Genomic DNA, 57,671 nt, shown 5'->3' with positions numbered 1-57,671 from the left:
CTCGGGCTATTTTGAGCTGAAGAGCGGTGACGAAGATAGCTCGACACTCGAAATGACCCGCTTTGTCGACATGGCGGCTGATGGTTGGTGGTCTGGCGATCTGTATCTGCAGCGCGACCAGTATGATCTAGAAACATTGATGCTGGCCGAGGATCTGCATATCGCGGTCAATCACGCTTGGGATAATCAGCAAAACGCCTACGAGGGGAAACCGATTGAGGATCCCTTGGCCATCTTTGGCCGCGATCGCGCTTGGTGGCGGATCGGCGGTCGCGACGAAAGAGCAGGGGGGCGAATGATCTTCGCCAATGTCGACGCGCCGCTAGCGGTGCAATCGGCAAAGCCAGAATATCCCTCGATCCTGAACTACGCAGATCCCTTGCAGAGCAACCCGCGTGTGCATCAAGCGGCCGACGCCACGGCGTGGGATTTGCCGCTGTGGATCGCACACGGTGCGGTCGATTCGGTGGTGATCGCCGGGCCCGAGTTAGAGCGTAAGGGAAGCTCGGCCAAGCCGGCGCCTGGTTCTCGGCCGGCCGATCGGCTGTTGTTTCCGGGGCCGCAGGGGAAGGCGCGTTGGGCGCAGCAGATTTACTTTCATCTGCTGAACTGTGGGATCCGAATTCCTCCGTCGGCGGCCAGCGGGTCAGGCACAACCAACAATCCGCCAGGCTACAACCGCGTTTACGTCCATTTGGATGGCGAGTTTTCGTATGACGCGTGGTGGCGCGAGTTGGCTGCTGGACGCGTCATGGTGACCAACGGTCCGATGATTCGGCCGGTTGTCGAGAACCGCATGCCGGGCGATGTATTCACGGCGCCTGCCGGCCAAACGTTGGAGATTGAAGTCGCGCTGAATCTCGGCACGCGTGACACGATCGCCTATCTCGAAGTAATCAAAAATGGCCAGGTTGAGCATGAAGTGCAATTGGCCGACTACGCCAAAAATCAGGGGCGCCTGCCCAAGCTGCACTTTGATGAGAGCGGCTGGTTTTTGGTCCGTGCGGTGGCCGAAGTCCCCGAGACCTACCGGTTTGCGATGACGGGGCCCTATTACGTTCAGATCGGCGATCAACCCCGGATCAGCAAAGCCTCGGCCAAGTTCTTTTATGATTGGGTGTTTGAGCGAGCGGGGGCAATCGGTCTGGAAAATGGCGATTCGCGGGACGAAATCCTCGAAATGCACCGTCAAACACGCAATTTTTGGCGTGATCTGTTTGAGCGGGCCAACGCGCCGTAGCGGCGACATCCCAGGGCGATTCTCTTGTATAATCGAGGTTTTCACCCTGATTTGCTGATTGCCTGTATGTCTGCGCCGGCCGCTTGGCGGAAGCTCTACCCTTTCGCTTCTCATACGCTCGATCTTGATGGTCAACGGTATCACTACGTGGACGAAGGCACGGGTAAGCCCATGCTGTTTGTACATGGGAACCCGACCTGGTCCTTCTATTGGCGAAACCTGATCACTGCGTTTCAGCCGACCCGCCGCACGTTGGCGGTTGATCACATCGGTTGCGGGCTAAGCGACAAGCCGCAGAACTACGAGTACACGCTCGAGCAGCATATCGACAATCTGCTCCGCTTTATCGAGCGGTTGGATCTGCGCGACATCACGTTGGTCGTCCATGACTGGGGAGGCGCGATCGGGCTGGGCGCCGCGGTTCGCCAGCCAGAGCGATTTGAGCGCTTCATCTTGTTCAACACGGCCGCGTTTCCTCCGCCGTACGTCCCGTGGCGAATCTTCGCCTGTCGCACGCCGGTGATCGGCAACGCCGCGATGCGTGGTTTGAATGTGTTCGCTCGCGCGGCGATCACCATGGCGACCGAAAAGCCAGAGCGGATGACCCCAGAGGTCGCCGCAGGACTGCTTGCGCCGTATGACAACTGGGCCAACCGCGTGGCGATCTCACGGTTTGTGGGGGATATCCCCTTATCGCCGCGTCATCCCACCTATGCGACCCTCAAGCATCTAGAGCAGCATCTGGTTGACCTCCAGCACAAGCCGATTCAAATGATCTGGGGAGCCCGGGATTGGTGCTTTACGCTGGAATGCCTGCGACGTTTTCAGTCGTACTGGCCCCAGGCCGAATCGCATGAGTTTGCCGACGCCGGGCACTATGTGGTTGAAGACGCTCACGAACAAATCATCCCGCTGATCGAATCCTTTTTGCAGCGAACCGCCCTATGACCGCCAGCAATCGCATGGATCAACGCTGGTCTGAGTTGACGATTGGTCAGATCGCGACATTGGCTTGTCTCTTGGAAGTCAACGCTCCCAAGCCGGGCAACGTCCATCGCGGCGCTGACTTCACCAATCTGGTATTGAATGACTTTGCCGCGAGCGCCGTCGCCATTGGGCCGGCGTTTGAAGTAGCCGGGCAAAGTCGGATTGGCCGCACTATCTTGGCGGCCGTGCGCGCGACGCGCCGCCTGGTCGAAACCAATACCAACTTGGGGCTGGTGTTGCTGTTGGCGCCGCTGGCCACCGTGCCGGTCAAAGATTTGAATCCCCACGGCATGACCTTGCGCCTGGCCGATCTGAATGCAGAGGACGCCGCCGACGTCTACCGCGCGATCGCCGTGGCGCAGCCCGGCGGCATGGGGCACGTCGACCAGATGGACGCGTTTGGGCCGCCGCCGACGGATCTGTTGGCGGCCATGCAAGCCGCCGCCGATCGCGATCTGATCGCGCGGCAGTATGTTAACGGTTGCGCGCAGGTCTTTGCCGCGGTCGAATACTTGCTTGACCCGGCGCTTGCGCAGCTGTCGCTGTCGGAGCGAATTGTCCATGCTTACGTGCGACAAATGGCCGCATATCCTGACAGTTTGATTCAACGCAAATGTGGGGCCGAGATCGCCGCCAAAAGCTCGCTGCTGGCCCAACGCGTGCTAGACGCAGACCAGCCCAACGGCGAAGAATACTTGCATGAGCTGCGTAATCTTGACTTCTGGTTAAGGGCCGACAATCATCGCCGCAATCCCGGCACGTCGGCTGACATCATCGGCGCCGCCATCTTTGTGGCGCTGCGTCAGCGAAAATTGACGCTGCCGCTACGATCCACTTCTCACTCTTCTGCGGAACAATCGTCATGACCGAAACCTACTCGGTTCGCATCGCTAAAGACAATCTGGTCTTTAGCGCTGGCCACTTTATTACCTTTGCCGGCGGTACCTGCGAGCGGGTGCATGGTCATAACTATCGCGTCGAAGTAGAGATCTTTGGTCCGCTTGACGAGAACCACTATGTGGTCGACTTTATCGCTGCGCGTGACGCATTGGCCCAGATCGTGGGCGAGCTCGATCATCGGATGCTGCTGCCGACTCAGCACCCGCAGATCCAAGTGGTCGCGGATGGCGCCGAGGTCACGGCCAAATTCCAGGATCGGCGCTGGGTTTTTCCGCAGGCCGAGTGCGTGTTGTTGCCGGTCCCCAATACCACGACCGAACTGCTGGCGCGTTACGTAGGCCGAAAATTGTTAGATCTGCTGCAAGCCGCAACCGGTGCGCGTCCTCAACATCTGCGCATTGCAATTGATGAGAACTACGGTCAGTGGGGAGTTTGCGAGCTGCGTGGAGAATAACGAATCCTCCAAACGTCGCGGCTGGATCGATGCTGGCGCCCCTTCTGGGCCGCCCAATGTGGGTAATACGCTGGTGCGCTAAATCCCGACGAATCTTGCTTGACGATGCATAAGCGAGACCTAGGTTTGCTTGACGCTTGGTAGTGTCAGACGCACAACTAACCCTCTCGTACCACCGAGACATCCACGCAGTTCGGCAGGATACCCGAGACATGCAGGTCGAATACATCAATCCGTTCATTCGTTCGATGACCAAAACCTTCGATACGATGCTCGGCTGCCAGATTAAGCGCGGATCGCTCATGCTGGCCCAAGACTTTAAAGGCGCCTACGACGTTTGCGGCGTGATCGGACTTTCTGGTCGTGCCCAAGGTGTTGTTGTCGTCAATCTATCGCAAAGTGTCGCCATGCAGGCCGCGGCGACCATGCTGATGATGGATATCTCCGAGTTCGACGGGCTGAATGACGACGTCATTGACGCAGTTGGCGAAATCGCCAACATGGTCGCCGGCGCCGCCAAAGCAGAGCTCGAAGAATTCGAGTTATCAATCAGCTTGCCCAACGTTGTTGTCGGCTCGCCGCCTGATATTCGCTTCCCTTCCGAAGTCCACGCGATCGCGATTCCGTTTGAGTGCGATTGGGGGCCGATGTCGATCAAGGTCGGCTTTACTCCGGTCGGCGTCATGGTGTAGCTAGCACTTGGCGCAAGCCAAGCGGCATAGTTTTCCTCATCGATACCAACTTCCACCGACGATACTACAGAGACGGCGTTTTTCAACGTCGCTCACCGCTGGTTGTTCCACTCAACCGCTAGCAAGTCGCACAGGGAAGGGCATGGTAAAAGCTCGCGATAACGGGTCTCACACGACCAATCCAAACCTCCGCAAAGCGGCCATCGTCTTGATGAGCCTGCCCGAGGATGATGCGGCTCAATTGATGAGCCGGATGAGTCCCAAAGAGGTCGAAGTCGTCTGCATCGAGATCGCGCATCTCGATCGACTCACCGGGCAAGATCAAGAAGCGGCGATCCTCTCTTTCGCTGAGCAAAACCCCAATCAACTGGCCGGCGCCGGCGGCGGCATCAGTCTGGCCAAAAACCTGGTCACGCGGGCACTTGGCAAAGGCGCCAACGAAACGCTCGACAACGTTCGCCAATCGGTCGAATCGATCCCGTTTGGCTTCTTGCGCAAAGTGGACAGCCAAAACTTACTCACCTTTATCGCCGACGAGCATCCGCAAACCATCGCGTTGATCTTGTCGCATTTGCCGGCGTCGTACGGCGCCGAGATCATCTCGGGTCTGCCGGCCGAGCGACAGCTTTCGGTCATCCGCCGCATCGCCAACATGGGGCAGACCAATCCCGAAGTGATCGAAGAAGTCGAAAAAGGGCTCGAAACGCGGATGGCCAGCGTCATGAGCCAATCGTTTGAAAACGCCGGCGGCGTCCCCACCGTCGCCGAGATCTTAAACGTCACCGATCGCGCCACCGAGCGAGCGCTGCTCGAACATCTCGCCCAGGAAGATCCCGACCTGGTCGAAGAAATCCGCCGCTTGATGTTCGTCTTTGACGACATCCAAAAACTGGCCGACAAAGACATGCAATCGGTCCTCAAAAACGTCGAAAGCGCCCAATGGGCCATGGCCCTCAAAGGCGCCAGCCAAGAGCTGCGCGACAAAGTGGTCGGCAACATGTCCAAACGGGCCGCCGATATGCTGCTGGAAGAAATGGACTTTCTGGGCGCCGTCAAAGTCTCCGAAGTCGAAGGGGTCCAACAACAAATCGTCGACATCGTCCGCCGCCTGGAAGACGCCGGCGAAATCGCCCTCTCGGCCGGAGACGAGGAAGAACAGTTGGTGCAGTAAGGAAAAGCGGACTGGACAGCGTCATTTTTTTTGCGTTGTGAGTTTTCTTCGTAGCCCGAATGCGCGAGCGAGGGAAATGTGGTTGCGAGTCAATGACTAATGTCGAAATCCTAATGTCTAATAAAGAGTGAATGACGAAGCAGGAATAACGCCATCTCGCGGGTAAATCTCTTCGTAGGAGACATTCGTCATTGGCTTCTCCGAGTGGAGCGGACTGGACAGGGTCAATTTTTTTCTGGATCCCCCAATCTTGGTGGTTTGATCGCGCCGGCAAGGGAAATACGTTCGCTAGCAAAAGCTGAATGTCGAAACCCTCCTGTCGAATGAAGTCTATCTAACGCCATGACCTACCGCCCGACGTGGTAATGTGTGAATATATAGTAACAAAAGTCTTAGGGTTTGTCTAGGGGCAATCTTTCGCCGCGTCGCGTTGCTGCGGGACCAACCGTGTCCAACCGGGCCGATAAAACGGTTTGTAGCGACGTGATCTTTCGTTCCGCGATGCTTTACGATCGGCGGGGATGCGTTGGCCGGGCTGCCCCGGTACAGTAGGGCGGTTTCCCCTGCTTTTGCGGCAAATGAATGCCGCTGTTATTTGCCTGAATGCAAAGCCTGCGATGAATCAAAATCTCTCTTCCTTTATCTGGTCGGTCGCCGATCTGCTGCGCGGCGATTACAAACAGTCTGAGTATGGCCGGGTAATCTTGCCGTTTACCGTCCTCCGCCGGCTCGACTGCGTGCTCGAGCCCACCAAAGCGGCCGTGCTGACAGAGCTAGAAAAGCGGACCGCCGCCAAGGTCAATCCAGAGCCGTTCTTGCTCAAAAAGGCGAAGCTCCTCTTTTACAACACGTCGCCGCTTGATCTGAAAAAGCTGATGGGCGACGCCGGCGAGATCCGCGAGAACCTCACTTCCTACGTTCAGGCGTTTTCGCCCGACGTGCGCGACATCTTTGAGTGCTTTGACTTTCATGGCCAAATTGACCGACTGGCCAAAAACAACTTGCTATATCTGGTGACCGAAAAGTTCGCCAACATTGATCTGCATCCCCAGGTCGTCAGCAACGAGCAGATGGGGCACGTCTTTGAAGAACTGATCCGCAAGTTTGCCGAAATCTCCAACGAGACCGCCGGAGAGCACTTTACCCCGCGTGAAGTGATCCGGCTGATGGTCAATCTGCTGTTTATCGAAGATGACGACGCGCTCACCAAGCCTGGCATTGTGCGCTCGATGTACGATCCGACCGCCGGCACCGGCGGCATGCTCTCGGTCGCCGAAGATCATCTCGCCAGCCAAAACCCTGACGCCCGCCTGGTGATGCACGGCCAAGAGCTTAACGGCGAGTCGTACGCGATCTGCAAGGCCGACATGCTGATCAAAGGGCAAGACATCAGCCATATCATCCACGGCAACACCCTGTCTGACGACGGATTGCCCGGGCAGCAGTTTGACTACATGCTGTCGAATCCGCCGTTTGGCGTTGAGTGGAAGAAGATCCAAAAGGAAATCAAAAAAGAGCATGAGCAGCTCGGCTTCAACGGCCGCTTCGGTCCCGGATTGCCGCGAGTCAGCGATGGTTCGCTGCTGTTTCTAATGCACTTGATCTCCAAGATGCGCCCCGCCAAAGATGGCGGCAGCCGGTTCGGCATCGTCCTCAACGGTTCGCCGCTCTTCACCGGAGGCGCCGGCAGCGGCGAAAGTGAGATCCGCCGCTACGTGCTCGAAAATGACCTGCTCGAAGCGATCATCGGCCTGCCGACCGACATGTTCTACAACACCGGCATCAGCACCTACATCTGGATCGTCACCAACCGCAAGCCCAAACATCGCCAAGGCAAAGTCCAACTGATCGACGCCAGCAGCCTGTGGCAAAAGATGCGCAAAAGCCTCGGCAGCAAACGGAAAGAACTGTCGGACGAACATATCGAAAAAATCACGCGGCTGTTTGGCGACGCCAAAAACGCGAGCACCAAAGATGCCGACGGCCAAAAAGTCCCGATTAGCCGGATCTTTAAAAACGAAGATTTCGGCTACCAAACGATCACGGTCGAACGTCCGGAGCGCGACGCCGCCGGCAAGATTGTGAAAGAGACCAAAGGCAAACGCAAAGGCCAACCGAAGCCTGACAGCAGCCTCCGCGATACCGAAGAAGTCCCGCTCAGTGAAGCGATCGAAACCTACTTCGCGCGAGAAGTGCTGCCGCATGTCCCTGACGCATGGATCGATCACGAGAAAACCAAAACCGGCTACGAAATCCCCTTCAACCGCCACTTCTACGTCTTCAAACCACCGCGCGAACTGGCCGAGATCGACGCCGAGTTGAAAGGGGTCACCGACCGAATTGTGGAGATGATCGGAGGGCTATCGCAGTGAGTTTTCCGAAGTATGACGCGTATCAGGATAGTGGCGTTGAGTGGTTGGGGGAGATTCCCGGTCATTGGAAGTGCACTTCGATCAAGCATATTGTTTCAACTCCCGTAACGGACGGCCCGCATGAGACCCCGGAGTTTCTAGATGAAGGGATCCCATTTGTATCGGCGGAAGCGGTTTCGACCGGCGAGATAGATTTCGCCAAAATTCGCGGCTACATTTCTCAAGCCGAACATGAACGCTACAGCCAAAAATATAAGCCAGCCGTCGGCGACATCTACATGGTCAAATCTGGAGCCAGTACCGGGACAACGGCGATCGTCGAAGATGATCGCGAGTTCAATATCTGGTCCCCATTGGCTGTTGTTCGATGTGACGCATCAATGCTGCCAAGATTTGCTCTTAACTTTCTTCGCTCTCGGAATTTTCAAGAAGGTGTCACACTAAACTGGAGTTTTGGCACGCAACAGAACATCGGAATGAATGTCATCGAGAATTTGGCAATTACGTGCCCACCCCTCGAAGACCAACAAGCGATCGCCAGTTTCCTCGACGCCGAGACCGCCAAGATTGACGCGTTGGTGGCCGAGCAGCGGCGGTTGATTGAGCTGCTGCAGGAAAAACGCCAGGCGGTCATCAGCCACGCGGTCACCAAAGGTCTTGACCCCAGTGTGCGGATGAAACCGTCAGGGATTGATTGGCTGGGGGATGTGCCTGAGCATTGGGAGGTTTGCAAGCTTAAACGAGTCGCAACTGTCCGAACCGGCGTTGCCAAAGGAAAAGATCATTCCGGCAAAGACACAATATCCGTCCCCTATCTTCGTGTAGCCAATGTGCAGGACGGCTATTTTGATCTGAGTGATGTCTCGATGATCGAAATATTGGCACATGAACTCGATCGATATCGACTTGTCGCCGGTGATGTATTGATGAACGAGGGGGGCGACTTCGACAAGTTGGGCAGGGGGCACGTTTGGGAAGGTCAAATTGATCCTTGCATTACACAAAACCATGTATTCGCCGTTCGCCCGACGGGGGTTTCGGCTCCGTGGTTAAATCGGATTACAAGTTCGGACTACGCACAGTTCTACTTCATGGCGCAATCGAAGCAGAGCACGAATCTTGCCTCAATTTCATCGACCAATTTAATGAAATTGCCTGTTATTATTCCTCCTGAAAACGAGCAATGCGAGATCCTTCAATACATTGATGAGACCTCTAGTCGTTTTGATTGTTTACTCTCAGAAGCAGCCAACGCTATCACACTCTTCAATGAACGCCGCACCGCTCTCATTTCCGCCGCCGTGACCGGCAAGATTGACGTTCGCCAGTTTGCCTCTCAGGAGACCGTATGAGCGATATCAAACTCTTCCGCACCAACGGCGAGAACGTCACCCAGCTCGAAGGACAATCGGTGGCCCTCGAGAAGTCGCTGCAAAAGTTGATCGAGCGGCATCTCGACATCTTTTTGGGGATTCGGTTTCTCGCCACCGAGTATTCGACCGGCAAAACGCACGGCGGGCGAATCGATACGCTGGGAATCGACGAGAATGGTTGCCCCTGCATCATCGAATACAAACGCTCGAGCAACGAAAACGTGATCAACCAGGGGCTCTATTACCTGGATTGGCTGTTGGATCACCGCGGCGAGTTTGAACTGCTGGTGATGAAAACGCTGGGCGCCGCCGCGGCCGAGAACATCGAATGGTCGAGCCCGCGACTGCTGTGCATCGCCGGCGGTTTTACGAAGTACGATGGACACGCCGTGCAGCAGATCAATCGGAATATCGAGCTGCTGCGGTATCTGCGGTTTGGAGATGAGTTGCTGTTGTTGGAGTTGATCAATGCGGTGCAAGCGACGACTGCTCCGGCTGTCGCGACGACCACCGCCACAACGGCGACGACAGCCGCACCACCGCTGGCGTTTGGTGAAGACGAGACGGAATCCACCATCAGCGCCAAAACCAAAGCAAGACAGAAGGATAAAACCGTTCTCGAACAATTGGACGCCGCGTCGCCAGCACTGTTAGACCTGTATGAAGAGTTGAAAGCGACCTGCTTAAGCTTTGGCGATGACGTGCAAGTCAAGCTGCTGAAGCTGTACATTGCGTTCAAGCGGATCAAAAACTTTGTCACGGTCGAAGTTCGAGCCGGGACGAATTGCCTGGCTGTCTATGTGAAAATCGATCCTGCTTCCATCCCACTGGAAGAAGGTTTTACACGCGATGTAACCAACATCGGCCACTGGGGAACTGGGGACCTGGAAATCATGATCCGCAGCCATGAAGACCTGCAGAAAGCTTTGCCGATCTTTCAAGCGAGCTATGAGGGATCGTAACGATCGGCCTGCCCATTGATGGCAAGACTTCGGCAAGCTGTTGCGGAAGCATCGTAGATTCCAATCGTTTCATCAAAAAGTAATATTACGCGAGAACCTTTGCGATGCCGACTCCGATTCCGCTAGGCAGATTAACGCCTGTAGACCTGCGTGACGCTTGGCAATCGGAGGCGAGTGACTTTACGCCGTGGCTGGCGAAAGATGAGAACATCGCGCTATTGAGTGAGACAATCGGGATTGATCTCGAGGTTGAAGCGCAGGAGAAAAGCGTCGGACCATTTCGCGCCGATATTCTCTGCAAAGATCCTGAGGACAATCTGGTGCTCATCGAGAACCAACTTGAGCAAACCGATCATCGTCATCTGGGGCAACTGATTACCTACGCCGCCGGCCTAAACACGGTGACCATTGTTTGGATTGCGCAGAAGTTTCGCGAAGAGCATCGCGCCGCCCTCGACTGGTTGAACAACGTAACCAGTGAAGACATCCGCTTCTTTGGATTGCAGGTAGAGCTTTGGCGGATCGGCAATTCGGCGATCGCACCCAAGTTTGACATCATCAGCTCGCCGAACAATTGGAAGAAACGGGTTAACGGCGGTGCTCAGGGGATTGAGGATGGTCCTTTGACGCCTGCTAAGGATCGGCGTTTTCGCTTTTGGACCCGCTTTGTGGACTACCTCCATACACATCCTTGCCGTTTTCCGGTGACTCATAAGCCAAGTCCCAAAACCTCGATGTGGTTCAGCCTGGGACGCTCCGGCGTCCGCCTAGTGGCCATTGCCTCGCATGGAATCGCGAGTAACGAGGATGAGTTGCGCGTCGAAGTGAACATGGGAAAATCGACTTCGCAAACCTTTTACGACCAGTTTTGCGCTCAGCGCCCAGAATTGGAAGCCGAGTTAGGGGAGTCGCTGAACTGGGCTCCCGGCGAGGAGATCAAGCGAAAGCGAATCTACCTGGTGAAATACGTCGACTTAAAAGATGAGACGCAATGGCCCAGTTATTTTCAATGGTTGTATGAAAACTTGAACGCCGTTCACAAGGTTTTCTCGCCTCGCGTGCCGAAGTTGATTGCCGGCGTGGAAGAATATGCGGAAGACGATCAGGAGGAGAACGGGGATGCTTAATCAATGGACCGGCCAGGCTTTGAGTTTGCCGTGACACACACAAACGCTTTTGTGTCTATTGCAAGCCCGCTTGGATAGACACAAACCGAGTTCTGTCGATTCAGATAGACGCAAAGCGGTAGTGGGGAAAAACAGAGAAAACACACAACCTATTTCTAAGAAATAACTTACGGCGATAGCTGTCCCGATACCCCAAGAAACTGAGTGCGAATGAGCCTGCATACCGAAATCAAGTTAGAAGACGAGATTTGCGAGCGATTAGCGCAACATGGTTGGCTGTACGCCGAAAAAGATGCGGCTCTGTACGATCGGGCGCTGGCGTTGTTTCCGCCGGATGTGATCGCCTGGGTGCAAGAGACGCAGCCCGATGCTTGGGAGCGGCTGCAAAAGAACCACGGCGCGGCGGCCGAAGCGACGCTGCTAAAACGGCTGCGCGATTCGTTGAATCAAATGGGGACGCTCGATCTGTTACGGGTGGGATTCGACGTGCTGGGCTTGCCACAACCGCTGAAGATGGCCCAGTTCAAACCGGCGCTAGCGATGAATCCCGACATCCTGACCCGCTATGCGGCCAATCGCCTGCGAGTGGTGCGTCAGGTGCGGTACTCGGCCCATAACGAGAACAGTATCGACCTGGTGTTGTTTTTGAACGGTGTGCCGATCGCGACGGCCGAGCTGAAGACCGACAACACGCAGAGCCTGGAAGATGCGGTCTACCAGTACAAAAAGGACCGTGACCCAGCGCCGAAGGGAAAATCGGCCGAGCCGCTGTTGTCGTTTCCGTCGGGGGCGCTGGTTCACTTTGCCGTCAGCAGTAGCCGCGTGAAGATGACCACGCAGCTAGCCGGCATGCGGACAACCTTCTTGCCGTTTGATCAGGGAGACGACGGCGCCGCCGGGAACCCGGTCAACAAGCAAGGGCATCGAACGGCCTATCTGTGGGAGCAAGTTTGGCGGCGGGATAGTTTGTTAGAGATCTTGGCTCGTTACATGGTGGCCGAGAAGGATAAGAAGAAGCAAATCACGCGGCTGATCTTCCCCCGGTATCATCAGCTGGTGGTGACGCGGAAGCTGCAAGCGGCCGTTCTGAGTGAAGGCCCGGGGCAAAAATATCTGATCCAGCACTCGGCCGGGTCGGGCAAGACTAACTCGATCGCATGGACGGCTCACTTTTTGGCCGATCTGCATAACGCCGACAACCAGAAGGTTTTTGATACGGTGCTGGTCGTCTCAGACCGCAAAGTGATTGACGGGCAATTGCAGGAGGTGATCTATGGCTTTGAGCGAACCGCCGGCGTGGTCGCGACGATCCAAGGGAATAAAGGAAGCAAAGCGAACGAGCTGACCGAGGCGCTCTCAGGCACAAAAAAAATTGTGGTCTGCACGATCCAGACTTTTCCGTTTGCACTGGAGAAAGTGCGCGAGTTGGCGGCGACCGAGGGGAAGCGGTTTGCGGTGATCGCCGATGAGGCGCACAGCAGCCAGTCTGGCGAGACGGCGGCGAAGCTGAAAGCGGTGCTATCGGCCGAAGAGCTGCAAGAGTTGGCCGATGGCGGATCGGTCAGCAGCGAAGATTTGATGGCGGCCGAGATGGCGTCGCGGGCCAGCGATCAGGGGATCACCTATGTCGCGTTTACAGCGACGCCCAAGTCGAAAACGCTGGAGCTGTTTGGGCGGGTCCCTGATCCGCTGCAACCGGCGTCGAAGCACAACCTGCCGGAGCCGTTTGACGTGTACTCGATGCGTCAGGCGATCGAAGAAGGTTTTATCTTGGACGTGTTGAAGAACTACACGTCCTATAAGGTGGCCTTCAAGCTGGCCAACGCCGGCAAGGAGTTTATCGACTCTGAAGTGGAACGCAGCACGGCGCTGAAGGGGCTGATGAACTGGGTGCGGCTGCATCCTTATAACATCGCCCAGAAAGTGCAAATTGTGGTGGAGCACTTTCGCGAAGTGGTTGCGCCGCTGCTGGAAGGAAAAGCGAAAGCGATGGTCGTGGTCAGCAGTCGGGTCGAAGCGGTCCGCTGGCAATTGGCGATCAACGAATACATCCAAGCCAAGGGCTACCCGCTGCGGACGTTGGTTGCGTTCTCGGGCGAAGTCGACGACAAGTCGTCGGGGCCTGATCCGTTTAAGGAGACGAGCCGCGAACTGAATCCGGACCTGAAGGGACGCGACATTCGCGAAGCGTTCAAGAATGATCAATTTCAGATCTTATTGGTGGCCAACAAGTTTCAGACCGGCTTTGATCAGCCGCTGCTGTGCGGCATGTATGTTGACAAACGGTTAGACGGCATCCAGGCGGTGCAAACTTTGTCGCGATTAAATCGCTGCTACCCGGGCAAAGACGATACGTTTGTGCTGGACTTTATCAATGACCCAGACGACGTGTTGAAAGCGTTCAAGACATACTACGCAACAGCGTCGCTGTCGGACGTGACCGACCCCAATATCATTTTGAACCTGCGGGCCAAGCTGGATGCGCTGGGGTACTACGACGAGAACGAGATCGAGCGGGTTATTAACGTAGTGATGAACCCCAAAGCGAAGCAAACGCAACTGGAAGCGGCGATCACGCCGGTGGCGGATCGACTGGTGAAGCGATTTGCCGCGGCCAAAGAGGCGCATCAGCATGCGATTGAAGCGAAAGACGAGCCGGCGGCGGCTGTCGCCAAAGATGAGATGGAATCGCTGGTGATCTTCCGCGGCGACATCACGACCTATGTGCGGGCCTATACGTTCCTGTCGCAGATCCTGGACTATGGCAATACGGACTTTGAGAAGCGAGCGATCTTCTTTAAGACGCTGGTGCGCTTGTTAAAGTTCGGACGCGAGCGAGAAGGGGTGGATCTGTCGGAAATCACGCTGACGCATCACACGCTGCGGCACAAGGGGCAGCAGAACTTGGCGCTGTCAGCCGACGATGCGCCGCAGCTGCAACCGATGACAGAAGCGGGAAGCGGGTCGGTGCAAGAGAAGCAAAAGGCGCTGATGAGCGAGATCATTGATCAGCTCAATACGCTGTTTGGCGGCGACATGACCGAAGGAGATCAGCTGTCCTACCTGAACACGCTGGTAGCGAAAACGCTGGAATCGGACGTCTTGCAGAAGCAGGCGACAAATAACTCGAAAGAGCAATTTTCGAACTCGCCGGACCTTAAAAGCGAGTTCCTGGATGCAATCATCGAGAGTATGGACATTCAGCAGGAGCTTGGCGCTCGGGCGATCAATTCGTCTGAAATTCAAACGGGGCTGTTGCTGTTGGCGCTAAATAAGCTGGGTTTGTACGAAAAACTGAAAAGCCGGGCTGCGGGGTAGGGCAAGCCATTTGCGACGAATGCCGGCTTCCCCCTTTGACTTAGGCGGCGTCAGGCTTTAAGCTGATTCGTTCCGCTCAACTGTCGAAGAGTGACCCTCGCAGAGGGGAACCGGGAACCTGGTCAGGCCTTAACTGGAGCAGCCATAACCGGGGTACTCTGGTGCGGGGGTCTCTTCTCGACAGTTGTTGCTGGAAAACGGTAGATTTGGCGGCAGCCGAAATTCCCCTCTCTTAAGCCGGCCGCAACAAGATGACGGACGAAGGAAGCGAACACGTCGAACCGTCTCACGCCAACGATCAGTATGTGGTTGTGGCGCGACGCTATCGCCCGCAGTCTTTTCAAGAGCTGGTTGGACAAAGCCAGGTTGCGACCGCCCTGAAAAACGCGATTGAGCGGGGACGCGTAGGGCATGCCTATCTGTTTACTGGCGCTCGCGGCGTCGGCAAAACCTCGTCAGCCCGCATTTTGGCCAAAGCGCTGAATTGTCAGCGGGGGCCATCTGCGACCCCATGTAACGAGTGCGACATTTGTCGCAGCGTAACGGTGGGGGAAGATGTTGACGTGCTGGAGATCGACGGCGCGAGTAATCGCGGGATCGAAGAGATTCGGCAGTTACGGTCGAACGTCAATATCCGGCCGAGTCGCGCCCGGTTCAAGATCTATATCATCGACGAAGTTCACATGTTCACCAAAGAGGCCTTCAACGCGCTGTTGAAGACCTTGGAAGAACCGCCGGAGCATGTGAAGTTTATCTTTTGCACGACCGATCCTGAAAAGATCCCGATCACTGTCTTGTCACGCTGTCAGCGGTTTGACTTTGGCGGGATCCGGATGGACGAGATCGTCACGCGATTGGCCTATATCGTCGAGCAAGAGGGAGTCACCGCCGAGCCTGAAGCGCTGCGATTGCTGGCGCGCAAAGCGAACGGCTCGATGCGGGATAGCCAGTCTTTGTTAGAGCAGCTGCTGGCTTTTGGCGGTCGCAACATCACCGTCGCCGACGTCAACCAAATGTTGGGCGCCGCCGGCAGCGAGCAAGTGACGGTGATTGTCAACGCACTGGCCGCGCGCGATGCGGCCGGGGTGCTGGGTTATTTTGACCAAGCGCTGACCCGCGGGATTGATCCAGGGCAGCTGATCGAGCAGCTGCTGGGGTACTTTCGCGACATGATGACGCTGGCCGTGGGCGCCGGGCCGACGTTGTTACAGACTGTCCTGCCGAGTGACGCTCCTCATATTGAAGCTGTCGCCAAAAGTTATGGACTGGCCAACGTGATGGCGTCGGTCCAAATCTTGGATGATGCGCTGGTCCGCATGCAACGCTCGGCCCATGCGCGGATTTTGGCCGAAATGGCCCTGGTGCGCGTCTGCCAGCTAGAAGACTTACAGAGTGTCGCGGATCTGGTGGAGACGATTCGCCTGGGAAAACCGCTGCCGGCACGGCCGGCAATTCAAATCGCGGCAGTCGGCCAGCCAGTTCGGACGCCCAGCGATCAGCCGGCGATGCTCGGGGTGGCGGATCGCAGCGCGGCGGCGGCTAGTTCGCCTAGTATGGCGGCGCCGGCAGAGACGGCTGCAGCGGTGTCTGCGCACGACGTAGAGCCTGACAGCCAAACAGGTTATGACGAATCTCCCACCGCCCCGGGGACCGCGCTTACCGATGCGACGGCCAAGAATATCTGGGAAGGAATTTTGGCGGATATGTCGGATCTAGTAGGGGAGTATGCTCGCCCTTACAAAACAGTAGCAACTTCTGGACCAAACCGACTGGTCGTTTCATTTTCCGCAGCGTATAATTCGCAGGTCGAGTTCTTGCGACGGCCGGCGGCGAAAACTCGCTTGGAATCAATGCTGACCACAGCGGTCGGCAATCCGGTGACGCTGGAATACAAAGTCATCCAAGACGTTCCGGCGGCGGCGACGCAAGAGCAGCCGAAAAAAAGTGCGCCCTCTTCGGGGCAAATGATTCGAAAGGTACAGCAGAACCAGCTGGTTCAGCAGGCGATTGAGATGTTCGGCGCAGAAGTTACTAGCGTCCGGGCGCCCGAGTCGGGAGGATCTTGAGCCGCTCTGTCTGAACGCTGCAATGCTTCTGTCTAATCAAAGGGAGAAAAGCGGTGTTCAATCTCGGCAATCTCGGCGGCATGGTCAACATGATGCGTCAGGCCCAGGAAATGGGTGGCAAGATGCAAGGTTTGCAGGAAGAGCTGCGAACGAAGCGCGTTACCGGTTCGGCTGGCGGCGGCATGGTCGAGGTCGAAATGACCGGCGCCGGCGAGATGATCTCGCTGCGAATTGATCCTGATTTGGTCGCCCGCGGCGAACGCGAGATCATCGAAGACTTGGTCCCGGCCGCGGTCAATCAGGCCAACGCGAAAGCGAAGCAACTGCACGCCGAAATGATGCAGTCGCTGACCAGCGGTATGAATGTGCCTGGTCTGGATGACGCATTGGCCCAGATGACCGGGGGCGGCAAGTAGACATTTTATACGCTTATTCGCCAAGGTGAACGGACGCTCCTGCAATGGTTCAAACAACAGATTCAGTAACGCGATTGGTGGATGAGTTCGCCAAGCTGCCCGGCATTGGCCGTAAAAGCGCCGAACGTCTCGCGTACCATATTCTACGAGTACACGAGTCTGAAGCGTTGGCTTTGGCCGACTCGATCCGCACGGTCAAGCAGAACGTGCGGTATTGCTCGCAGTGCTTTAACTTGGCCGAGTCCGAACTTTGTTCGATCTGCCAAGATTCGCGCCGCGATCGAACGTTGCTGTGCATTGTTGAGCAGCCGCGCGATTTGATGGCGCTAGAGCAGTCGGGGATGTTCCCCGGCTTGTATCACGTGCTGTTGGGGCGGATTGCGCCGCTGGAAGGAGTTGGCCCCGATCAACTAACGATTGATGCGTTGGTCGATCGCGTGAGAGCGGGCAATTTTCGCGAGATCATTATGGCGACCAATCCCACCACCGAAGGGGATGGGACGGCGCTGCATATCTCGAACCTATTATCCGAGTTGCCCGTAACGTTAACGCGGCTGGCGCGAGGAATCACGTCAGGCAGCGTGCTTGAGTTTACGAATAAAGAGATATTGGCAGACGCGCTTTCGGGTCGTCAAAAGCTATAATTTACGTTATTCATCCCTTCCACTTGAAACCTAGAAATTCCTATGCGACTTTCGCTTGGTCTCGAACAGAAGCTGGTCCAGAAGCAAGTTCTGGCGCCCAGGATGATCCAGTCGATGGAAATCCTGCAGCTACCGGTGCTGGCGCTGCAAGAAAAAATCGAACAGGAGATGAACGAGAATCCGCTGCTCGAAATCCAAGAAATCGAGCCGGACGCGATTCCTGATGGAATGGACAATCGGGACGAGAAATCGGACCCTGATTCGTTAGCCGATACCGAAAAAGAGTTTGTCGTTGATGAGAAGAACGACAACGCCGACGACTTTGAACGCTTGTTGGATCTCGATAACGAGTATCCCGATACGTTTGAGGATCGCCCGCAACGCTCGCTGAATCAGATGGAGGATGACGCCAATCGCAAGCATGATGCGTTGGCGAACGTCGCTTCACGCGTCGAGACGCTGCAGGATCATCTTGATACGCAGCTGGGCGAGTTGAATATTGAGCCTGAGCTGCTAGAGCTGGCGATGCGGATTATCTCGTCGCTTGATTCCAACGGCTACCTCAGCACTTCGTTAGAAGACCTGCTGCCAGGCGACGCCAGCGAAGAGCTGATCGCCCATGCACGCGAGGCGCTGGCGATTGTGCAGGCGCTGGATCCGGCAGGCGTTGGTGCACGTGACTTGCGCGAATGTCTCCTGTTGCAGCTTGAGCCATCGCAAATCTACTTTGATGAGTTGCGGACATTGATCAGCAATCATCTAGAAGATCTTTGCGAAAATCGACTGCCGCTGATTCAAAAGAAGACCGGCTATTCGATCGAGCTGATCCAGGACGCCTGGTCCGAACTGCGGAAGCTGAATCCGAAGCCGGGCTCGGCTTACAAAGAAGATTTTGTCCCGAACGTCATGCCTGACTTGACGCTCGAGATATCGGACGACGGCGAGTACAGCGTCAAGACCGAAGATGGCGAAGTTCCGCAGCTGCGGATCAGCAACTACTATCGCAAGCGGTTGATGGACCCCACAGCGACTGCCGAAGAAAAAGAGTTTATCAAACGCAAGATCAACGCCGCCCAGTGGCTGATTGACTCGATCAATCAACGCAAAAACACGCTGGCCCGCGTCGCTCAGGCAATTGTCGATCACCAGCACGACTTCGTCGAGAAGGGCCCCGAGTTTATCGAGCCCCTCAAGATGCAGCAGATCGCCGACAAAGTGGGCGTGCATGTGACGACGGTCAGTCGCGCGGTTGATGACAAATGGATTCAAACTCCCCGCGGCATCTTCCCGCTCAAGCGTTTCTTCGCAGGCGGCACCACCAACGAAGCCGGCGACGAAGTTACCTGGGACGCGATTCGGTTGAAGCTGCAAGAAATCATCGACGATGAAGACAAAGCGAAACCACACAGCGATGATGAGCTGGTCACGCTGCTGCACAACGAAGGATTGAACGTCGCCCGGCGAACCGTCACCAAGTATCGTAAGAAGATGGGAATCCCCAGCTCGCGACAGCGTCGTGATTGGTCGAAAAAGGGTTGAGAGAGCTGCTGGCATGGACCGAGATTGAGCGACGGCTTTACGGTGAAGGGAACGCATGAGTAGCACCGTTCTCGTCACCGGCGGAGCAGGCTTCATCGGCAGTTGCCTAGTGCGGCAATTGGTGCAGATGGATGACATGACGGTCATCAATCTCGACAAGCTCACCTACGCCGGCCATCGCGATTCGCTGGCCGAGCTGGACGCAGACCCACGACATCGGTTGGTGGTGGGAGATATCTGCGACGCTGCTTTGGTGGCGCGACTGTTGACCGAGCACCAGCCGATCGCGGTGTTGAATCTAGCGGCCGAGTCGCATGTCGATCGCTCGATCGCCGGCCCGGCCGAGTTTGTTACGACCAATATCGTTGGCACGTTCACCCTGCTGGAGGCGGCTTGCAGCTATTGGCGAACGCTGACGGCTGAGCGGGCCGCTGCGTTTCGATTTCTGCATGTGTCGACCGACGAAGTCTACGGCTCGCTAGGCAGCACAGGCCGCTTTACCGAATCAACGCCGTACGCGCCCAACTCTCCCTATTCGGCGTCGAAGGCTTCCTCCGACCATTTGGTTCGCGCCTATTTTCAGACCTACGGGCTACCGACGCTAACGACCCATTGCTCCAACAACTACGGACCGCGACAGTTTCCTGAAAAGCTGATCCCGCTGCTGATCTTGAACGCGCTGGCCGGCAAGCCGCTGCCGATTTATGGCGACGGCCACCACGTCCGTGATTGGCTCTACGTCGCAGATCACTGCTGCGCCCTCCGTCGCATCCTGCAGCAAGGCAACCCCGGCGAGGTCTACAACATCGGCGGCAACTGCGAACGGACCAATCTAGAGATCGTGACCGCCGTCTGCACCATGCTCGACCAACTATGCAGTGACTTGCCGCACCGCCCCTGCAAGCAACTAATCACCTTCGTCCCCGATCGCGCGGGCCACGACCGCCGCTACGCGATCGATGCAACCAAGCTAAGCCGCGAACTAGAGTGGACCCCCACCGAAACCTTCGAAACAGGGCTGAACCAGACGATCCAGTGGTACCTAAAGAATGAACGCTGGTTGCAGCAGATTGCCGGCGCGTAAAAAGATGGGTGCAGGAAGCGAAGGGGACTTGCGGCGGACATGGCTACAAGCAGATGTATCGTTCGAGGTCACCGGATAAAGCACTTAAACTGTTATTTCCTGTAAGAGCCTGGGTTGTTGTTGCTTGAGATTTCACGAAAAAGCTTCGCCAATTCATCGCATCCATGCATCTCGGCATGGTCGATTGAATTCCTGCCGATTCTGTCTGTCCTCAAAGGGTCAGCGCCGCATTGGATCAAAACTTTCGCGGTTTTAATATCGTTAGCGCGAATCGCATACATCAAAGGAACCAAGCGATCATCTAAAGGTTCAGGGCCATTGGGATCTGCGCCAGCTTCGAGCAATACGCCTAAGGCATAATCCATCGTTGGTTCTGTAATCGCAAAGATTAATGGCGTATATCCGCTTATTCCACAACTTTGCATATCAGCCCCATTGGAAACGAGCCACTTTATGCAGTCGAGAAGCTGGCGATCATTATTTCCGTATCGCTCCAGAACGCTTACCAATGGCGAGTCGTGCCTAGCTTCCATGGCCTGAATGATTCCTTCGGAAGCATAGCTCTTAGCTGCAACCCAGTCTTTGACATTCAAAGCCATCAGGAACTCGGCTTGTAAATCCTCGTATCGATAATACTCATCGATCGTGTCATCGTGATATCGTCTCAAGGCTTGCTCAATATCCTCCCGATTCTGTCGTTGGGGATCGCCATCTTTTTCTGGTTTTTTCGAAACGGATGTCATGAAATTTATCCTTTTAGCCAGGGGCGCCATGCTCATATCGCGCCTTCGCGAGAAGAGCTTGTCTTGCGAACGTTGCAATGGTGCTCGATCAGTTCCAGCTCGCTGAAGCCATTCGCCTTCGATGAAGACATTGTAAGAGCATGACCGCCTGCGCTTGTGTCCGAAACAACGCCCCTCGTCCTTTTGCTTTGATCGATTGTCATGAGGACGCCTCTCCCGTGGTGAGCGTGGCGATGGAGGCCGAACAGCTATTGAAACCGTCGGGCGACAAAGGGGACGGGGGTTGAGGTAGGCGAGTTCTACACTTATCTTGAAGAAAAGAACGTTGCCGTTTTTGTCTTGGAGTCTGTCGCTGTGCCGCGTCAAAGTCGTGATGACCGTGCTGGTCAAATTTACCATGCCCTGAACCGTGGGAATCTGCGCCAGAAGATTTTCCATAAGCCTGACGACTACGAAGCGTTTGTGCAGATCTTGGCGGAAGGGCTGCAGAAGTACCCGGTCGAGTTATACAGTTTCACGCTGATGCCCAATCACTGGCATCTGGTTTTGCGGCCTGACGAAGCTGGACAAATGGGCCAACTGCTGCGCTGGGTGACTGCGACGCACTCGCTGCGCTATCGCGGTCGCTACCCCAAACGCGGCGGAGGGCCGCTGTACCAAGGACGCTTCAAAAGCTTCCCCGTTGCGGACGACGAGCATTTTTATCTGGTTTGTCGCTATGCCGAGGGGAACCCGTTGCGTGCTCGCTTGGTGAAGTCGGCGCAGGATTGGCCGTATGGATCTCTTGCTCGCTGGAATCAAGCGGCTGAGCCTGAGCCGCAAGTGTTGAACCGCTGGCCGATCCGCCGTTTGCCTGGTTGGAGCAAACGGGTCGACGCCGGATTAACGCCCGCCCAATTGAAAGCGATCCGAACCTGCGTCAAACGGTCGCGCCCCTTTGGCGATGAGCAATGGACCATCGACCAAGCAGAGCAGCACGGCCTTTGGCATACGCTTCGTCCGGCAGGGCGCCCGCGGAAGTTAGAGGCGAACTTGGAGGAATAGCTCAAGCTTGGGCATCTGTTCTCGTTTGCGTTTACTTGCCCAGCGGCATCGCCGCCGTGGGGTTAAACGATTGCTCAAGCATCTTCGTGGTTCGTTAACAGCCACCGTAGCTCGCTCGCTAGTTTCTGCGCGGATTGGTCGTCCCCGCGAGAGATTGCTTCGGCTTGTTGGCGTTTTACATGCGCTAGGCGTTGATACGCGCGCACTACCAAGCGAAGGTCCGCTTGGCAGCGACGGCACGAGTCGTTCCAGGGTTGGGCGGCGCGGCACACAGGGCAGCGAAAATGGGGTTCAGCGGACATAAAATAGCAGGTCGTCAAGCTCAGCGCTGAAATTGGCGATCGATGCAGCGTCTTCGGATGCGATGGCCTGCTTGAGGTTCTCGCACAGCGATTCCAGATCATCGGCATCTTGGCCGGTGACTTTTGATTGCAACGCTGCTGCTTTTTTCAGAAGTGCGTGCGCTTCGGGGAAGCTTGCTGCCGAGTCGGCGGCATTGAGTCGATTGGGACCAGTCGAAAGTTCGGGCTCGTCAGCGCGCCATGTTCCGGTTGTCAGCGCCTCGTCATCGATCAATTCGTCAGAAGCTTTGAACATCGACTCCAAGCGAGCTTCGGCATGGTCGCGATCCTCGGCCTGAAAATTGCTAAGCAGATTGTCAATCGTCAATACTTGCTGACGACCCGAGGCGGATTGAATCGCCGTCACCTTCAAAATTCCATCCAGCGACAGGTCGAACCGTACGACAATCTTGCAGAGATCTTCCTCGCCTGTTTCAAGATCAAGGATGCATTTTCCGATCGAGCGATTGCGATGCACCTCGCGATGCTCTCCTTGCAGAACATGGATCTCCGCTCGTTTCTGTTCGTCATGCAGCGTGGAATAGACTTCTTCAAAGCGAGCCGGTAGCGGGGTGTTCCGGTGAATGATGGGAGAGGTGATCAATTCGGGGCCAGAAAACGTCATACCAACGCTGACTTCAATTCCCAGAGTATGTCCGGTCACGTCGACCAGCACCGGGCCGACAGATTGACCATCGATCATCGCCGCTTGCACGGCTGCGCCCAGTGCGACTGCTAGATCGGGATCGACCGCGCGGCTTGGTTCGCGTGAAAACTCTTCGCGAAGTCGCCGTTCGACCATCGGAATTTTCGTGGAGCCGCCGACCAAAACTAAATCATCCATCTGGTGAGCCGAAAGTTTGGCGTCACGCAGCGCTTCATCAACACACTCAATCGTGCGCGCGACAAACGGCTCGATCAGTTCTTCAAACTCGTGCCGCGTGACGATCGCCGTCAGATGCAAAGGCTGGCCATCTTTTTCGGCGATGAATTCTTCGATGATCTGCGTGCTCTCTTCGGTAGAGAGGTTCCGTTTGGCTTGTTCGCAGGCTTGCTGCAAGCGATAGCGTGACAAAATGTCTTGGCGTAGATCGATCCCATGTTCCTCATCAAATTGATCGGCTACATAGTCGACTAACGCTTGATCCAGGTCGTCTCCACCCAGCTGAACGTCGCCGCGGCTGCTTAGCACTTCAACGACTCCGGCTTCCATCCTAACCACCGAAACGTCAAAGGTTCCCCCACCAAAATCGTAGACAGCAATCTGTTTGCGATCATGCGAGCCGGCATGATACACCAACGTCGCCGCGGTTGGTTCGTTGATGATTCGTTCGACCGCCAGGCCTGCTAACTCGGCGGCTTCACGAGTCGCTTGACGCTGGCTTTCGTCAAAGAAGGCCGGGACAGTAATCACAGCGCGATTGACCGGCTGTCCAAGAGCGCGACTGGCGCGATCTCGCAAGCGGCGCAAAATCATGGCGCTAATTTCTGGAGGCGTGAACGTTTGATCGCCGAGCGTGATCGGATCCATCCGGCCCATGCGGCGTTTGATCGACGCGATGGTTTGATCTGGAAAGGCAGCGTACTGATTTTTTGCGGCGACGCCGGTCACGAGTTGACCTTGGGGATTCAATCCAACCACCGAAGGCAGCAACTTTTCTCCCTCTTCATCCAAGATGCGAGGGGATCCGTCAACGACATACGCCACCACGCTGTTGGTGGTGCCAAGATCAATCCCTACAATGGGGCCGGTTTGTTCCGTCATCATTTAGTCTTCTCTTTCTGCGCGTGTGTCTGCGGTGGTCTTATTTTGTCACGCGAACATCGGCGTACCGCATCAGGCGATCTTGCCAAAGGTAGGCCGGCGATAATTGCTCGGCGACATAGCCGGGTGAATAGTCTTGATGGGAGACGCTGCCGATCGCATGCATTGTGTCGGCGTCGAAAAGGAGACCCTCGGTATCGAGACGTTCGATGCCGTGTTCTCGCATCACACGCCGCAGACGCGCAAGGACTAGATTCAAGCCTTCGATCGCCGGGCTAACGGCCGCTGGATCGGGGGTGGCCTGTTGCTCGGCTAACAAGGCCAGCAGGGGGCGGGCAAACCAGCGTGACAGGCCGCTCATTCCGGCAATGCATCGTTCGATCCCCGTCGCGTCAGCTTCGGCACGTAACTTTTGATTGGTTTCCCACTGTGCCGTGGCGGCGATTGCCCGGGTAAGCTGATGATCGGTCTCGATAATTAACATTACAAATTGTTTGATTTCAGCCGAAGGATCGACAGCATTTTTGGCGGTTTGAGCGAGCAATTTCGCTTCCAGACCTTGGATGCTGGTCACCGCCGCCAAGACTTGCTCAGCTAGTAGTCGACCCTCCTTGGTCTGTCCGCGCAACTCATGGCGTAGCGCCGTAAACGCTTCGACGATGTCGACTGCCCCAAATCGAGGTTCGACGTCGGGAGCAGCGCTAGATTTGTTGACGGAATCGGAAGGAGAAATCGGTTCGTTCATGAAGAATAGCGTAACGTAATGTCGCGTATCAAATGAGCAGAGGTGTTATGAAGTAGAGCAGGGCCAGTCGCGTCCAATAAGCCGCCAGCAGCCAGCGGCAGACTGGTTAGGTGGGTGGTGAATCGCTGGCGGCGTTCGCGACTCGATTGCCCAAACTCAAGAGAAAGTCAGGCGATAACCGCGGCGGAATTTGCTTCTGAGCCGCCAGCACCTCGGACCATTTTGGCGCCTCTTCGCTGGGGGGCGAAACCAATCTTTGAGCAAGAGTCAAAGGGTCTTTGACCGCAGCGAACGCGGTTTGGATTTCGCGAAATTTTTCGGGATCTCGCTCTGGTGGAAACTGCTTGACTAACTCTAGATAACGCGCGCGAATCTCCGCTTCGTCGGCGTCGGGTGACGCGCCCAAGACAACAAAAGGATCGAGCGAATTTGCAGTATTCATAAGTTTGACGCCTAACCTGTTGAGATCGACGGAGATTTTTGCAAAGTCGATTGCTAGAGATTATGTCTTCTTTTCGCCTGGCATTTTTTGCAATTACAATCGGGGTCCATGTCGCCCCCGCCGAATCCAAACATCTCTGCAAACCGAGAGAATTCACCCGAAAATGGGAAGTTGCCTGAAGCATTAGCTGCAACGAGATCGTCAAGTCGATCCGCCATCGCGACATACCAATATCGGTAGTAAGGGTCGCGCTGCGACTGCGCATCCTTGCGGAGAATTGGCCCCAGATATTGATATTTGTCGGCATTCCAATGATAGCTTTGCTGAAGAAAAGTATTCAGTTTGGCCGCCGCAAAAACCGGCATTGTCTGGACGTTACGATGCGAGAAGAACGAAGGCAACTCGCCGCGTTGGTAATTCCAAAATCGATATTCGGAACACCACAGTACGGTCTTTTGCAACTGCTCATCTTCACGATTTTGGACAACCGGCTTGGAATCTCGCTTCCAACGCGCGAGTAATTCTTTGCCGATTTTTGCACCTTGCAAGCGATAAGCGGGATAGAGCAGCTTGGCGCGATGTAAGTCCCAGAAGAAGGCGCCTGTCGCGTACAAATCTGCTGCGGGAATCGCTTTCAGGTTTTTCAACGCTTGATCGATGGGGGCGCGCAATTCTTTGAGATCTTTGGCCGTCGTTCGCAATCGCTGCGCCGCGCTGAGCATCATGCAACTGTCGACCAGCGAACCTTGCGTGACGCCAAGATCTTGGCAAAGTTGTTGATGTTGTAGGTGAAACGCTTCCGTTTGACCGCTTCGCAACGTCCCGGCGGCTCGCAAATAAGCAAGCCACTGCCGAGGGAACCAAGTAGGCCACAGCTTGTCGGCTTCATCCAATTGAGTGACCGCGGCGCCCAGCATGGCTTTCCGACGACTTAACCGCATCGCTTCTAGCAACCGCCATTTCCAGGGAGTGGCGCGCACGCGGGGGTCCTCGTGCCGCGACTGAGCCAGAAAATCAACGTGCGGTTTGGCCTCGTCCAGTTCTTCATTTTCTAGCAATTGGTCAACCAGCCACAAACGCGGCTCGACATCCTCTGGCAAACTGCTGGACCAAGCTCGCATGCCGTCCAGCAAGTCGGATTCTAGTGACTTTTGTTTGGCGGCAGGTATACGATTGTCGTCCAGAAGCGACTGGAGTTGCTCAATATAGGTTTGATGAGCGAGCCGATTTTTGGGCTCGGCTTGGATCGCCGCTCGCAGGTGCTTCTGGATCTTTTTATTATCTGGAGGCTGAAAAAAGATCCGGGAAAAAGGGGAATCATCCTGTTGCGGACGGATTAGATCGGTCGCTAATTTCCAATGAATTTGACTGAGGAGCGCATTGCGGAGCGGCGGCGACAGCGAGGTGTTATGGGGCAAATCACGCGTTAGGTATTCTTGGATCGCCTTGCTCGCTAATTTCTCTGCCTTGGAATCATTAGTAAATCGATGGTAATAAAAGTAGGTGAGCAGGCGGTTTTGTCGATCGTGCCGCGGCCCTGGGAACATCCGCACCGCTTGATTGAACACGTCGGTGAAAGGTTGCGAGCTCGCTTGAGCCAGAGCGACCGCAGCCAGCGCAGCGGTTAGGTCAGGCTCGGTATTCTGATATTCGCCGATAAACTTTTGTAGCCACCTCATTTTTTGCGGTCCCAGAATCAATTCTGGTAATTCTTCGACCGCGCTCAGCCCGGTGTTTGCGATCTGCAACGAGGATCGATCAAAGCGGACGCGGCGTAACAGCTTCGCGTGATACAAAAGTTGATCGTCCGTAGCAGTCCAGGCCAGGGAAGCAGATTCGCGCTGCTGGGTTGTTTGTTCTGGATACTGCTCTAGATCTGGGCTTAGCGCTGCCATCATTGCGGTCGCAATCCGTCCGGGGCGGCGCTCAAGATTTAACCTGCGCCAAGCTTCGTTCGCGGCGGAATAATCGCCGGCCAGCCAGTCAACGAGGCCGCGAATGAAAAGGCGCCAGTCACTGAGCGGACTGTTGCGCGAAATATTGGCGACAAGATTTAAAGCGTCATTGCCGCGAGAATCAGAGGCAGCCTGCAGCGCTTCTCGAACGGCGGAAACCTCCTGGGCCAATTCGGAGGGAAGCGTAGTGAATGCCGAATCGTCAAAGATAGCGACATCTTCGGCGACCTCGCCTTCCCAAGCGCTGGGGATTTGCTGCGATAAACGCTGCCGATGGCGAATGTTACTGCTAAAAGCGGCGCCCCCTTTTTGCCGGATTTGATCGGACTTGCGCTTTTGTTGCCGCTTTTTCTTATGCCGTTCCTTCTTGCGTTGAGCACTATTCGCCATTGCACGGTTCCATCTGCTTTGGGGGGTTGCAAAACCGCCGTGTTCGTAAAAAGCGTTCAGCCAAGAATCTCACTTCTCACCAATTCCGATGCTTGTGATTATGGAGCTTCCGCCGCCAATTTTGAAGTGGTGATTATTTTTCCAAGCGCGAGGGCGAAAACCTTCGCCTGCTGGCGATGCCCTCCGGTTCATCCGTAAGCGGGCTAATCGAAAAGTATTGAGCCAGTTCGCCCGGGGTTTTGATCCTCCGCACCACTTTGTCAGAGTCCGCAAGTCTCTTCTGACGGCGCTTTTGGGAATGGGAAAAGTTGGGCATCGGTACTGGTTGTTAGATGGTTGCTTAATGTCCGACTTGGAAGGCTCGGAGCCAGCGCGGAGATCCTGGTCTGTAATCAAGTGAGCTTTATTTGGGCCGGTTTGCGACAAATTCTTACGATGGCGATTGTTGTCGAACGCTGTTGCAGCTGCGAACCCGCTTTACGTAGGCTCGCCATCTTCCTATGCCGGCGGACGTTTTGTGGGAAGAAATGCGCGATCCAACGGGATAGAAGCAAGCTCCAGCATGATGAGTGATCCGCTTGCCCTTGCAGGCATGTCTGCTTTAACGAGGAACTCTGCGCCGCTGGCGCACCATTTGCAAACTTCCTATTCCGGCGAAGTCAGCCATCCTGGGGCGGATTGATTTCATGCTATTACATGGAGATACGAAAATGGGACTCTTTTTTAGCGATCATTACGACACGTTAGAAGAGCTTTTTATCGCGCAGCTACAGGATCTCTACGACGCCGAACATCGTCTTACCAAAGCGATTCCCAAGATGAAGGACGCAGCTGATTCTACAGCCCTCAAAAACGCCTTCGAGCATCATCTGCATGAAACGGAAAACCATATAAATCGGCTGGAGCAAGTGTTCCAGATCATCGGACAAAAAGCGAAGAGCGAGACGTGCGATGCGATGAAGGGCTTGATCAGTGAAGGGGAGCATATGATCAAAGCCAAGGGAGACCCCGCAGTGAAAGACGCCGGTCTCATTGCTGCTGCGCAACGAGTCGAACATTATGAGATGTCAGGCTACGGAACCGCGCGTTCGCTGGCCCAACGACTTGGATATAACGATGCAGCCGCACTGTTGCAATCGACTCTGGATGAAGAAGCGGCTGCGGATCAAACGTTGACGGATGTCGCTGAATCGTATGCGAATGTTCAAGCGCCGGCACGATAGTTCACTTGCGTTTTCCGTTATCGCTAACCCAGTGATCTGGAAAATCGGATCGCTGGGTTCGTTCTTTGCTCTCGCGATATTTGATGTTGAACGTAGAAACGTAGGCCATCGCCAGACTAAGCGAAATACATTTGGTTGCAATCACCGCATCGGGTAAGGATACATGTCATGGCTTCGACAAAAACCGATAGAAATCAAAGAACTTCGCCAGACCCTCAATCCAAATCGTCAAAACCCCCTTTTCCGAAACAAGAGCAAGCGTACCCCGGTAACGAGGATGCGATGCATCCCCAAGCAGATCATGGCGAAGATTCTTACGTGGGCGCTGATCGCCTTGCCAATTGCAAAGCGATCATCACCGGCGGCGATAGTGGGATTGGTCGGGCCATCGCGCTTGCCTTTGCTCGCGAAGGGGCGGATGTTCTGATCTCTTACTTGGAAGAAGATGACGACGCCATCGAAACCGCTCGACTGGTCGAAGCTGCGGGACGACGAGCGATTCGCTGTCCTGGAGATATCCAAAGCGAAGATCAATGCCGCCGCATCGTGACGAAGGCGTTCGAAGAATTTGGCCAAATCGACATTTTGGTCAATAACGCCGCTTTCCAGATGCCGCAAGAATCGCTGGAGGAATTTTCTTCGGAGCAGTGGGAAAGAACCTTCAGAACCAATGTCTTTGCGATGTTCTATCTTTGCAAAGCGGCCGCGCCACGCATGCAGCCGGGATCATCGATCATTAACACCGCTTCGATTCAATCCTTTGATCCATCCGCCGTCTTGCTGGACTATGCTTCTACCAAGAGCGCGGTGGTCGGGTACACCAAAGCACTCGCGAAATTACTTCTACCAAAAGGGATCCGCGTAAATGCGGTCGCTCCGGGACCTGTCTGGACCCCGCTGATTCCGGCAACTTTTGATGCCGAGAAGGTTGCCGAGTTTGGAAAGCAGGCTCCCATGGGACGCCCCGCGCAGCCGGCGGAATTAGCCCCCATTTATGTGCTGCTCGCCTCGCAGGCGGCATCCTACATCACCGGTGAAGTCTATGGAGCTTCCGGCGGTAAAACGCCGTTTTAGCAAGATCTGCGACATGGTCACGGTCAGATGGGCGCCTTGCTTGTGCTCGTCCAATTTCCTTCGCTGAGCACTACTGCCTTGTCACATCGCCAATGACGTTTGACGCGTGGTAGCGTGTCAATCAACTTTAAACCAGGAGCATTTCGATGAAAGCGGTTTGCTGGCACGGAAGACGAGACATGCGAGTCGATTCGGTCGACGATCCGCGGATCGAAGATCCGCGCGATGTCATCATCAAAATCACGGCTACCGCGATCTGCGGCAGCGATTTACATCTTTATAACGGCGTCATGCCAACCATGCAGGCAGGCGATGTGGTCGGGCATGAACCGATGGGTGAGGTCGTAGAAACAGGCAGCGCCATCACTAACCTGCAAATCGGTGATCGGGTTGTCGTGCCGTTTACCCTGTCATGCGGCGCCTGCTTTTTCTGTGATCGTGATCTTTACTCGCTGTGTGACAACAGTAATCGCAATGCGAAAAAGGCGGCCAATGCGATAGGTCAATCGCCGTCCGGCATGCTGGGCTACTCGCACATGATGGGAGGCTATGCCGGCGGTCAGGCAGAATACCTTCGTGTTCCGTATGCCGACATCGGGCCGCTCAAAATTCCGGATGGGATCGAGGATGAACAAGTCCTGTTTCTCTCGGACATCTTCCCGACCGGATATATGGCGGCTGAAAATTGCGGCATAGAGCCAGGCGATACCGTGGCGATCTGGGGATGTGGGCCGGTCGCCCAGTTCGCCATCCAAAGCGCTTGGCTACTTGGCGCCGGCCGAGTGATCGCGATTGATCGAGTCGCAGAACGGCTAGATCTAGCGCGTCTCAAAGGTCGTGCCGAAGTCATCAATTTTGAGAAGGAAGATGTTCAGCAGCGTTTGTTAGAAATGACCAAAGGCCGAGGTCCCGATCGGTGCATTGATGCAGTTGGCGCCGAGGCGCATTCCGCTGGAAACCTCCAGGAGTTCATCGACGATACCAAAGAAGCGATGCATATTCCCACCAATCATCCGTATGCGCTGGCTGAAGCGATTCTCAGTTGTCGCAAAGGGGGAACGGTGTCGATACCCGGCGTTTACACCGGCCCGCTCAATGGCTTACCGATGCACGCTGCGATGAATAAGGGGCTCACCATGAAGATGGGACAAACGCACATGCAGCATTACATGAAACCACTTTTAGAAAAGGTGCTAGAGGGGGCGATTGATCCTTCGTTTATTATCACCCATCGTGGCAAGCTTGCCGATGCGCCAGAGCTTTATAAAACATTTGACGCGCGCAGCGATGGCTGTATCAAAGTTGTCCTTACTCCCTAAAGCGGCACAGCGAACCATGCCGTGCGGCATGCTCGCATCGGAATCAAGCGGCTGTTGATTTTCCTTTCTGAAAGAGACATCGAGACGATGAACTCCTGGCTTTCATTTCAGTGGATCGACCTGGTGATGGTCGTGTTTTCAGGCTTTGTCACCTATGCGGCGATCTTGGTATATACGCGGCTTACAGGACTGAGAAGCTTCTCCAAGATGTCAGCGATTGATTTTGCCATGACGGTCGCCGTTGGTTCTCTGTTCGCTTCTACAATGTCGCGACCACAGCCAAGTTTAGTGGTCGGACTTGTCGCGCTGGCGACCCTCTTTGGTGGACAATTCATACTCGCTTACCTTCGCCGCAGATCGGCAACTGTTAGCGACCTAGTCGACAATCATCCGATGTTGCTGGTGGCGAATGGCCGCATCATTGAAGAAAATATGCACAAGGCGAACGTCACCAAAGCAGATATTTTTGCGAAACTGCGAGAAGCGAACGCACTGAACTTTGAGGAAGTGCTCGCCATCGTATTCGAAACGACCGGAGATATTTCGGTCCTTCACTCTAGCAATCCCAACGCAAAGCTTGATCCTGCATTTCTTGAGGGAGTTTCTGGCAAAGAAATGTTGCCACCAGAAATATTTCTCGCGAATTCCAATTTGTCCGCCTCGTAAATCGGGCGGCCAATCCTCGCGCGATGCTGTAGATTCTTCCTCCAGCCGGTGCGTTCACGCTGGTCCAATTGATTGGAATCCAAGATGGAACGACGACCTGGATCAACGTTTACGAATAGCTTACGACGGCAATTATGGGCCGATCAACGCTATATCGAACACGCGTATGGATTTCGTTACCCCGTTTAAGCCGCCGGTTGCACAAGTGCAGACCAACCTTAACCACTACGGCGAAATCTACGGATTTGCAGGCGACGCGCAGTCTCCTAATAGAAGCCTCACTCTGTTGGCCGAATCATGCGGCGAACCGTGGTAAGCATACAGTCAGCGGCTTTTACCTGGGCCGCAAAAGTCGCAATATTGGAACTTCCCGATTTCGCTAAGCGTCACCTGACAGCAGTCCGATAAACCGAAGGTGGACTTTGCCAGCACGTGTGTCAATCGCGGAGTAATTGCTTGATGGGCAGATGGGGACTGGGGCTACTGACCGTCGCACTGCTAGCCATTACAGCGCCCAACTCGGCCCGCTGCGAAAATGCCAACGATGTGGGGCAATGGACGGCATTGTTTACCCAGGGCGACTTTAAAGATTGTTGCAAACCTTTGAAGTGGTGGTTCGACGGTCACCTGCGACTTCTAGAAGATACAGACGGCTTTAACCAAAGCATTGTTCGCCCCGGTATCGGTTGGGGTTTGAGCGAAGAGCTGGCCGTCTGGGCAGGGTACGGTTGGATTCACACTTCCCCTTTGGCCGGAGACGATTTTGACGAGCATCGTACTTGGCAACAAATAACGTGGTCCCGCGGCGATGATTGGCGGACGTTTTCGCTTCGTTCGCGGCTAGAGCAGCGAGTGCTCGAAACAGGGGATGACGTGGGATGGCGGTTTCGCCAAATGGCTCGCATGCAGCATCATCTGACCGAGCTGCCCCGGCTCAGTTTCGTCGTTTGGGATGAAATCTTCTTCCATCTCGGCGACACCGACTGGGGAGCAGCCTCGGGCTATGACCAGAACCGCGTCTTTGTCGGGTTCGGATGGAAGCATCAACCAGAGAGCAAGCTGAGAACCGAAATCGGCTATCTAAATCAGGCGATCAACATCCCCTCGGGCATCGACCGCGTCAATCACATCTTGTCCGTCAACTTTTACTACTAATCTGCCCGGCAGAAGTGAGTAGAACGTAGAGCAATAGACCGAGCAGAGAGGGTGCAAGCAGAGCAGCTAGATTTTGGCGGCCATGGCGCTGAAGCTGGATCCTGCTCACTCTACGGCTCTATTTTCTCCCCGCTACTCTTTACGGGCCCGAAGGCAAGTCGGAGTAGCAAGACGTCAGTTAAACTTTTCTGCAATGATGTTCTGCCGTTGCACTTAATCCTGATCTCAGTTCCTCTGCTGCAAGCGAGACACCGTAAACGCCTTCTTCTTTTTTTACTGCATGGATTCACAAAGCTGACGGTCGACTGCAATGGCGATCTTTCCTTGAACGCCGTTATGGGGACTCTCCAGCCGAGCATGGGCGAGCGGAATTTCGGCAAGCGAATAGACGGCGCCAACGTGTGGCTTTAGCTGACCGCGCTCTATCAATGTGCTCAACTCATCGAGCTTGCCACGGTTTTGTCTTGTGAAAACGAAGTGATAACTTGCATTCTTGCCCCAGGCCTGAATGAGGTTTTGTGGTTGTGCAGTGTCTACGATCGTGACAACGCGACCAAGTTGCGCAAGCGTGTCGGGGCTGCGCGACAAGGTGTTTCCGCCGATGGTATCCAGCACGACATCAACTCCGCGGTTACTTGTTTCCCGCATAATAGCGTCGACATAATCCTCTTTTTGGTAGTCGATGATCACATCAGCCCCCATGCTTCGTGCGAATTCAATGTTTGCTTCGCGCACGGTCGTAAACACCCTGGCTCCCATGGCTTTTGCGATCTGGATCGCCACATGACCGACTCCTCCCGCGCCGCCGTGTACCAGAATGCTTTCTCCCATACCTAGCGCCGCACGTACGACCAGTGCTTCCCACACCGTCCCGCCAACCAAGGTCAGGCTTGCCGCCTGAAGATGGCTTAACGACGCAGGCTTCATCCCGACAATGCTTTCGGCGGCAACGTGGTACTCGGCATAACTTCCTGGCCCGTCAAAGATTTGCGGGGTGTACCAGACTTCGTCTCCAGGAGAGAAAGTCGTCACGCCTGGCCCGACTTCTTCGACAACCCCAGATACGTCGTGTCCGGTAATGGCCGGCAAATGCACCAAGTCGGGATAATCGCCACGTCGAACCTGGTAGTCCAATGGATTGACAGAGGTTGCATGGACCCGCACCAGCACTTGGCCCGCTTGCGGGACGGGCTTGGGTAAGTCACAAAGCTCGAACGATTCTGGGCCACCAAATGAATGAAGTACTAACGCTTTCATGGCAATCTTTATTTCAATAAATCGATGATCGTTTCTGCTGAGCAACCAAGGGCCCCAGAGCAACTATAAACTGCGAATAGCTTCAATGCGGCCCCGGGCGATCTCGAACGGTGATTGCTTGAAGCCTTTGCGAGAGATTGGCGACTCGGCACGAGACCTCGCAGAGCTAATCTGGGTAGGCTTACCCACTACCAAGTATCCATCTATACCGATGCAAGTCGCGGGTTGTGATTGCAGTTGGCCTTCGATAAGCTACTAGCGTCAAAGGAGTTCCGTTGTTCAGCGGAGACTAGCATGCGTAATCGCGTGCGCATCAGAGCAGGCGAAGGTCGATGCAAGTCTTGTGATCTGGCAATTGTATTGGAGGCTGCAAAATGGGTTTTTCGGTTCGAGCTAAAAAGATAGTCGCCGAGTTGGCTGCCGGACAAAAACTTGGTGACATTAAGAAGCGTGGTAAAGAGATCAAAAAAGACCACGACTTAGCAAACGAACTTTGGTCGACAGGCGAATACTTCCCACGCCTGCTCGCCACCCTGATCTTCGACAACAAGCTGCTGGCAGAAAGTGACATCGAAAAACTCGCATCGGATCTACTTACGCATGACGAGCGCGAACGCAATCAAATCAGTGATTGGCTTTTGGCGAACCAGCTAACCAAAAACAAGGCGATCGTTTCCCTGATGGAGACATGGCAAGACAATCCCTCGCCAGTGCTGCGTCGTTGGTTTTGGTACTACCAAGCTCGATTGCGTTGGATGGGAAAAACTCCTCCTCCAAAAAACAGTGCAATACTGCTGGAATCACTTGAAAACAGCATGAAGTCTGCCGAACCAGAGGTTCAATGGGCAATGAACTTTTGTGCCGGCTGGATCGGCGTCTTCGAACCCAAGTTGCGCCCGAGGTGCATCAAGCTCGGAAAGGAGCTTGGGCTCTACAAGAACGAACCAGTCTCTAAAAACTGCACCCCCTCTTATCTTCCCGAGTTTATTCAGATGGAAGTCGGCAAACGCGCCTGAGAGGTTACCGTTGTGTCTGTCTAACAATCGAGTAGTTCGCCGCAAGCATTTCAAAGAGTTTGTCCGTCTTGGACGTAACGCCAAACTTGCTGGCGAGACGAAGCCAGTAGGCTTTGCCGTTATTGTCGAGCCAATTAGGAGGCTGCATTGTCGACCCCTTGTTCGTGGCTCCACTTGGCTTGTCGCCAAACTCGGAAAATGCCAAGTAAGAACTTGTAAAGCAGTACGTCCTGCTCCGCTGCGTCCTGCTTGATGTGCTTCCACTCTTCAGCGCTGACGTTGTAGAGTTTCAAAGATTTGTAATCGTGCGTTTTATTGAGAGTATATAAGCGTCATATACTCAAAAACCGATTGCAAAAGTTGGAATACGCCAGCAAATCAGACGCCTATTACCCGCCTGATTTTCCCAGACTGCCCAAAATGGGGCTAAAAAATCTGCATTGGCTGGCAATTGGCAAAAAAGCCCTGTTGCCAGAAAAACGGCTAAATTCGTGCGTATTTTGGGGCTTATTCGGGCATTTCTTTGCTTTCCGCAAATGGGGATTTTGAGACACGATACTTTTGAAACAGACGCTCGAAGAAATGGACAATCAGTGGCTCGGCTTCTTCGCCTTTGTTCAGTTCGTCCCCACCGAATCGATATACTTCGTATCCTGCGAGTCGTAACGCCCGATCGTCTGATACCATTTCTGCATACAGCCTCGGAGCAGCACGGCCATTATGGGAGTAGTGTTGCTGTCCATCGATTTCAAGTACCACTCTGGCTCCATTGGGCAGTAGTAGCAAGAAGTCCATTCGCTGGCGGCTGAGTCGCTTTTCTCTAAGCTGTTTGGCTGTGTAAGGATCGTAGTGTAAGTAAACCTGCGGGATAAGGGCGGGCAAGTTGGAGCCATAGACTTCTCTTATTACTTTGAAATACGTCCGAAATAAGTTGGCTTCGCCCGGCGAAGTTCTTGCGTCGATAGACTTTCTTAGACGTTGGTAGAGTTGCTGCTCTAGCGTTAACTCTTGGTCCAGCTCGCATTTGTTTTGGAACCACTCGACTAGCTGCTGCCAAGTTAGGCCGTTGATTGCGGATATTGGCAAATCGTAGACCAAGCAATACTCTTCGTTCTCGACGATTTGAATGTCATTGTTTACTGCGTCTATTAAGACAATTTCGGGTTTGGGGCCATTCGCAGCAAAGATCAAATTCTTTGCTGTCCCGCCAACTCTATTGGCTACTTGAACGACACGATACACCGGATAGCCAGAGATTTGTTCACTGGCAATAAATTCTAGGCCATCGTTCCTGAGCAATTCGCCGATTGCCTGAATGTACGACTCCTGTGATGATCCTTTTCGGACCAGCGGATGCACTGCTAATTCCAGCACTTCTACAAGTTTTGCGTTGGACATGTCTAACAACTTGAGTCGTCCTAGCATGTCACAAAAGGTGTCGTCGTGGTTGCGTACCATGTGCTGAAATATTTCGTCCTGTGCCGTCACGCAACGCCTGTCCCAGCGGGAAGCCTCCATTTCATGGATTGGCCACAGCCTCCGAAAAAACTCAATGATTCCTAGTTCGCCCTCTATTGGCCCTAACGCTTCGATGCAATCCCAAATGCTATTTCGTGTTATCTCAGTAAGTGGAAATGGCTGTGCCGGATCTAGTTCTTCAAGTTGCCGCAGCAGACTATCGCTGGGAAAAGACTCTTGAACGTCGATTGCCAGTCGCATTAACTTGTCCCTGTCGTATTCCTCAATTCGTCGAAGAACATACTTTGTTTTGCTCTTGTGGGCCTCCTCTTGTTCGGCCGCCAAATCATCACCGACTCGTAGGCCAATTGAAGCAGCAACCTTGGGGAGGTTGTAAGATTTGGTTGGATGTAGCGCGACGGCGATCAAGTTTCTTAACGTGTCTTCAACAGTCATGGCTTAGACGTGTTTGCGGAAGCGGCAATCTTGAATACAAACGGTTGGCTCTATTGGCCTTGTGCGGAAAGCCTATTATGGCACGTCTGGCATAGTGCCTGCCACCACTCTTGCCGCCAAAAAAATGGCTTTGTCCCCGTCGTGTGGTGAACGTCAGTCGCCGCCGTGATGCGTCCAGCGTCAAAGCAAAGGACGCAAAGCGGATTGTCTGCCAGATAGATTGCGGTAGATCGTCGCCAGCGATGGTTGTAAAGATGTTTCCAGGTTTTGCACTGTGCATAGCAGCGGTGCTTATAATCAACAACCTGTTAGCAGATTGGGCAGACTCGTTTTCGTGGACTTGGTATAGAGCTACTGTTGCTCATTTGAGAGGTAACCGCGCGGCTGGCTCACGCACGAGGAAGCACGCGATGCACGACCGTTGCGCTCCAGGCGTTGCCGCGTGTCGTTAGGTGGCCAACAGCTACGTCTCTTCGGCCGATAAGGCGGCTGCAGTTGTGGAGATTTTGGAAGGGACCGGACGCGAACCGTTTCACCGGCGTAGCTGTTAGCGATGCGCTCCAGGGCGTTGAGCATGGCTCGCGGGCCTTGATGTTCCTTTGAGAAGCTGGACGTGCGAGTGATCACACCTTCCAGATCAACGTCCGGCGGAAAATTCGGATGGACGATGATGCCAAACGCCAAGCCGCGATAGACGCCGATGGGAATGCGTGTTGGTTCCTGGCGCTTCAATCTCAAAAGGCGCGGCCTACAATACGCTTCGTTCCACCAATTGGGATCAAAGGAGCGAAATCGCGCATCGCATTTTTGGTTGTGCTAGCGAGAATTGAAGCGAATCCTTAAATGAAGATTATTCCAACAAGGGAGCACAAAAGGGGATATAGCCCGGGGCGTAAAACGCCGCTTCGCCAGAGCCTGTAGAGCGCTGTGATGGGCCAAAGTCTGGTCGCCTAGTATCGCTCGGCATCCGTTCCAGCCTATATTCAACTCTTTCGCTCCTTTTGCAAGCGAGCGCTGCGTGCAAGTTCCGCACATTACCAAGAGTTTTTTGCGATTGTTATCATGGAGAAGGTTTTCCGAGCGAGAATCTCCTACCAATCGTGAAGATGAGCAACCGCTTCGCGCGGAACTGTTCAGCGCCGATCAGCTTGAACGGCACGCCAAGGCGATCGCCGCGGCGCACCAATTGGCTTCGGGTCGGTCGCAAGACCAGTTGTTACCGCGGCTTGACGAAAACGCTCATATTCTGATCGAGACCTACGATCTAGTAACCGCGGCAGCGGCTCAAAATCGATCGATTGAGCCGGCTGCGGAATGGCTGCTTGATAATTTCTATCTGATCGAAGAGCAAATTCGGGCGATTCGCAGGCTGCTGCCTCCGTCCTATAGCAAACAATTGCCGCGGTTAGCCGATGGTCCCGGCGCCGGTTTTCCGCGCGTCTACGGCATTGCATTGGAATTAATCTCGCATGTCGATGGGCACATCGATTCGACCAGTCTGAACAGCTTCGTCGCTTCGTATCAATCGGTCGAATCGCTCATGCTGGGCGAATTGTGGGCCGTGCCGCTCATGTTACGACTCGCACTGATCGAGAATTTGCGCCGGGTCGCCGTGCGGATCTCATTGGCGCGGCGCGATCGTGATTTGGCAGGCGATTGGGCCGATCGCATGGTACACGTTGTCGAGCAGAATCCGACCGATTTGATCTTGGTGCTGGCCGATATGGCGCGAAATAATCCGCCATTGTCCGGAGCGTTTCTAGCCGAGATGACTCGTCATTTACAAGGGCAGAATCCCAACTTCGCCTTCGCCAACAGTTGGCTGGAACATCGTTTGGCGGATCAAGGTCTGACGACCGAGCAGCTAGTTCGGGCCGAAGGACGCGCTCAGGCGGCGGACCAGGTGTCGATCGGCAACAGCATCAACAGCTTGCGGTTTCTCGACTCGAACGACTGGCGAGAATTCGTTGGCAAGCACAGTCTGGTCGAGCAGACACTAGCCGGAGATCCCTCGGGTATCTATGGAGAGATGGACTTCGCCACACGCGATCGCTACCGACATGCGGTGGAGGGAATTGCTCGGCGCAGCAAATTTTCGGAGTACGCCGTCGCGCGTAAAGCGGTCCAACTGGCCGAAAATCACGCTCGCGAAGTTCCAGAAGAGCGCGCCTCGCATGTCGGATATTATCTGATCGATCGAGGGAGGCCTGTATTGGAGCGGTTGGTCGAAATGCGGCTCTCGCCGGTCGTTGTGCTCGACAAACTGATCCGCGGTTTCCCTCTCTTCTGTTACCTGGCCGTGAATAGTTTCGTGACGCTGTCAGCCGCAGGATTGTTCTTTTATTGGTTGCTGCGACACGATACGAGTGGACTGGTGATCGGACTACTTGTGCTGCCGGTTTTTCTTTGCGCTTCCAATCTCGGGATCGGAATCGTCAATTGGCTCACGGCGCAATTGATTAGCCCGCAATCGCTGCCGCGTATGGACTTTGAGCAAGGCATACCGGCTGAGCACCGCACTCTGGCGGCGGTACCGACCATGCTTACCAGCGCCGCAGGCATCGAAAATTTGATCGATGGCCTGGAGATCCGCTATCTTTCCAATCGCGAGGCATGTTTACACTTCGCGCTAGTGACGGACTTTGTTGATGCGGAGACGGCATCGACGCCTGAAGATGCAGAACTTGTTCGTTTAGCGCGCGAGGGAATTGAGCGATTGAACGAGAAGTACGCCGAAGTGCGCACCGATATTTTTCATCTATTCCATCGCCCACGTTCGTGGAATGCTCAAGAAGGCGTTTGGATGGGACATGAACGCAAACGAGGCAAGTTAGCCGATCTGAACGCGATACTACGAGGCCCGACGGACCGCTTTGCCGAGGTCGTCGGTCAAACGGCAATTTTGCGTAACGTGCGTTACGTCATCACGCTCGATACTGATACGCAAATGCCGCGAGACTCCGCTCGGCTGATGGTCGGTACGCTGGCTCACCGGCTGAACCGGCCCGTATTCGATACGGCGCGTGGTCGCGTCGTCGATGGCTATACCATTCTGCAGCCGCGCGTCGGCGTCAGTCTCACCAGTACGCAGCGATCACGGTTCGCCCAGCTTTATTCTGGAGATCCCGGAGTCGACCCTTACACGCGCGTCGTGTCGGACGTCTATCAAGATTTGTTCGGCGAAGGTTCGTTTATTGGCAAGGGGATCTATGACGTCGATTCGTTTGAGCAGAGTTGCGGCGTTTTTCCGGAAAACGCGATTCTCAGCCATGACTTGATCGAAGGAGCCTATTCCCGTTCGGCGCTGCTCAGCGACGTGATGCTTTACGAGGAGCATCCCTCCCGTTACGCGGCCGATATCTCACGTCGTCATCGTTGGATACGCGGGGACTGGCAGATCCTCGCTTGGGTGACGCCGTGGGCGCCAAGCCGAGCGGGAGCGTGGACGACCAATCCGATCTCCGCATTGTCACGATGGAAAATCTTCGACAACTTGCGGCGTAGTTTGTTACCGATCTGCATTGTGCTGACGCTGCTGATTTCCTGGTTTGCGTCGCCGAGCATCGCAGCAGCTTCCTTGGTGTTTGTCCTCAGCGCGATCTTGCTGCCGACGCTGTTCGATGCGGCGTCCGATTTGTTGCACAAGTCTCCGGATGTGCCGTTGCGGATGCATTTGCGATTGGCGATCCAAGCGATGGGGCGTCCGCTTGCGCATTGCATCCTCACATTGGCGTTTCTACCATACGAAGCGTATATCAGCTTGGACGCAATTGTGCGAACGCTGATCCGCATGATATGGACCAAACGCCGATTGTTAGAGTGGAAGACTTCCAGCGATTCAGAACGAGGCGCAGACGATAGTCTGGCCGGCGTGTTCTGCTCGATGTCGGTTGCGCCCCTACTCGCGGCGGCGACCTTTCTCGCGCTGCTGCTGTTTCAACGCGATGCATTCTTTTACGCTGTATCCTGGCTCGTGATTTGGCTTGCCTCTCCGCTGCTCGCTTGGCGCCTGAGCCAGCCGATTCTCAAAAGGACGCCGCGGCTTTCCGAGATTCAGCGGCATTTTCTCGAGAAGCTGTCGCGTAAGACGTTTCGCTATTTCGAGGACTTCTCCACTGCGGATAATAATTGGCTGCCGCCCGACAACATTCAGCTAAATCCGGAACTGGTGGTCGCTCCCCGCACGAGTCCGACGAATATCGGGATGGGGTTACTGGTTGATCTCGCCGCCTACGATTTTGGCTATTGCTCCGCCGCACAGATGTTAACGCGTACGCAGCGAACTCTAGACACGATGTATCGGATGGAGCGATATCGCGGGCACTTCTTCAACTGGTATGACACGCGTACGCTCGCCCCTTTGCACCCGCGCTATGTTTCGATGGTCGACAGCGGCAATTTGGCGGGCAACCTGCTGGTGCTCGGCTCCGGCTGCGCCGCCATGGAGGATGCTCCTCTGCTGCCGCCGCGGATGATCGGCGGCTTACGCGATACGCTGCGAGTCTTGCTGGAAGTATCTCAAGGCTTGGATGTCGCTTACGTCGACGCGGACGTACTTCGCAAGATGGAACGTCAAATTGAGGACCTGGATCAAACGCTCACTTCGCTGGACTCGGCTCATGCCGCTTTGGCTCGTTTGACCAAAATTGCGGCTGAACTGACCGCCGTGAGCGGTGGAAACGAAGAACAACAATGGTGGGCCAGCGCCTACAGCCAGGCATGCCAGGATCATCACCGCGACTTGTTACATCTGGCGGCTTGGGTCGCGTTACCCGCGCCTCCTCTGCAGTTGAGCAGTAGCGAGGATGGCGAACAGTTAGCGGAATTGATGAAGCGTTTGAATAGCGTTCCTACATTGCGTGAAGTGGTCGAGTTGGAAACCATCGCGATTCCGCTGCTGGATGCTGCGATCCAATCCGCGTCGCCGGAGATGACCATCTGGCTCTCGCAGCTGAAAATGGCGTTGAGCCAGTCGGCCGAGAATGTGCGACAGCGGATTGCGGAATTTCAAAAGGTCGCCGCACAGTCGATCGATCTGGCAGAAATGGATTTTAGTTTACTCTACAGTTCGACCCGCGACCTGTTCGCGATTGGCTATAGCGTCAGCGAGCATCGGCTGGATGCAAGCTTCTATGACCTGCTCGCTTCCGAAGCGCGACTTGCCAGCTTTATCGTGATCGCCCAGAACAAGTTTGGCCAGGAACATTGGTTTGCGCTGGGCCGGTTGTTGACCAGTGCGGGAAGTGCGCCGGCGCTCTTGAGCTGGAGCGGTTCGATGTTCGAATATCTGATGCCGCTGCTGGTGATGCCCAACTATGAAAATACTTTGCTCGACCGCACCTATCAGGCGGTGGTCCGCCGACAGATCGAGTATGGCCGACAGCGCGGCGTGCCATGGGGAATTTCTGAGTCAGGCTACAGCGCGATCGATCAACACAAAACCTATCAATATCGCGCCTTTGGAGTGCCGGGGCTCGGTTTGAAGCGGGGCCTAGCCGAAGATCTGGTGATCGCTCCCTATGCGAGCGTCCTGGCGCTAATGGTCGATCCAGAGTCGGCTTGTCGAAATCTCGAACGTTTGGCGGCCGATGGACAGCAAGGCGCGTATGGGTTTTTCGAAGCGGTCGACTATACGCCCTCTCGAATGCCCCCCGGAACCGATCGGGTCACGGTTCGTCAGTTCATGGCGCATCACGAAGGGATGAGCCTGCTGTCGTTGGCGTATTTGTTGCTCGACAAGCCGATGCAGCGGCGTTTTCAAGCCGACCCGATGCTGCGTGCGGCCGATCTGTTACTGCAAGAACGGGTTCCCAGGGCGACCGCGCCGGTCTATCCGCATGCCAACGAAGCGAATGCGACGCGGATGGTTTCGGCCGAAGAGTCAGGCAACATGCGAGTCTTCACCGATCCCAGCGCCTCGGCGATCGAAGCCCACCTTCTCTCGAATGGCCGCTATCACGTAGCGGTCACGAGCGCTGGCGGCGGATATAGCCGCTGGCGAGATTTGGCGATCACCCGTTGGCGCGAAGACGCCACAAAGGACGATTATGGCAGTTTCTGCTATGTGCGCGATGTTGAAAGCGGCGCCGTTTGGTCCAACGCGTGGCAACCGACGACGAAGCCGACCAAAGGTTACGAAGCGATTTTCACCCAAGCCCGGGCAGAATTTCGCCGCACCGACAGTCAGATCGAAACTTATACGCAAATCTGCGTTTCGCCAGAAGACGACATAGAACTGCGGCGGATTACGCTCACGAACCGCTCTGACTCGCCTCGCAAGCTGGAGCTGACAAGTTACGCCGAAGTCGTGCTTGCGACATTGGCTCAGGACGAAGCGCATCCGGCGTTTAGTAACCTGTTTGTGGAGACGGAGCTTGTGCCAGAGCACACGGCGATCTATTGTACGCGTCGTCCCCGCTCGGCCGAAGAGGAGCCGCCTTGGATCACGCATATGATGACAGTGCGCGGCAAGACGGTCGGCAAGCCCTCCTACGAGACCGATCGGATGCGGTTTGTCGGTCGTCAGCGAACGCTCGCTTCGCCTGCTGCGCTGCAAAGCAAAGGGGCCCTTTCCAATAGCGCCGGCTCTGTTTTGGACCCGATTGTTTCGGTCCGCCAAACGGTTCTTTTGCAACCGAATGAATCCATAAGAATTGACATCGTGACCGGGGCCGCCGCGACGCGTGCGGAGGTCCAATCGCTGACCGAAAAATACGCCGACCCAAGTCTCACGGATCGCGTCTTCGACGTCGCTTGGACGCATAGTCACATTTTACTAACGCAGTTGAACGCCTCGGAAGCGGATGCCCAGGTTTACGGTCGGCTGGCTAGCTCGATCATCTACGCTTCGGCGCTGCATCGCGCCAAAGCAAACATTCTCGCGCTCAATCGTCAAGGCCAGTCGGGGCTGTGGGGGTACGGCATCTCTGGAGATTTGCCGATTGTACTTGTCCGTATACGTGACCACGAAAGAATCTCAATCGTGCATCAAGCGGTCCAAGCCCACGCCTATTGGCGAATGAAGGGGCTCGCCGTTGATCTGGTCGTCTGGAACGAAGACGATTCCGTCTATCGACAGACGCTGCAAGACGCGATCATGGATCTGGTCGCCGCCAGCCCCGAAGCGTCGCTGATCGATCGACCCGGCGGAGTTTTCATACGTCGCGGCGAGCAAATGTCGGATGAAGACCGCGCGCTGCTTCAGACGGTGGCGCGAGTTGTGCTACTCGATGATGCAGGCTCCCTCGCTGAGCAAGTCGAACGCCGTGGGCGCGCCCCGATTTCGATCCCGCATCTCAAGCCGACCCGAGCGCCAGACGTGGCGACGGCTACCGACGAAACTCCCGACCGCGATCTCGCCTTTTTCAATGGCCTGGGAGGATTCAGTCACGATGGTCGCGAGTATGTCACCACTTTGGCGCCGGGACAAACCACGCCTGCTCCTTGGGTCAACGTGATCGCCAATTCTCAATTTGGCGCCGTCATCTCCGAAGGAGGAAGCGCCTACACTTGGGCGGAGAACAGCCATGAATACCGACTCACTCCGTGGCACAATGATCCTGTTTCCGACGTCAGCGGCGAAGCGATCTATATCCGCGATGAAGAAACCGGAAATTACTGGTCCCCCACGCCGTTACCGGCGCGGGGAATCAATTCCTATGTCGTGCGTCATGGATTTGGCTATAGCATTTTTGACTACTCGGAAGATGGGATCACGACGGAACTATGCGTCTATGTCGCTACCGAAGCTCCCGTAAAAATCTACAAACTAAAGATTGCGAACCACTCTGGAAGGCGACGGCAACTTTCGGCGACTGGCTATTGGGAACTGGTTCTCGGCGAAACCCGCGGCAAGTCGCTAATGCATATCGTGACCGAGATCGATCCGGCAAGCGGTGCGATTCTGGCGCGTAACGTCTACAACCCTGAGTTTGGAGACCGGATAGCATTTGTCAATTGCAGCGAGTCCAATCGCACTTGTACCGGCGATCGCACCGAGTTTATTGGCCGCAATGGCAAATTGGCGAATCCCTCGGCGATGCGCCGAGTTCGACTCTCGGGCCGTGTCGGCGCCGGCTACGATCCTTGCGCTGCTCTTCAAGCTCCGCTCACGCTAGAAGAAGGACAAGAGCGGACGATTACGTTCACTCTGGGCGCAACGGTCGGGGCCAATGAAGCCAAATTACTGTCGCAAGAGTATCGCAGTGTCGATCGCGCGCACCGAGTGATTGAAGAAGTTTGGCATTATTGGAGTCGGACGCTCGGCGTGATTCACCTGGAGACGCCTGATCCGGCGATTAATTATCTCGCCAATGGTTGGCTCGTCTATCAGACGCTCGCCTGTCGCATGTGGGCGCGATCCGGCTTCTACCAGTCAGGCGGCGCATTCGGCTTTCGCGATCAACTGCAGGACGCAATGGCGCTGGTGCATGCCCAACCGCTGTTGTTGCGCGAGCATTTGCTGCGGGCTGCGGCGCATCAGTTCCGCGAAGGAGACGTCCAGCATTGGTGGCATCCACCCGGCGGTCGCGGAGTACGCACGCACTTCTCTGATGACTATCTGTGGCTTCCACTGGCGATCTGTCGTTATGTCGAAAAGACCGGAGACACAGGCATACTCGACGAAACAGTACCCTTCCTCGCAGCACGCCCCTTACGGAGCGATGAAGAATCGTGTTACGACCTGCCGCAAGTCTCCGATGATATCGGAACGCTCTACGAGCATGGGAAACGAGCGATTGATCGCGGCCTGAATTTCGGTGTGCATGGCTTGCCACTGATGGGATGCGGCGACTGGAACGACGGTATGAATCTTGTCGGTCAAGAAGGTCGCGGAGAAAGCGTTTGGCTGGCGTTCTTCCTCTACTATGTACTGGAGCAGTTCGCCCAATTGGCGCGACGGCAGGGAGACCTGGCGCTAGCCGATCGTTATACGCTTGAAGCCGGACGACTACGGGGGAATATCGAAGAACATGGGTGGGATGGCGAATGGTATCGTCGCGCTTACTTTGACGATGGCACGCCGCTGGGCTCTGCTAGTAACGAAGAATGCCAGATTGACGCGATCGCCCAAAGCTGGTCGGTGCTGTCCGGCGGCGGGACGCATGGTCGCCCTAAGATCGCGATGGAAAGCGTCAATCGTCGACTCGTTCGCCGTGGCGCCCGCTTGATCTTGTTGCTCGATCCGCCGTTCGACAAATCGGATCTTAATCCCGGCTATATCAAAGGCTATGTGCCGGGCGTCCGAGAAAACGGTGGACAGTACACGCATAGCGCAATCTGGACCGTAATGGCCACGGCCGCGATGGGAGACAGCGAGCGCGCCTGGGAGTTGTTCTCACTGATTAACCCGATCTCGCATGGCGCCACGCCTGAAGAGATCGCGACCTATCGCGTTGAGCCGTATGTCGCGGCTGCCGATGTCTATGGAGTCGCGCCCCATACCGGCCGCGGAGGGTGGACCTGGTACACTGGATCCTCGGGTTGGATGTATCGGTTGATTATCGAATCATTACTTGGACTGCACTTGGAAGTCGACAAACTGCGGATCACTCCGTGTCTGCCGGCGGACTGGACCTCGTTCCAAATTCACTATCGCTATCGCGAAACGTTCTATCACATCACGATTCACAATCAGGGCGCTGGCGCAACGGTCTGCCGTATGACCCTGGACGGGGCAGATATCCACGAAGACTTCATTTCGCTCGTCGATGATCAGTGCGATCATGAAGTGGTGGTCGAGTTGGCTACAATGCATCTCGGCGACCAGCACGACGGAAACTGAGAACTACTTTTTCTTGGCGTCGCGATAGATAGGCATTGATTCCAGCGTAAATACCGGACCAAACGAAAAAAGCCAGCTTGGGGGCTGGCTTGGGTAGTCGAGTTAATCGCTTCTTGATGTTGTGATTGGCTACAAATCTTGCTGCCAAAATCGCCAATTGGCTACAGGGCGAAAATCAGTGAAATTGGCTACAGCTTTGCGTCCTCATTCATCGTCATGAAATAAGGACTTATTTAGTCGGGGTAACAGGATTCGAACCTGCGACCTTTTGACCCCCAGTCAAACGCGCTAACCAGGCTGCGCTATACCCCGTGGTCGTCAACCTTGATTGACGAAACCGGCAATTTACACCGGCTTAAAATCTCTGACAAGGCCGGGGCGGTGGGGTGGTTTTGGAAATCGGTTGTAAATGGCCGGGATTTTGGGATTTGAGGGGCGAAAAAAAGAGGAAAGCTGTTGGGGTAAATGCAGGGATTTCGGTGGCTTTGCGGTTTGGGTGGGCATGAACGCGTCTCTTGCGCGGTGCGACCCATCTACTCAACGGGGTGGAATCGCTTGATACTTTGTGGTGACGATCGAGCAAATTGTGGGCCGCCGTTGGAGATGAGATCCCTGTGAAGCGCACCGAGTTTTGGATTGATGTGGGCGGAACGTTTACCGATTGTCTGATGCGCAGCAGCGACGGTGCGACGCGACGCATCAAAGTGCTTAGTTCTGGCAAGTTGCAGGGGACGGCGGGCGCAGCCAGCAGTCTGACTGCGATTGTGGATGAGACGCGGTGCAGCGATCCAGCCGATGTGTGGCGCGGTTATCGGCTGAGTTTGCTCAACGAGCAAGCACAGCCGATAACGTCGCGTACCGTTGTTCAGTTTGATGCTGCGATTGGTAAGCTGACGCTCGATCGTCCGTTGGAGCAGGCGCCTACGGCGGGAATGCTTTATCTGCTGGAAGGAGACGAGGAGGCGCCGTTGGTTGCGATTCGTCGCTTGCTGGGCTTGGCGCGCGATCAGGCGTTTCCGCCAGTTGATGTGCGCTTGGGGACCACGCGCGGAACCAACGCGCTGTTGACTCGCACCGGTGCGGCGGTTGGATTGGTGACGACGGCCGGGCTTGGCGACATCCTGGAGATTGGCTATCAGAATCGACCTCACCTGTTTCAGCTGAATATTCAAAAGTCGACGTCGCTGGTTCGCCAAGTGGTGGAGATCAACGAGCGCCTCGACGCAGACGGCAATGTCTTGCTTCCCTTGGACGATGCAGAGGTCGAGCAGAAGCTGCGCGGATTGCTCAACCAAGGGATCCGCTCGTTAGCGATCTGTCTGTTGCATAGCTATCGCCAGCCTATTCATGAGCAGCAGGTCGCGGCGATTGCGCGGCGCGTTGGCTTTCACGATGTGAGCGTCTCGCACGAGGCAGCGCCGTTGATCAAGATGGTTGCCCGCGGCGATACGACGGTGGTTGACGCTTATTTGAATCCGGTCTTGCGCGACTATGTCGCTGCGATTCAGCGCGCGTTGGGCGCCGATAGCCGCTTGAGCTTGTTGACCTCGGCCGGCGGTTTGATCGCGGCCGATAAGTTCTCGGGCAAAGATAGCATCTTGTCGGGGCCGGCTGGCGGAGTGGTCGGCTATGCGGCGGTTGCGCAGCAAGCCGGTTTCTCGCGAGCAATCGGGTTTGACATGGGAGGAACCAGTACCGATGTTTCGCGGTTCGCGGGCCAGTTTGAGCGGCAGTTTGAAACCGAGAAAGCTGGCGTGCGAATCGTCGCTCCGATGATGGCGATCGAAACGGTCGCCGCCGGCGGCGGATCGATTTGTGATTTTGATGGGGTCAAATTGGTTGTCGGGCCGGCCAGCGCTGGCGCGGATCCGGGGCCAGCTTGCTATGGATGCGGTGGGCCGTTGACGGTGACCGATATCAATTTGGCGCTGGGAAAGCTGCAAGGTGCGCGATTTCCGTTTCAACTGGATGCAGTAGCCGTTGAGCGGCGTCTGCGGGAGATTGCGACCAAAGTCGAAGCGGCGACCGGCCAACGAATCAGCTCGCAAGAGTTGGCGACCGGCTTCTTGCAGATCGCCAACGCCAACATCGCCAAAGCGATTCGGACAATCTCGGTTGCCAAAGGGTACGATCCCCGGGCCTACGCGCTGGTTCCGTTCGGTGGAGCGGCAGGGCAACATGCGTGCGCTGTCGCCGAACTGCTGGGTATCACCAATCTGCTGTCGCATCCCGACGCCGGCATTCTTAGTGCGGTCGGAATCGGCGCCGCGGTAACAACACGCTATGCGACGCGCGGCGTCTATCGCTTGTTGGATGACGCCGCAGCATCGCTGGCAGAGATGCTGGCCGAGTTGAGCGCCGCAGCAAGCGAGCAGGTCGCTGCTGACGGAGTTGCAAAGTCGCAGGTCTTGTGTCGTGAAGAGATCGAACTGCGCTATCACGGACTCGAAGCGTCTCTGTCGATCGCGGCGCGACCGCTGGAAGACTTGGGCCAGCGCTATCATCAGTTGCATCAGCAGCGCTATGGTTATTGCCGCGAAAATCAAGCGATTGAAGTTGTCGCCGTGCGTGTCGAAGCCAGCGGCCAGGATTGTGGTGAGCAGCAACCAAGTCGCAGCGCACCGCCGTATGCGGCAGCTTCGACGGGTAGCGTGAATGTTTGGTTTGCCGGCGTAGCCACCAAGACCCCTCTTTATCAACGCGATCAATTGCGCGGCGGAGCGGTGATCCCCGGGCCGGCGCTGGTGACCGAAACTCTGGCGACCACGGTGATTGATCCCGGCTGGACCGCTGAGCTGCTGAGCGGCGGTGAACTGTTGATGCGCTATCAAGCAGCGACCGAGTCGCCAAGCGACGTCCGTCTGGGATCGAGCGATGCGACGGTCGCCGATCCGGTCTTCCTGGAGATCATCAACAACCAGTTTGCGGCGATCGCTGAACAGATGGGGGTCGCGCTGCAAAACACTTCGGTCAGCGTCAACGTGAAGGAGCGACTTGATTTTAGCTGTGCGATCTTCACCGGCAGCGGCGACCTGATCGCCAACGCGCCCCATATCCCGGTTCATCTGGGAGCGATGGGCGAAACGGTCAAAGCGACGATCGCCGCCAATCCTCAGATGGCGGCAGGCGATGCGTTTGTGACCAACAATCCGTATCGCGGCGGATCGCACTTGCCGGATGTCACCGTCATTACGCCGGTCTTTATGGAAGATGCGACTCAGCCCTGTTTCTTTGCCGCCAGCCGCGCGCATCATGCCGAGATCGGCGGGATCGCGGCCGGATCGATGCCGTCGGGATCCAAGACCTTGGCCGACGAAGGCGTCTTGATCGACAACTATCAATTGATGCATGCTGGCGTCGCCCAGTGGGAAAGCTTGGAAGCAATCTTGCGTGATGCGACACATCCTTCGCGCAATGTCGCCGATAATCTGGCCGATATCGCGGCGCAGTTGGCCGCCAATCAGCATGGTCGGTCCGATTTGGAATCGATGGTGCAGACCTACGGTCTGGCGGTGGTGCAGCAGTACGCCGCTCATATTCAGGCCGCCGCAGCGACCAAGACCCGCGCTGCGCTGGCTCGGTTGCAGGATGGACGACATCGATTTGAAGATCATTTGGATGATGGTTCGCCGATTGTGGTCGAGATCGAGATCACTGGGGATCAAGCCGTAATTGACTTTGCAGGCACAGGCCCGGTGCTGCCGGGCAATTTGAACGCCAATCGAGCGATCGTCACCGCGGCGGTGATGTACTGTCTGCGCTGCTTGTTGGATGAAGAGATCCCGCTGAACCAAGGAGTGCTTGAGCCGGTCGAGATTCGCTTACCTACTTGCTTGTTGAATCCGCCGTTTTTGGGAGCTCCTGAAAAATGTGCGGCCGTCGCCGGTGGTAATGTTGAGACTTCGCAGCGTGTGGTAGATGTGTTGCTAGGTGCGTTGCAATTGGCCGCGGCCAGCCAAGGGACGATGAACAACTTTTCGTTTGGCGATGCGACGTTTGGTTACTACGAAACGATTTGCGGCGGCGCTGGAGCGACCGCCGCATCAGCTGGCGCGTCGGCCGTGCATACCCATATGACTAACACGCGGATGACCGATGTCGAAGTTTTTGAGTTGCGGTTTCCGGCTCGCGTACGCCGCTTTGCGATCCGCCGCGGATCAGGCGGAGCAGGCATGCATCACGGAGGTGACGGAATCGAACGCGATATTGAGTTTCTGCGGCCGGTTACTGGGTCCTTACTAACCCAGCGTCGCGGTCCGTTTCCGCCGTATGGTTTAGCTGGAGGGGCACCAGGTCAATTGGGTGAAAATCTATTGCGCCGCGCGGATGGAACCGAAATCCGTTTGCCGGCGATCGTCAGCTTTGATTTGCAGCCAGGCGATGTCTTATTGATCCGCACGCCGGGGGGCGGCGGATGGGGAAAGCAATCAACGGAGTAACCTGTCCGGCGCCCGAAAATGGTCGTTTGACAAAACACTAGCCTGAGGCGCGAGTTTTGAAGTTGCGCTATTGGAGGACAAACAATGAATGGAACACGGAGACCACGGATAAATCACGGCTTTTCACGGTCAGAAATCGTCGTTGTTTGTGCAGCAAGCTGGCATTTTCAAATTGACTTGGTTTCTAAACAAATTTGATGTGATGGGAAATTCCTCTTGCCGTGTAATTCCGTGATTCATCCGTGTCCTCCGCGTTCCATTTCTTACGAACCTGCTGAAGAGCGCAACTTCAAAAGGCGCGAGCCGGGTTAGCATCATCACGCGGATTACCTCGCTGGCGCTGCGGGCTAGTGTACTGTCTTCTAACTACTCGTCGTTCCGCAGATCAAATTTGCAGCAGCCGAAGTCGAGCGAGCCAGCCGCTTTGCTTTTCAGAAACGATTGGTTGAGATCGTAGTAGACGAACTTCCCCTCTTTGTGGGTTGTGACAATCTGGGCGTGATACAGGACCCGCAGATGGTGCGACGTGTTGGCGATTTCTAGCTCTAACAGCAGCCCGATATCGGTGACGCTCATGGGGCCTTGTTGCAAGGCGCGAATGATCTGCAGTCGATAGGGATCGGCCAAGGCCTTGAGGTAGCTAGCGCAAACGTCCACGCTAGGAAAATCGGACGGCTCTTGGTGTTGCGGCATGATTCGCTTCGCGGTATTTGGTCGATCGAAGGAGCGAGCCGGCGATCGAAGCCAGCTTCAAGCGATTGATTATCGAACGCACCGCCGTGATTCACAAGGTGAAGAGAACGAATCGTCCACTACTGGGGGTATTTTGCAGTTCCCGCTTTCAATTGTTGCAGTCGTTCGGCGACCGCGTCACGGTATTTTTTGACAATCTGGCTTTCTGGCTCTGGATATCGGCCTTGGTCGTTGGTTTCAATTTCCCAGTCAGAGAGGACCTGACGCAGCTTGTCGGCCTCGGCTTGCAGTTGCGGATCATCGATCAGGTTTTTGGTTTCCCAGGGATCGACCTGCAAGTCGTACAGTTCTTCTTGCGGCTTGCGCGGCTGCATCAAATAGGCCTGGACCTCATTCATCTTTCCCTCTTGGAACAGCTGCCACAGCACAGGGCGAATGGGGCGAACTTGCTCTTCGTAGGCGTGCACGGTGAAGTAAGGAACCTCCGGCATGTCATTGCGAATGAACTTGTAACGCTTCCCAACCACGGTGCGGCATTTGTCGTACACTTCGTCCCAGCGATCACGTGCGGCGAAGACATACTCGCGCGGCTGACTATCTGCGGCTAAAAAGGGACGCCCTTGCATGTAGCTGGGGACTTTGGCGCCGGAGGCGGCAAGGACTTCGGCACTCATATCGATCACGCTGACTAGCTGGTCGCTGGTCGTGCCGGGCTTGATCTTGCCGGGCCAGCCGCAGATTGCCGGAATGCGGATGCCATCTTCAAACACAAAACCTTTGCCGCGAAAGACGCAGCGTCCATTGTCGCCGATAAACAGGATTAGCGTATTGTCGGCGATTCCTTCTGTCTCCAGGCGTGCGACGATCTCGCCCACTTGCTCGTCTGCTTTTTCGATCTGATCCAGATAGGTCGCCCAGTCTAGACGGATCGCCGGATGATCGGGCAAGTAGGGTGGCAGCTGCACCTGGGCGGGATCGACTGGATCGGACGACGCTTGGCGCGTCTTGTTCCACCAGTTGCCGCGATGCGTGACGCCCAGCTGGATCTGCGCGAAGAAAGGTTGCCCCGGTTGGCGATTGCGCCAATCATCGCCGTCAAAGCCGTCTTCTTTTTCGAGCGTGAAATTGAAGTCGGTCTTCTTGCCGTATCCGCAGCCGATGGCGCAGTAATAGCCTTGCTCTTTCAAATAGGCGGTGAGCGGGCGGACCGGCGGCGGCAGTTTGCCGATGCTGCTGCGATGATGATGGGCGCCGATCGTCGTCTGATACATTCCGGTCATCATGGCCGAACGATTGGTCGAGCAAATCGGTGCGGTGCAGTACGCCCTGTCGAGTTTTAGTCCGCTGGCCGCCAGCTTGTCCAAGTTCGGCGTCTGCAGCGCCGGCGTTCCATAGCAGCCCAAGTCGGGGCCGATATCTTCGGCCATAATCCAAACGATGTTGGGCTTGCCGGTTTCTGCCTGGGCGAATGCGGTGGTGGCCATCACCCCAGCAAGCAAGAGAACGCCGAGTAAAAAGGAAAGACCGCGAAGCTGGGAGATATGAATAGCATGCATAAGAAACTCTCGATGGGCAAGTGAACGCGCCGGTCAACCGAAGCGCAGTGGAGAGCTAGGAAATCGCACGCAAGACCGGGGGGTAAGGTCAAACTCCATGTTAGCCCGACGCGCCAGCGATTGAAATGCGATCGCAAGTAAATGTCGAAATCCCAACAGTTAATTAAGAATGAATAGGCGGGTCCGCTGGACCGGACTGGACAGCATCGTTTTTTCTTTGACGCAGAATGGACTGGACTCGTCCTTGCTTTTTTTTCGGGATCGATTTATCTGGCAGTCTACGCAGACTGAGTGACATGCTTGGACTGAAGCGAAGCGGATGGCTGGGCGTGCTACCAGACCGGACAGCAGCGTTTGTTGAATGACGGAGTGGACTGGATTCGCCATCGTTTTTTTTTGAGCGACTGTGGACTGTGGACTGTGGACCGGACTGCGAACTATTTTTTTTCTGCTGAATTGAGAAACCGCCAATTCCCCGTCCCGCGCAGCAGACAAACCCGCCAACCTCTCTCGAAGTTGCCGGCCTTCAATGACAATACACCGCCAAACTGAAATCAGCAGGTCGCACGTCGAATCGAAATGTGTTAAGATATATTAGTAAAAGACTAAGACTTTGTCAAGTCGCAATCTTTGCCACCGCACCCAAGCCAAAGCGACGATGCGGCACGGCCTTCGTAGCAAACAACTCCGTCCCCGCCGTGTTTGCGTGGTAACGCCGCTAGTCTCATTCCCGCCGAATCAAGATCAGCACTCCTACCACCACAGCCAGAACCGCTAGCAGATCGCCGCTATAGGCGAAGCTGAACTGCAGGAAGGGGGCTGTCAGCACTCCGTACAGGATCAACCATACGGCGAGGAGGATCATGGCGATATTTCTGGGAATCTTCATGCACGGTTTCTCAAGAAGGGGCAGCCCTGTTTGGCTTGCGGCAGTAGGGCGATACCGTAAAGTTAATCGTCCCACGAACGCATAGCCAGCAAATTATCAAACCCGACCGAGTGTATAGGCTTGGCCGAGCAAGTTGTGGGTAAGAACGCCGAAGCTGAGCAAATGGTCGCTGCCGAATTACTGAGAGTGAGAATACTTTCGCAGTTCCACTCGTCGTGAAAGCGAGAATCACAAAAAGATCCAGCCAAGTGGATGCCGGCCAGGTGGGGCAGTCCGAGGACCCATCTCTCTGCAAACGTGTTGGACAAAGGGGGAATGTAGAGTGTGACGCGCAGTTGGTTTGAAGTAGAACGCGGATACCCTCGCTGGCGCTGCGGGCTAGTGTTTTGTCGAACGTGCTTTGCGGCAGGCAACGCCTCCAGGCTCCAGGAGATGCGCTAGCGCGGGCTGTTTTGCCCCTCCCCAGGCAGAGCTAAAAATGTGGCCTTGGCACTAAAAATCGTGTAAACTGAGAATGTCGGAAAATTTCTGATCCTGCCTGCTTCTCCCCGCTTTCGATCTCTCCGGTTTAGGCTTCTTCGTTTATGATTCGCCCTGCCGTATTTTTGTTGGGTCTGGTTACGTTTAGTGCTGCGGCTGGGGCTGAGCCGGCGGCGGTTGATTTTCAACGTGACATCCGGCCGATCTTGTCGGAGAACTGCTTTCAATGTCACGGCCCCGATCCCGAGCATCGTGAGGCTGAGCTTCGGCTTGACAATGCGGCCGGCGCGCATCATGCGGCGATTGTGCCGGGCAACTTGGCCGAGAGCGAATTGGTTGCGCGGATCATTTCTAGCGATCCAGAGCTGTTGATGCCGCCGGCCGACTCGGGCAAGTCGCTGACGCCGGAGCAAGTCGAACTGCTGAAGCAGTGGATCTCGCAAGGCGCCAAGTATGAAGTTCACTGGGCGTTTACCGCGCCAGTGCGGCCTGCGGTTCCGCAGGTTGCTGATCCAACTTGGGTGCGCAATCCGATTGATGCGTTTGTTTTGAACCGGCTGGAAAGTGAGTCAAATCTGGCGCCAGCGGCCGAGGCGGAGCGGGCGATTTGGCTGCGCCGGTTGAGTCTTGACCTGATCGGGTTGCCGCCGTCGATTGCAGAGGTCGATGCGTTTGTCGCCGACACGGCTCCGGATGCGGATCAGCGGCAGATCGAACGTCTGTTGGCGTCGCCCCATTTTGGCGAGCGCTGGGGACGCGATTGGTTGGATGCGGCCCGATATGCGGACTCAGACGGTTACGAGAAAGATCTGCCGCGAGCAAATTGGTTCTATCGCGATTGGGTTGTTGCGGCGCTCAACCGTGACATGCCGTACGACCAGTTTGTCATCCAGCAGATTGCCGGCGACCTGCTGGAGAATCTTGATCAGGATCGCCTGGTCGCGACCGGATTCTTACGCAACTCAATGGTCAACGAAGAAGGGGGCGCCGATCCCGAGCAATTTCGGATGGCGGCGATGTTTGATCGGATGGATGCGGTCGGTAAAGCGGTCTTGGGGCTTACGGTGCAATGCGCTCAATGCCATACCCACAAATACGATCCGATTTCGCATCACGAATACTATGGACTGTTCGCCTTTTTGAACAACACGCACGACGCGTCGATCTCGGCTTACACCCCCGCCGAGACGCAGCAGATTGCGACGATCAAGCAACAGATCACGGCGATCGAAACGAAGCTGAAAGCAGCGACCCCCAATTGGCCGAAGCAGATGGCGGCTTGGGAAGCCGCGGTATCGGGGAAGGCCGATTCGTGGGAAGTGTTGTTGCCTGGCGATCTACCGTTTGAAGGGCAGAAGTTTCGCGTGCTGGAAGATCATTCGATCCTCAGCGAAAGCTTTGCTCCGCATAGTTCTGCTACGCAGTTTGTGATGCAGACGACAACAGCGCAGCAGATTACCGGGATCCGACTTGAGCTTTTGACTCATCCTCAGTTGCCGCGTCGAGGTCCTGGACGCTCGATGCGTGGAACTGCTGCGGTGACCGAGTTTCATGTCTATGCTGCACCGGCCAATGATCCTGGGAAGCGGACGAAGCTGAAACTGATTGCGGCAACCGCCGACGTGAATCCGGCCGAAGCTCCGCAGCCTGAATATCTGCTCAACAAGCAAGGAAGAGCTGGGGACAAGCGGGTGACCGGTCCGATTGCATTTGCGATCGACGGCGATGCGAATACGGCTTGGACAACCGACAGTGACCCTGGGCGCCGCAATCAATCGCGCAATGCGGTGTTTGTATTTGAGCATCCGGTGGGATACTCCGAAGGGACGATCTTCACGGTGCAAGCCAACATGCAGCACGGCGGGTGGAACAGCGATGACAAACACAATTGCATCTTCGGTCGCTTCCGGTACTCGGTGACCACTGCCGCCAACCCAATTGCCGATCCCCTGCCGCGGAAGGTGCGAGAGATTTTGACGATTGCCGCCGAGCAGCGGAGCGAAGCTCAGCAGCAACAATTGTTTGCGTATTGGCGAACGACGCGGCCTGAGTGGGCGGAGGAAAATGCTGCGATTGAAGCGTTGTGGAGATCGCATCCCGAAGGCGCTTCGCAGTTGGTTTTGGAAGAGCGCGCGACGCCGCGCACCACTTCGCTGCTGCTTCGCGGTGATTTTTTGACGCCAGGCGAAGAGGTGCAGCCAGGCGTGCCCGAGTTTTTGCATGATTTACCTGCCGGCGACAAGTCTTCGCGACTTACACTGGCCAAATGGCTGGTCGATCGGCGTTCTCCGACCACGGCACGGGCGATCGTCAACCGAATTTGGCAAGGTTATTTTGGCATCGGGCTGGTCGAAACCAGTGATGACCTGGGATCGCAAAGCTCGCCACCATCGCATCAAGCGTTGCTCGATTGGTTGGCGGTCGAACTGATGGAGC

General features: G+C 55.5%; 37 protein-coding genes, 1 tRNA gene and 1 other RNA gene (2 of these 39 cut by a window edge). 27 read left to right on the top strand and 12 right to left on the bottom strand.

What is annotated here, in order from left to right; genetic code table 11:
• The 17 genes from SH421x_RS15730 to rfbB all read left to right on the top strand — a co-directional run.
• A protein-coding gene (locus SH421x_RS15730; protein ID WP_488850279.1) for a CehA/McbA family metallohydrolase crosses the window boundary here: on the top strand, window positions 1–1,240 show its 3' portion. The gene continues 299 nt to the left of window position 1, outside the view; 1,240 of the gene's 1,539 nt are visible here — the last part of the coding sequence; its start codon lies beyond the left edge, outside the window; the stop codon is at window positions 1,238–1,240.
• Window positions 1,241–1,264: 24 nt separating this feature from the next.
• Entirely contained in the window at window positions 1,265–2,188 is a 924-nt protein-coding gene (locus SH421x_RS15725; protein WP_488850277.1) for an alpha/beta fold hydrolase, read from the top strand.
• Window positions 2,185–3,093, top strand: a complete 909-nt coding sequence (locus SH421x_RS15720) for a triphosphoribosyl-dephospho-CoA synthase (RefSeq protein WP_488850276.1) — start codon at window positions 2,185–2,187, stop codon at window positions 3,091–3,093. The genes SH421x_RS15725 and SH421x_RS15720 overlap by 4 nt, the downstream gene beginning before the upstream one ends.
• On the top strand, window positions 3,090–3,581 hold the full coding sequence (locus tag SH421x_RS15715) for a 6-pyruvoyl trahydropterin synthase family protein (protein ID WP_488850275.1): 492 nt from the start codon (window positions 3,090–3,092) through the stop codon (window positions 3,579–3,581). Before SH421x_RS15720 ends, SH421x_RS15715 begins: the two co-directional genes overlap by 4 nt.
• Before the next feature lie 212 nt (window positions 3,582–3,793).
• A complete protein-coding gene (locus SH421x_RS15710; RefSeq protein ID WP_488850274.1) occupies window positions 3,794–4,273 on the top strand; it encodes a chemotaxis protein CheX in 480 nt (159 codons plus the stop codon).
• A 142-nt stretch (window positions 4,274–4,415) separates the two neighbouring features.
• Window positions 4,416–5,444, top strand: a complete 1,029-nt coding sequence (fliG, locus tag SH421x_RS15705; protein WP_488850273.1) for a flagellar motor switch protein FliG — start codon at window positions 4,416–4,418, stop codon at window positions 5,442–5,444.
• A 617-nt stretch (window positions 5,445–6,061) separates the two neighbouring features.
• Entirely contained in the window at window positions 6,062–7,816 is a 1,755-nt protein-coding gene (locus tag SH421x_RS15700; protein ID WP_488850272.1) for a type I restriction-modification system subunit M, read from the top strand.
• Window positions 7,813–9,168, top strand: coding sequence for a restriction endonuclease subunit S (locus tag SH421x_RS15695; RefSeq protein WP_488850271.1), 1,356 nt, complete (start codon window positions 7,813–7,815; stop codon window positions 9,166–9,168). The genes SH421x_RS15700 and SH421x_RS15695 overlap by 4 nt, the downstream gene beginning before the upstream one ends.
• A complete protein-coding gene (locus tag SH421x_RS15690) occupies window positions 9,165–10,151 on the top strand; it encodes a DUF5655 domain-containing protein (protein ID WP_488850269.1) in 987 nt (328 codons plus the stop codon). Before SH421x_RS15695 ends, SH421x_RS15690 begins: the two co-directional genes overlap by 4 nt.
• 104 nt (window positions 10,152–10,255) lie before the next feature.
• Complete coding sequence (locus tag SH421x_RS15685; RefSeq protein ID WP_488850268.1) at window positions 10,256–11,278, top strand: DUF4268 domain-containing protein; 1,023 nt, start codon at window positions 10,256–10,258, stop codon at window positions 11,276–11,278.
• Between the two features lie 210 nt (window positions 11,279–11,488).
• Window positions 11,489–14,596 (top strand): type I restriction endonuclease subunit R, encoded by a 3,108-nt coding sequence (locus SH421x_RS15680; protein WP_488850266.1) that lies wholly within the window; start codon window positions 11,489–11,491, stop codon window positions 14,594–14,596.
• Between the two features lie 86 nt (window positions 14,597–14,682).
• Window positions 14,683–14,777: signal recognition particle sRNA small type (gene ffs, locus SH421x_RS15675), an RNA gene on the top strand.
• A gap of 70 nt (window positions 14,778–14,847) precedes the next feature.
• Window positions 14,848–16,662 carry a DNA polymerase III subunit gamma/tau gene (dnaX, locus tag SH421x_RS15670; protein WP_488850265.1) on the top strand — a complete coding sequence of 605 codons (1,815 nt, stop codon included), beginning with the start codon at window positions 14,848–14,850 and terminating at the stop codon, window positions 16,660–16,662.
• Window positions 16,663–16,715: 53 nt separating this feature from the next.
• Window positions 16,716–17,078: a YbaB/EbfC family nucleoid-associated protein gene (locus SH421x_RS15665; RefSeq protein WP_488850263.1), complete on the top strand. Its 363-nt coding sequence runs from the start codon at window positions 16,716–16,718 to the stop codon at window positions 17,076–17,078.
• A gap of 44 nt (window positions 17,079–17,122) precedes the next feature.
• Window positions 17,123–17,722 carry a recombination mediator RecR gene (gene recR, locus SH421x_RS15660; protein ID WP_488850262.1) on the top strand — a complete coding sequence of 200 codons (600 nt, stop codon included), beginning with the start codon at window positions 17,123–17,125 and terminating at the stop codon, window positions 17,720–17,722.
• Window positions 17,723–17,764: 42 nt separating this feature from the next.
• Window positions 17,765–19,261 (top strand): RNA polymerase factor sigma-54, encoded by a 1,497-nt coding sequence (gene rpoN / locus SH421x_RS15655; RefSeq protein WP_488850261.1) that lies wholly within the window; start codon window positions 17,765–17,767, stop codon window positions 19,259–19,261.
• 55 nt (window positions 19,262–19,316) lie between these two features.
• Window positions 19,317–20,345, top strand: coding sequence for a dTDP-glucose 4,6-dehydratase (gene rfbB, locus SH421x_RS15650; protein ID WP_488850260.1), 1,029 nt, complete (start codon window positions 19,317–19,319; stop codon window positions 20,343–20,345).
• Between the two features lie 92 nt (window positions 20,346–20,437).
• Here rfbB and SH421x_RS15645 read toward each other — a convergent pair whose 3' ends face one another.
• On the bottom strand, window positions 20,438–21,088 hold the full coding sequence (locus SH421x_RS15645) for an ankyrin repeat domain-containing protein (protein ID WP_488850259.1): 651 nt from the start codon (window positions 21,086–21,088) through the stop codon (window positions 20,438–20,440).
• 354 nt (window positions 21,089–21,442) lie between these two features.
• Here SH421x_RS15645 and SH421x_RS15640 point away from each other — a divergent pair, with 354 nt between their 5' ends.
• Complete coding sequence (locus tag SH421x_RS15640) at window positions 21,443–22,132, top strand: transposase (RefSeq protein WP_488850258.1); 690 nt, start codon at window positions 21,443–21,445, stop codon at window positions 22,130–22,132.
• A 291-nt stretch (window positions 22,133–22,423) separates the two neighbouring features.
• On the opposite strand, the gene SH421x_RS15635 is transcribed toward SH421x_RS15640, so the two are convergent.
• From SH421x_RS15635 to SH421x_RS15620, 4 genes are all read right to left on the bottom strand, one after another.
• A complete protein-coding gene (locus tag SH421x_RS15635) occupies window positions 22,424–24,241 on the bottom strand; it encodes an Hsp70 family protein (protein WP_488850257.1) in 1,818 nt (605 codons plus the stop codon).
• Between the two features lie 37 nt (window positions 24,242–24,278).
• Window positions 24,279–24,983: a nucleotide exchange factor GrpE gene (gene grpE / locus SH421x_RS15630; RefSeq protein WP_488850256.1), complete on the bottom strand. Its 705-nt coding sequence runs from the start codon at window positions 24,981–24,983 to the stop codon at window positions 24,279–24,281.
• A 106-nt stretch (window positions 24,984–25,089) separates the two neighbouring features.
• A complete protein-coding gene (locus SH421x_RS15625) occupies window positions 25,090–25,425 on the bottom strand; it encodes a J domain-containing protein (protein WP_488850255.1) in 336 nt (111 codons plus the stop codon).
• Window positions 25,426–25,478: 53 nt separating this feature from the next.
• Window positions 25,479–27,770 carry a hypothetical protein gene (locus tag SH421x_RS15620; RefSeq protein ID WP_488850254.1) on the bottom strand — a complete coding sequence of 764 codons (2,292 nt, stop codon included), beginning with the start codon at window positions 27,768–27,770 and terminating at the stop codon, window positions 25,479–25,481.
• Between the two features lie 710 nt (window positions 27,771–28,480).
• Between SH421x_RS15620 and SH421x_RS15615 the strand changes: the two genes are divergently transcribed.
• The 5 genes from SH421x_RS15615 to SH421x_RS15595 all read left to right on the top strand — a co-directional run bounded on the left by SH421x_RS15615 (window position 28,481) and on the right by SH421x_RS15595 (window position 33,207).
• Window positions 28,481–28,993 (top strand): ferritin-like domain-containing protein, encoded by a 513-nt coding sequence (locus SH421x_RS15615; protein ID WP_488850253.1) that lies wholly within the window; start codon window positions 28,481–28,483, stop codon window positions 28,991–28,993.
• Window positions 28,994–29,275: 282 nt separating this feature from the next.
• Window positions 29,276–30,067 carry an SDR family oxidoreductase gene (locus tag SH421x_RS15610; RefSeq protein WP_488850252.1) on the top strand — a complete coding sequence of 264 codons (792 nt, stop codon included), beginning with the start codon at window positions 29,276–29,278 and terminating at the stop codon, window positions 30,065–30,067.
• A gap of 179 nt (window positions 30,068–30,246) precedes the next feature.
• Window positions 30,247–31,386: a zinc-dependent alcohol dehydrogenase gene (locus tag SH421x_RS15605; RefSeq protein ID WP_488850251.1), complete on the top strand. Its 1,140-nt coding sequence runs from the start codon at window positions 30,247–30,249 to the stop codon at window positions 31,384–31,386.
• 87 nt (window positions 31,387–31,473) lie between these two features.
• Window positions 31,474–32,052: a DUF421 domain-containing protein gene (locus SH421x_RS15600; protein ID WP_488850250.1), complete on the top strand. Its 579-nt coding sequence runs from the start codon at window positions 31,474–31,476 to the stop codon at window positions 32,050–32,052.
• Window positions 32,053–32,511: 459 nt separating this feature from the next.
• Window positions 32,512–33,207, top strand: a complete 696-nt coding sequence (locus SH421x_RS15595; protein WP_488850249.1) for a DUF2490 domain-containing protein — start codon at window positions 32,512–32,514, stop codon at window positions 33,205–33,207.
• 273 nt (window positions 33,208–33,480) lie between these two features.
• Here the strand turns inward: SH421x_RS15595 and SH421x_RS15590 are convergent, their stop codons facing one another.
• Window positions 33,481–34,464 (bottom strand): zinc-dependent alcohol dehydrogenase family protein, encoded by a 984-nt coding sequence (locus tag SH421x_RS15590; protein WP_488850248.1) that lies wholly within the window; start codon window positions 34,462–34,464, stop codon window positions 33,481–33,483.
• A 374-nt stretch (window positions 34,465–34,838) separates the two neighbouring features.
• On the opposite strand from SH421x_RS15590, the gene SH421x_RS15585 reads away from it, so the two are divergent.
• Window positions 34,839–35,480, top strand: coding sequence for a DNA alkylation repair protein (locus tag SH421x_RS15585; protein WP_488850246.1), 642 nt, complete (start codon window positions 34,839–34,841; stop codon window positions 35,478–35,480).
• Window positions 35,481–35,614: 134 nt separating this feature from the next.
• Here SH421x_RS15585 and SH421x_RS15580 read toward each other — a convergent pair whose 3' ends face one another.
• Both SH421x_RS15580 and SH421x_RS15575 read right to left on the bottom strand, forming a co-directional pair.
• Window positions 35,615–35,773, bottom strand: coding sequence for a hypothetical protein (locus SH421x_RS15580; protein WP_488850245.1), 159 nt, complete (start codon window positions 35,771–35,773; stop codon window positions 35,615–35,617).
• 214 nt (window positions 35,774–35,987) lie between these two features.
• Entirely contained in the window at window positions 35,988–37,394 is a 1,407-nt protein-coding gene (locus SH421x_RS15575; RefSeq protein WP_488850243.1) for an AbiJ-related protein, read from the bottom strand.
• A 1,018-nt stretch (window positions 37,395–38,412) separates the two neighbouring features.
• Between SH421x_RS15575 and SH421x_RS15570 the strand changes: the two genes are divergently transcribed.
• Window positions 38,413–47,178: a GH36-type glycosyl hydrolase domain-containing protein gene (locus SH421x_RS15570; protein ID WP_488850242.1), complete on the top strand. Its 8,766-nt coding sequence runs from the start codon at window positions 38,413–38,415 to the stop codon at window positions 47,176–47,178.
• 237 nt (window positions 47,179–47,415) lie between these two features.
• Here the strand turns inward: SH421x_RS15570 and SH421x_RS15565 are convergent.
• Window positions 47,416–47,490, bottom strand: a tRNA-Pro gene (locus tag SH421x_RS15565).
• Between the two features lie 302 nt (window positions 47,491–47,792).
• Here SH421x_RS15565 and SH421x_RS15560 point away from each other — a divergent pair.
• Complete coding sequence (locus SH421x_RS15560) at window positions 47,793–51,617, top strand: hydantoinase B/oxoprolinase family protein (protein WP_488850240.1); 3,825 nt, start codon at window positions 47,793–47,795, stop codon at window positions 51,615–51,617.
• Between the two features lie 366 nt (window positions 51,618–51,983).
• Here SH421x_RS15560 and SH421x_RS15555 read toward each other — a convergent pair whose 3' ends face one another.
• The 3 genes from SH421x_RS15555 to SH421x_RS15545 all read right to left on the bottom strand — a co-directional run bounded on the left by SH421x_RS15555 (window position 51,984) and on the right by SH421x_RS15545 (window position 54,755).
• Entirely contained in the window at window positions 51,984–52,310 is a 327-nt protein-coding gene (locus tag SH421x_RS15555) for an ArsR/SmtB family transcription factor (protein ID WP_488850239.1), read from the bottom strand.
• A 119-nt stretch (window positions 52,311–52,429) separates the two neighbouring features.
• Entirely contained in the window at window positions 52,430–53,866 is a 1,437-nt protein-coding gene (locus SH421x_RS15550) for a sulfatase family protein (protein WP_488850238.1), read from the bottom strand.
• Between the two features lie 724 nt (window positions 53,867–54,590).
• Entirely contained in the window at window positions 54,591–54,755 is a 165-nt protein-coding gene (locus SH421x_RS15545; protein ID WP_488850236.1) for a hypothetical protein, read from the bottom strand.
• 584 nt (window positions 54,756–55,339) lie between these two features.
• Here SH421x_RS15545 and SH421x_RS15540 point away from each other — a divergent pair.
• Window positions 55,340–57,671, top strand: the 5' portion of a protein-coding gene (locus SH421x_RS15540) for a PSD1 and planctomycete cytochrome C domain-containing protein (RefSeq protein WP_488850235.1). 755 nt of this gene lie beyond the right edge of the window; the window shows 2,332 of its 3,087 coding nt (coding positions 1–2,332); it begins with the start codon at window positions 55,340–55,342; the stop codon falls past the right edge of the window.

This window comes from Blastopirellula sp. SH421 (assembly GCF_057808535.1).
This window is presented reverse-complemented; position numbering and strand designations above follow the sequence as displayed.

Coding starts and splice junctions, on each gene's coding strand:
- SH421x_RS15720 (WP_488850276.1), top strand. CDS start 2,185: ATGACCGCCAGCAATCGCATGGATCAACGCTGGTCTGAGTTGACGATT.
- SH421x_RS15715 (WP_488850275.1), top strand. CDS start 3,090: ATGACCGAAACCTACTCGGTTCGCATCGCTAAAGACAATCTGGTCTTT.
- SH421x_RS15710 (WP_488850274.1), top strand. CDS start 3,794: ATGCAGGTCGAATACATCAATCCGTTCATTCGTTCGATGACCAAAACC.
- fliG (WP_488850273.1), top strand. CDS start 4,416: ATGGTAAAAGCTCGCGATAACGGGTCTCACACGACCAATCCAAACCTC.
- SH421x_RS15700 (WP_488850272.1), top strand. CDS start 6,062: ATGAATCAAAATCTCTCTTCCTTTATCTGGTCGGTCGCCGATCTGCTG.
- SH421x_RS15690 (WP_488850269.1), top strand. CDS start 9,165: ATGAGCGATATCAAACTCTTCCGCACCAACGGCGAGAACGTCACCCAG.
- SH421x_RS15685 (WP_488850268.1), top strand. CDS start 10,256: ATGCCGACTCCGATTCCGCTAGGCAGATTAACGCCTGTAGACCTGCGT.
- SH421x_RS15680 (WP_488850266.1), top strand. CDS start 11,489: ATGAGCCTGCATACCGAAATCAAGTTAGAAGACGAGATTTGCGAGCGA.
- dnaX (WP_488850265.1), top strand. CDS start 14,848: ATGACGGACGAAGGAAGCGAACACGTCGAACCGTCTCACGCCAACGAT.
- recR (WP_488850262.1), top strand. CDS start 17,123: ATGGTTCAAACAACAGATTCAGTAACGCGATTGGTGGATGAGTTCGCC.
- rpoN (WP_488850261.1), top strand. CDS start 17,765: ATGCGACTTTCGCTTGGTCTCGAACAGAAGCTGGTCCAGAAGCAAGTT.
- rfbB (WP_488850260.1), top strand. CDS start 19,317: ATGAGTAGCACCGTTCTCGTCACCGGCGGAGCAGGCTTCATCGGCAGT.
- SH421x_RS15645 (WP_488850259.1), bottom strand. CDS start 21,088: ATGACATCCGTTTCGAAAAAACCAGAAAAAGATGGCGATCCCCAACGA.
- SH421x_RS15635 (WP_488850257.1), bottom strand. CDS start 24,241: ATGATGACGGAACAAACCGGCCCCATTGTAGGGATTGATCTTGGCACC.
- grpE (WP_488850256.1), bottom strand. CDS start 24,983: ATGAACGAACCGATTTCTCCTTCCGATTCCGTCAACAAATCTAGCGCT.
- SH421x_RS15625 (WP_488850255.1), bottom strand. CDS start 25,425: ATGAATACTGCAAATTCGCTCGATCCTTTTGTTGTCTTGGGCGCGTCA.
- SH421x_RS15620 (WP_488850254.1), bottom strand. CDS start 27,770: ATGGCGAATAGTGCTCAACGCAAGAAGGAACGGCATAAGAAAAAGCGG.
- SH421x_RS15615 (WP_488850253.1), top strand. CDS start 28,481: ATGGGACTCTTTTTTAGCGATCATTACGACACGTTAGAAGAGCTTTTT.
- SH421x_RS15610 (WP_488850252.1), top strand. CDS start 29,276: ATGCATCCCCAAGCAGATCATGGCGAAGATTCTTACGTGGGCGCTGAT.
- SH421x_RS15605 (WP_488850251.1), top strand. CDS start 30,247: ATGCGAGTCGATTCGGTCGACGATCCGCGGATCGAAGATCCGCGCGAT.
- SH421x_RS15600 (WP_488850250.1), top strand. CDS start 31,474: ATGAACTCCTGGCTTTCATTTCAGTGGATCGACCTGGTGATGGTCGTG.
- SH421x_RS15595 (WP_488850249.1), top strand. CDS start 32,512: ATGGGCAGATGGGGACTGGGGCTACTGACCGTCGCACTGCTAGCCATT.
- SH421x_RS15590 (WP_488850248.1), bottom strand. CDS start 34,464: ATGAAAGCGTTAGTACTTCATTCATTTGGTGGCCCAGAATCGTTCGAG.
- SH421x_RS15585 (WP_488850246.1), top strand. CDS start 34,839: ATGGGTTTTTCGGTTCGAGCTAAAAAGATAGTCGCCGAGTTGGCTGCC.
- SH421x_RS15575 (WP_488850243.1), bottom strand. CDS start 37,394: ATGACTGTTGAAGACACGTTAAGAAACTTGATCGCCGTCGCGCTACAT.
- SH421x_RS15555 (WP_488850239.1), bottom strand. CDS start 52,310: ATGCCGCAACACCAAGAGCCGTCCGATTTTCCTAGCGTGGACGTTTGC.
- SH421x_RS15550 (WP_488850238.1), bottom strand. CDS start 53,866: ATGCATGCTATTCATATCTCCCAGCTTCGCGGTCTTTCCTTTTTACTC.
- SH421x_RS15545 (WP_488850236.1), bottom strand. CDS start 54,755: ATGAAGATTCCCAGAAATATCGCCATGATCCTCCTCGCCGTATGGTTG.